This window comes from Enterococcus sp. DIV0421 (assembly GCF_051713745.1).
Taxonomy (GTDB): Bacteria; Bacillota; Bacilli; order Lactobacillales; family Enterococcaceae; genus Enterococcus_D; species Enterococcus_D casseliflavus.
Genome location: NZ_JBIOQM010000001.1, coordinates 1413015 through 1470685 on the forward strand (window position 1 = coordinate 1413015; position 57671 = coordinate 1470685).

Annotated in this window: 53 protein-coding genes and 1 other annotated feature (1 of these 54 only partly in view); of the genes, 15 read left to right on the forward strand and 38 right to left on the reverse strand. The window is 44.6% G+C overall.

All coding sequences use genetic code 11. From position 1 onward, the window contains the following. Positions 1–18: 18 nt before the first annotated feature. Positions 19–504 carry a hypothetical protein gene (locus IGI96_RS06945; RefSeq protein WP_005226468.1) on the reverse strand — a complete coding sequence of 162 codons (486 nt, stop codon included), beginning with the start codon at positions 502–504 and terminating at the stop codon, positions 19–21. Between the two features lie 258 nt (positions 505–762). Between IGI96_RS06945 and IGI96_RS06950 the strand changes: the two genes are divergently transcribed. Further along, on the forward strand, positions 763–2136 hold the full coding sequence (locus IGI96_RS06950) for an MFS transporter (RefSeq protein ID WP_010748497.1): 1374 nt from the start codon (positions 763–765) through the stop codon (positions 2134–2136). Between the two features lie 120 nt (positions 2137–2256). Here the strand turns inward: IGI96_RS06950 and treP are convergent, their stop codons facing one another. Then, entirely contained in the window at positions 2257–4236 is a 1980-nt protein-coding gene (gene treP, locus IGI96_RS06955; protein WP_016608959.1) for a PTS system trehalose-specific EIIBC component, read from the reverse strand. Positions 4237–4572: 336 nt separating this feature from the next. Between treP and IGI96_RS06960 the strand changes: the two genes are divergently transcribed. The 3 genes from IGI96_RS06960 to treR are packed head-to-tail and all read left to right on the forward strand — an operon-like array spanning position 4573 to position 8636. Continuing rightward, positions 4573–7200 (forward strand): glycoside hydrolase family 65 protein, encoded by a 2628-nt coding sequence (locus IGI96_RS06960; RefSeq protein ID WP_086338860.1) that lies wholly within the window; start codon positions 4573–4575, stop codon positions 7198–7200. 14 nt (positions 7201–7214) lie between these two features. After that, entirely contained in the window at positions 7215–7865 is a 651-nt protein-coding gene (gene pgmB / locus IGI96_RS06965; RefSeq protein WP_005232889.1) for a beta-phosphoglucomutase, read from the forward strand. Between the two features lie 54 nt (positions 7866–7919). Further along, complete coding sequence (treR, locus tag IGI96_RS06970) at positions 7920–8636, forward strand: trehalose operon repressor (RefSeq protein WP_005226457.1); 717 nt, start codon at positions 7920–7922, stop codon at positions 8634–8636. A 298-nt stretch (positions 8637–8934) separates the two neighbouring features. On the opposite strand, the gene rny is transcribed toward treR, so the two are convergent. The 7 genes from rny to yfmF all read right to left on the reverse strand — a co-directional run bounded on the left by rny (position 8935) and on the right by yfmF (position 17904). Next, positions 8935–10509, reverse strand: a complete 1575-nt coding sequence (rny, locus tag IGI96_RS06975; protein ID WP_438784970.1) for a ribonuclease Y — start codon at positions 10507–10509, stop codon at positions 8935–8937. Between the two features lie 242 nt (positions 10510–10751). Beyond that, positions 10752–11795: a recombinase RecA gene (gene recA, locus IGI96_RS06980; RefSeq protein WP_005226448.1), complete on the reverse strand. Its 1044-nt coding sequence runs from the start codon at positions 11793–11795 to the stop codon at positions 10752–10754. Between the two features lie 102 nt (positions 11796–11897). Beyond that, a complete protein-coding gene (locus IGI96_RS06985; protein WP_086338859.1) occupies positions 11898–13136 on the reverse strand; it encodes a competence/damage-inducible protein A in 1239 nt (412 codons plus the stop codon). 127 nt (positions 13137–13263) lie between these two features. Beyond that, positions 13264–13845 carry a CDP-diacylglycerol--glycerol-3-phosphate 3-phosphatidyltransferase gene (gene pgsA / locus IGI96_RS06990; protein ID WP_034859101.1) on the reverse strand — a complete coding sequence of 194 codons (582 nt, stop codon included), beginning with the start codon at positions 13843–13845 and terminating at the stop codon, positions 13264–13266. A 132-nt stretch (positions 13846–13977) separates the two neighbouring features. Next, entirely contained in the window at positions 13978–14880 is a 903-nt protein-coding gene (locus tag IGI96_RS06995; RefSeq protein ID WP_016608952.1) for a helix-turn-helix domain-containing protein, read from the reverse strand. Positions 14881–15344: 464 nt separating this feature from the next. Beyond that, positions 15345–16643, reverse strand: coding sequence for an EF-P 5-aminopentanol modification-associated protein YfmH (gene yfmH / locus IGI96_RS07000; protein ID WP_074934338.1), 1299 nt, complete (start codon positions 16641–16643; stop codon positions 15345–15347). Continuing rightward, positions 16636–17904 (reverse strand): EF-P 5-aminopentanol modification-associated protein YfmF, encoded by a 1269-nt coding sequence (gene yfmF / locus IGI96_RS07005; RefSeq protein ID WP_060791695.1) that lies wholly within the window; start codon positions 17902–17904, stop codon positions 16636–16638. The genes yfmH and yfmF overlap by 8 nt, the downstream gene beginning before the upstream one ends. A gap of 161 nt (positions 17905–18065) precedes the next feature. Between yfmF and mscL the strand changes: the two genes are divergently transcribed. Beyond that, positions 18066–18512, forward strand: coding sequence for a large conductance mechanosensitive channel protein MscL (mscL, locus tag IGI96_RS07010; RefSeq protein ID WP_005226421.1), 447 nt, complete (start codon positions 18066–18068; stop codon positions 18510–18512). 95 nt (positions 18513–18607) lie between these two features. On the opposite strand, the gene IGI96_RS07015 is transcribed toward mscL, so the two are convergent. The 12 genes from IGI96_RS07015 to IGI96_RS07070 all read right to left on the reverse strand — a co-directional run bounded on the left by IGI96_RS07015 (position 18608) and on the right by IGI96_RS07070 (position 28914). Further along, the gene (locus IGI96_RS07015; RefSeq protein WP_010748489.1) at positions 18608–19060 is read right to left on the reverse strand and encodes a GNAT family N-acetyltransferase; all 453 of its coding nucleotides are present in this window, start codon (positions 19058–19060) and stop codon (positions 18608–18610) included. 61 nt (positions 19061–19121) lie between these two features. Further along, positions 19122–19367: a Veg family protein gene (locus tag IGI96_RS07020; protein WP_005226417.1), complete on the reverse strand. Its 246-nt coding sequence runs from the start codon at positions 19365–19367 to the stop codon at positions 19122–19124. 87 nt (positions 19368–19454) lie between these two features. Beyond that, positions 19455–20018, reverse strand: coding sequence for a sigma-70 family RNA polymerase sigma factor (locus tag IGI96_RS07025; protein WP_015508689.1), 564 nt, complete (start codon positions 20016–20018; stop codon positions 19455–19457). Positions 20019–20113: 95 nt separating this feature from the next. Next, positions 20114–20632: an NYN domain-containing protein gene (locus tag IGI96_RS07030; protein ID WP_010748486.1), complete on the reverse strand. Its 519-nt coding sequence runs from the start codon at positions 20630–20632 to the stop codon at positions 20114–20116. Beyond that, positions 20629–21468 (reverse strand): 23S rRNA (guanosine(2251)-2'-O)-methyltransferase RlmB, encoded by an 840-nt coding sequence (rlmB, locus tag IGI96_RS07035; protein ID WP_005226411.1) that lies wholly within the window; start codon positions 21466–21468, stop codon positions 20629–20631. The genes IGI96_RS07030 and rlmB overlap by 4 nt, the downstream gene beginning before the upstream one ends. Continuing rightward, positions 21434–21856, reverse strand: coding sequence for a Mini-ribonuclease 3 (locus IGI96_RS07040; protein ID WP_005226405.1), 423 nt, complete (start codon positions 21854–21856; stop codon positions 21434–21436). Before IGI96_RS07040 ends, rlmB begins: the two co-directional genes overlap by 35 nt. Continuing rightward, a complete protein-coding gene (gene cysS, locus IGI96_RS07045) occupies positions 21853–23265 on the reverse strand; it encodes a cysteine--tRNA ligase (RefSeq protein WP_015508686.1) in 1413 nt (470 codons plus the stop codon). The genes IGI96_RS07040 and cysS overlap by 4 nt, the downstream gene beginning before the upstream one ends. Continuing rightward, positions 23258–23794: a serine O-acetyltransferase EpsC gene (epsC, locus tag IGI96_RS07050; protein WP_026008130.1), complete on the reverse strand. Its 537-nt coding sequence runs from the start codon at positions 23792–23794 to the stop codon at positions 23258–23260. The genes cysS and epsC overlap by 8 nt, the downstream gene beginning before the upstream one ends. Before the next feature lie 65 nt (positions 23795–23859). Continuing rightward, positions 23860–24058: a binding site (T-box leader), on the reverse strand. Beyond that, a complete protein-coding gene (gltX, locus tag IGI96_RS07055) occupies positions 24055–25512 on the reverse strand; it encodes a glutamate--tRNA ligase (protein WP_016608945.1) in 1458 nt (485 codons plus the stop codon). It overlaps the preceding feature by 4 nt. A 169-nt stretch (positions 25513–25681) precedes the next feature. Continuing rightward, entirely contained in the window at positions 25682–26821 is a 1140-nt protein-coding gene (locus IGI96_RS07060; protein ID WP_005226396.1) for a PIN/TRAM domain-containing protein, read from the reverse strand. A 168-nt stretch (positions 26822–26989) separates the two neighbouring features. Beyond that, entirely contained in the window at positions 26990–28360 is a 1371-nt protein-coding gene (gene radA, locus IGI96_RS07065) for a DNA repair protein RadA (protein ID WP_005226394.1), read from the reverse strand. A 44-nt stretch (positions 28361–28404) separates the two neighbouring features. Next, entirely contained in the window at positions 28405–28914 is a 510-nt protein-coding gene (locus IGI96_RS07070; RefSeq protein ID WP_010748479.1) for a hypothetical protein, read from the reverse strand. Between the two features lie 189 nt (positions 28915–29103). Here IGI96_RS07070 and proB point away from each other — a divergent pair, with 189 nt between their 5' ends. Beyond that, positions 29104–29919, forward strand: coding sequence for a glutamate 5-kinase (gene proB / locus IGI96_RS07075; RefSeq protein ID WP_005226390.1), 816 nt, complete (start codon positions 29104–29106; stop codon positions 29917–29919). After that, positions 29916–31160 carry a glutamate-5-semialdehyde dehydrogenase gene (locus IGI96_RS07080; protein ID WP_086338858.1) on the forward strand — a complete coding sequence of 415 codons (1245 nt, stop codon included), beginning with the start codon at positions 29916–29918 and terminating at the stop codon, positions 31158–31160. The genes proB and IGI96_RS07080 overlap by 4 nt, the downstream gene beginning before the upstream one ends. Positions 31161–31262: 102 nt before the next feature. Here IGI96_RS07080 and IGI96_RS07085 read toward each other — a convergent pair whose 3' ends face one another. After that, positions 31263–31664 carry a DUF4809 family protein gene (locus tag IGI96_RS07085; RefSeq protein WP_010748477.1) on the reverse strand — a complete coding sequence of 134 codons (402 nt, stop codon included), beginning with the start codon at positions 31662–31664 and terminating at the stop codon, positions 31263–31265. A gap of 150 nt (positions 31665–31814) precedes the next feature. Between IGI96_RS07085 and IGI96_RS07090 the strand changes: the two genes are divergently transcribed. Next, complete coding sequence (locus IGI96_RS07090; RefSeq protein WP_010748476.1) at positions 31815–32018, forward strand: hypothetical protein; 204 nt, start codon at positions 31815–31817, stop codon at positions 32016–32018. A gap of 55 nt (positions 32019–32073) precedes the next feature. Here IGI96_RS07090 and IGI96_RS07095 read toward each other — a convergent pair whose 3' ends face one another. After that, the gene (locus tag IGI96_RS07095) at positions 32074–32892 is read right to left on the reverse strand and encodes a ZIP family metal transporter (RefSeq protein WP_438784971.1); all 819 of its coding nucleotides are present in this window, start codon (positions 32890–32892) and stop codon (positions 32074–32076) included. Between the two features lie 208 nt (positions 32893–33100). Here IGI96_RS07095 and IGI96_RS07100 point away from each other — a divergent pair, with 208 nt between their 5' ends. After that, positions 33101–34723 (forward strand): ABC-F family ATP-binding cassette domain-containing protein, encoded by a 1623-nt coding sequence (locus IGI96_RS07100; protein ID WP_005226380.1) that lies wholly within the window; start codon positions 33101–33103, stop codon positions 34721–34723. A 100-nt stretch (positions 34724–34823) separates the two neighbouring features. On the opposite strand, the gene IGI96_RS07105 is transcribed toward IGI96_RS07100, so the two are convergent. The 14 genes from IGI96_RS07105 to dnaA form a co-directional block, all read right to left on the reverse strand. Then, complete coding sequence (locus IGI96_RS07105; protein WP_016608936.1) at positions 34824–35699, reverse strand: DegV family protein; 876 nt, start codon at positions 35697–35699, stop codon at positions 34824–34826. 140 nt (positions 35700–35839) lie between these two features. Further along, positions 35840–37132, reverse strand: a complete 1293-nt coding sequence (locus IGI96_RS07110; RefSeq protein WP_005232916.1) for an adenylosuccinate synthase — start codon at positions 37130–37132, stop codon at positions 35840–35842. Between the two features lie 247 nt (positions 37133–37379). Further along, entirely contained in the window at positions 37380–38750 is a 1371-nt protein-coding gene (gene dnaB / locus IGI96_RS07115; protein WP_005226374.1) for a replicative DNA helicase, read from the reverse strand. Between the two features lie 108 nt (positions 38751–38858). Then, a complete protein-coding gene (gene rplI / locus IGI96_RS07120; RefSeq protein WP_005226371.1) occupies positions 38859–39311 on the reverse strand; it encodes a 50S ribosomal protein L9 in 453 nt (150 codons plus the stop codon). Positions 39312–39326: 15 nt separating this feature from the next. Beyond that, positions 39327–40775, reverse strand: a complete 1449-nt coding sequence (locus tag IGI96_RS07125) for a DHH family phosphoesterase (RefSeq protein WP_015508681.1) — start codon at positions 40773–40775, stop codon at positions 39327–39329. 240 nt (positions 40776–41015) lie between these two features. Next, complete coding sequence (rpsR, locus tag IGI96_RS07130; protein WP_005226367.1) at positions 41016–41252, reverse strand: 30S ribosomal protein S18; 237 nt, start codon at positions 41250–41252, stop codon at positions 41016–41018. 23 nt (positions 41253–41275) lie between these two features. Further along, positions 41276–41800: a single-stranded DNA-binding protein gene (gene ssb, locus IGI96_RS07135; protein ID WP_005226365.1), complete on the reverse strand. Its 525-nt coding sequence runs from the start codon at positions 41798–41800 to the stop codon at positions 41276–41278. Positions 41801–41843: 43 nt separating this feature from the next. Further along, complete coding sequence (gene rpsF, locus IGI96_RS07140) at positions 41844–42143, reverse strand: 30S ribosomal protein S6 (RefSeq protein WP_005226363.1); 300 nt, start codon at positions 42141–42143, stop codon at positions 41844–41846. Between the two features lie 264 nt (positions 42144–42407). After that, positions 42408–44933, reverse strand: a complete 2526-nt coding sequence (gene gyrA / locus IGI96_RS07145) for a DNA gyrase subunit A (RefSeq protein WP_016608933.1) — start codon at positions 44931–44933, stop codon at positions 42408–42410. A gap of 23 nt (positions 44934–44956) precedes the next feature. After that, positions 44957–46906, reverse strand: coding sequence for a DNA topoisomerase (ATP-hydrolyzing) subunit B (gyrB, locus tag IGI96_RS07150; RefSeq protein WP_005226359.1), 1950 nt, complete (start codon positions 46904–46906; stop codon positions 44957–44959). 5 nt (positions 46907–46911) lie between these two features. After that, positions 46912–48024: a DNA replication/repair protein RecF gene (recF, locus tag IGI96_RS07155; protein WP_086338857.1), complete on the reverse strand. Its 1113-nt coding sequence runs from the start codon at positions 48022–48024 to the stop codon at positions 46912–46914. Further along, complete coding sequence (gene yaaA / locus IGI96_RS07160; protein ID WP_008376781.1) at positions 48011–48250, reverse strand: S4 domain-containing protein YaaA; 240 nt, start codon at positions 48248–48250, stop codon at positions 48011–48013. The genes recF and yaaA overlap by 14 nt, the downstream gene beginning before the upstream one ends. 222 nt (positions 48251–48472) lie before the next feature. Next, positions 48473–49603 (reverse strand): DNA polymerase III subunit beta, encoded by a 1131-nt coding sequence (gene dnaN, locus IGI96_RS07165; protein ID WP_005226354.1) that lies wholly within the window; start codon positions 49601–49603, stop codon positions 48473–48475. 159 nt (positions 49604–49762) lie between these two features. Next, the gene (gene dnaA / locus IGI96_RS07170) at positions 49763–51100 is read right to left on the reverse strand and encodes a chromosomal replication initiator protein DnaA (protein WP_015508676.1); all 1338 of its coding nucleotides are present in this window, start codon (positions 51098–51100) and stop codon (positions 49763–49765) included. A 511-nt stretch (positions 51101–51611) separates the two neighbouring features. Between dnaA and rpmH the strand changes: the two genes are divergently transcribed. From rpmH to jag, 4 genes are all read left to right on the forward strand, one after another. Next, positions 51612–51746 carry a 50S ribosomal protein L34 gene (gene rpmH, locus IGI96_RS07175; RefSeq protein WP_002356012.1) on the forward strand — a complete coding sequence of 45 codons (135 nt, stop codon included), beginning with the start codon at positions 51612–51614 and terminating at the stop codon, positions 51744–51746. A gap of 146 nt (positions 51747–51892) precedes the next feature. Further along, positions 51893–52228 carry a ribonuclease P protein component gene (gene rnpA / locus IGI96_RS07180; protein ID WP_086338855.1) on the forward strand — a complete coding sequence of 112 codons (336 nt, stop codon included), beginning with the start codon at positions 51893–51895 and terminating at the stop codon, positions 52226–52228. 18 nt (positions 52229–52246) lie between these two features. Further along, positions 52247–53071 carry a YidC/Oxa1 family membrane protein insertase gene (locus tag IGI96_RS07185; protein WP_010748469.1) on the forward strand — a complete coding sequence of 275 codons (825 nt, stop codon included), beginning with the start codon at positions 52247–52249 and terminating at the stop codon, positions 53069–53071. Between the two features lie 17 nt (positions 53072–53088). Next, the gene (gene jag, locus IGI96_RS07190) at positions 53089–53847 is read left to right on the forward strand and encodes an RNA-binding cell elongation regulator Jag/EloR (RefSeq protein WP_086338854.1); all 759 of its coding nucleotides are present in this window, start codon (positions 53089–53091) and stop codon (positions 53845–53847) included. A gap of 204 nt (positions 53848–54051) precedes the next feature. Here jag and IGI96_RS07195 read toward each other — a convergent pair whose 3' ends face one another. Continuing rightward, entirely contained in the window at positions 54052–54381 is a 330-nt protein-coding gene (locus tag IGI96_RS07195; RefSeq protein ID WP_005226284.1) for a heavy metal-binding domain-containing protein, read from the reverse strand. A gap of 238 nt (positions 54382–54619) precedes the next feature. Here IGI96_RS07195 and mnmE point away from each other — a divergent pair, with 238 nt between their 5' ends. Further along, on the forward strand, positions 54620–56017 hold the full coding sequence (gene mnmE, locus IGI96_RS07200) for a tRNA uridine-5-carboxymethylaminomethyl(34) synthesis GTPase MnmE (RefSeq protein WP_086338853.1): 1398 nt from the start codon (positions 54620–54622) through the stop codon (positions 56015–56017). A gap of 33 nt (positions 56018–56050) precedes the next feature. Beyond that, positions 56051–57671, forward strand: partial view of a tRNA uridine-5-carboxymethylaminomethyl(34) synthesis enzyme MnmG gene (gene mnmG, locus IGI96_RS07205; protein WP_438784973.1) — the 5' portion only. It continues 272 nt past the right edge of the window; the window shows 1621 of its 1893 coding nt (coding positions 1–1621); its start codon is at positions 56051–56053; its stop codon lies off the right edge, out of view.

Sequence of the window (57671 nt, forward strand, 5' to 3'; positions counted from 1 at the left end):
GTTTTTTCTAATGATCGATTATTCCCCTAGTACTGGCTGTTCTTGCACAGTGCCAATAGGAAACAAGGCGCGAAACACTCGGCGAACGATTGGACCTGCAATGAACAATTGCAACGGCAATGCGACGATCACATTTTTCCCAATGTTGCTTAGCCAATTGACGAACACCGAGTGATCAGGGTTTGGGTGCATCAACGCACCAAAGAGTGACATACAGATCACCATGCCGGCGATCATCAATGAAGAAATCAACCCGATTTTTTTCCAAGTAGCTGATTGATGGTCCAAAAATCGAAACGCCAAACCTTTTGCCGGACCAGAAACAATGAACCAATCCAAAATAAAGGCGACACAAAGGGCTAATGGCAATTCATTCCACGCCAATTGGAATGCCAATGCCGAAACACCGACTTGAAACATGAGGTTATAAACACTCATAAAATACACCATGAAAATACACATAAGTGTCGTATAGATCAAACTTTCTTTTTTATTGATGGGCATGTAACAACTTCCTTTCTCTTTTTCGTACTCGACTATTCTAGCAGAAGAAAATTTTTCGTGTAAGTAAAAGTTTGAAAACTTTCAAAAAAGTTTTTTGCTATTTTTTTATCCACTTCTCTTGACACTTTCTTATGAAGTCAGTAGAATAGCGATAGAATAAATCGTACAGATAACAAGCGGGTTCGCTTGTCGAGAGAGAGGCGGTTTCTATGAGAATAGAAACGGTCTCTTTTTTTGCGAATTTTTAGAGGTGAGAATATGGAAAACAACAAAAAACTCGTGGGGGCGATCCTCGCAACCGGATTGATGTCATTTGCAGGTGTGCTGATTGAAACAGCCATGAATGTAACGTTTCCGACATTGATCGATCAATTTACGCTTTCAACATCCGATGTTCAATGGGTGACGACCATCTACTTACTGGTCATCTCCATCATTGTCCCAATATCGACCTACCTTTTGAAACGCTTCTCATTGAGAACCTTGTTTCTAGCTGCCAACGCCTTTTTCCTTGTTGGCTTGGTGATCGACTTTTTATCGCCGACGTTTGCCATTTTGCTGATTGGCCGCTTTTTCCAAGGTGCCAGCACAGGGATCGCACTGCCTTTGATGTTCCACATCATTTTGACTTACTCCCCCTTTGAAAAACGGGGAGCGGCAATCGGCTTAGGGAATTTGACCACTTCCATCGCTCCAGCGATCGGACCGACATATGGGGGCTTATTGACCGCCCATTGGTCTTGGAATGCGATCTTTCTTTTCTTGATCCCAGTCTTGCTGATCTCCCTAGTACTCGGCCTTTACTCGATCCCTAAAACGGCTGGGGCAAAAGACACTTCCCTGGATTTACTGAGTGTATTAGGAATCGTCTTGATGTTCAGCGGCTTCTTATTGTTCTTGAATCAAGTAGGCACCTTAGCGAGTCTACTGCCGCTGCTTTTCGGTTTCATTGGTGCTGGCTTGTTTTATCAACGCTCAAAAGGCCCGAACCCTTTGATTCGTTTGGCTGTTTTGAAAAACCGTAGCTTCAGTTTGTTTCTGTTTGGCTTTCTTGTTTGTCAGTTCCTTTTACTGGGCATTTCCTTTGTCTTGCCGAACTTTGTCCAACTCGTCTTGGGAAAAGATGCCTTTACTGCAGGATTAGTTATGCTTCCTGGGGCGGCGATCGGGGCGATCCTTGCGCCAATCTCTGGTCGGTTGCTGGATAAAGTTGGACCGAAAAAACCGATCCTGTCTGGTTTGACGTTGATTGCCATCGGTTGGCTTGCCTTAGCCCTCGTTTTGCGTTCGCCTTTCATTTGGAGCCTAGTTGCTGGACATGTCTTTTACATGATCGGGATCGGCTTAGCCTACAGCAATATGATGACCACCGGCTTAAACAAGCTGACTCCTGCGTTGTACGCGGACGGTAATGCGATCTTTAATACGCTGCAGCAATTTTCTGGTGCAGTGGCGACGGCTGTGGTGGCGACCATTATAAATTTGGCACAAAATGCGGCGACCGATTACACCCAAGGGACGGTCATCGGCTCTCAAATCGCCTTATTCTTTTTGTGGGCCTTAGTCTTACTGACTTTCCTATTAACGATCAACTACTTCCGCAAAAGCACCGACAAAAAAGCCGTCAGCTAACTGCGGCTTTACCCATTGAAAACCAAGAAAAAGCCGCTCTCCCTTGAGGGCGGCCATAAAAAAATCCGCTTCCGATCCCCCTTCTTAGTCAAAGGGTGCTCTCGGAAACGGATTATTTTTTTAGTTTAATTCAGCGGAACCAACCGCTGTTTTGGCTGTCACTGTGCCTGTGGTCGTCAATGAAAGCTGACGCACTTTTTCGGCATTCGTGATGACTGTTAAAACATCTGTCTGTTTGCCAGCTGCGGTCACTGCATCTAGATCCATCACTGCAATCTTCGTTTCTGGTGTGACCGTGTCACCTTCAGAAACAAGGACCTCAAATGGCGCACCTTTTAATTCCACAGTATCTAAGCCCATATGAACAAGAACTTCCGCGCCACCAGGCGTTAAAATCCCAATTGCATGCTTTGTTTCAAAAATGCTAGAGATCGTACCTGCAACAGGAGCATAAATCGTTCCATTCGTTGGCTGAACAGCAAAGCCGTCACCCATCATTTTTTGAGAAAAGACAGGATCAGAAACTTCAGTGATGGCAACTACTTTCCCATCAGCTGGAGCATAAAGGGTTTCCTCTGAAACTTGTGCCGCTTCTGGGGCTGCAGTTGTCGGTGCAGCCGTCGTTGGTGCAACAGCCGCTGCTGCAGCTGTATCAGCAGCCAATTGCGGTTCTAATTTATTTAAGAAGGTAACTTTTCTAAAGATGATGGTGCAAACAAACGTGATCGCAATCGTCACCGCCATTGAGATGAAGACCATTGGATAGTTTTCAATTTTAAATGATAAGAAGCCAGGTAGTCCCCCTACACCAATACCTAATGCACGGGTATTCGTTGCAGTGATCAGCATACCACCAAAGGCAGAACCTACCATTGCTGCGACAAATGGGTAAACATATTTCAAATTGATCCCGAACATCGCTGGTTCAGTAACCCCCATGTAAGCAGAAATCGTTGCTGGAACAGAGACTTGTTCTTCTTTTTTATTGCCACGGTGAAGGAACCAAATCGCCAATACTGCCGTACCTTGCGCAATATTTGACAGCATGATCATTGGCCAAAGGTTGGTTGTCCCAAAATCCGCTACTAATTGAGAGTCGATCGCTAGCGTTGTATGATGCAATCCGGTAATAACCAAAGGCGCATACAAGCCACCGAAAATGAAACCAAATAACCAGTTTAATGGTGAGGTCAAGCCAGCATTTACGACCCAAGAAATGCCTGATCCGATTTGCCAACCGATTGGACCTAACACCATGTGGGCTGCTAAAATAGTTGGCAGCAATGAGAACAATGGAACGAAGATCATTGAAACCGCTTCTGGAATCCATTTCCGGAAGAATCTTTCAAGATAAACCAATAAGAAACCTGCCAGCATTGCTGGGATCACTTGTGCTTGATACCCAATTTTATCAATAGTGAAGAACCCGAAGTCCCACGTATAATTTTGAGCAATTTCTGCAGCAGAAGTTGAACTTACTGAATAAGCATTTAATAATTGCGGTGAAACCAATGTAATCCCTAAAACAATCCCTAATATTTGCGTGGTTCCCATCTTACGTGTAATACTCCAAGTAATCCCTACTGGTAGAAAGTGAAAGATGGCTTCACAGGGCAGCCATAAAAAGCCGTTGACACCGTTCCAAAAAGTAGAAGCTTGTGTAATGGTTTGTCCACCTAGAGCTTCTAGCGGTACACCTTCTAAGAAATTTCTCAGCCCTAGCATCAAACCACCGACAATAATCGCTGGTAATAACGGGGTAAAGATCTCAGCTAACGTAGCGATCGCTCGTTGCACGATATTTTGATTGTTTTTTGCAATCGCTTTACTTTGTTCTTTAGAAACACCTTCTATTCCTGATACATCGGTAAAATCATTGTAAAACGTTGAGACATCATTGCCGATAATGACTTGGAATTGTCCCGCATTGGTAAACATTCCTTTGACACTTGGAATTTCTTCAATTGCCTTTTCGTTTGCTTTTGACTGATCGTTCAAAACAAAACGCATCCGTGTCGCGCAATGTGTTACTGCGGCGATATTTTCTTTGCCGCCAACATATTCCAGCAGCTTCTCAGCATCATCACGATACTTTCCCATAATTAATAAACCCCTTTCATCTCCACTTGTATATATATGTTTTGATTACGCACTAATCATAACTTGATAATTTTGATATTGCAAGCGTTTCAAACCAACTTTTTTCACTTTTTCTATAAACAATACAAGCAAATAGCAAAGGTACCATATAAAAACCTTGATAAATAAACGTTTTTTAAAATGTTTCATTAATATAAAATAATATTGCCAACAACTTTATTTACTGTTTATTTGACAAAAAAGAATAAAAAAACAGGCTAGATAAATTGAAATAGCTTACAATTTACGTTATAATCATTTTGCATGTATAGACAAGTTTAAAGGAGGACAACTACTGTGAATACGATTATATTGTCTAAGGAACAATGGCTGTTAACGGATCAAACGGGTACGACCTATCCGTTTTCTGGGACTGACAGTGAGCGCGTTGCCGCACTGACCGCGCAGCTGCAGCAAATGGAAGGTGGCGGGGTCGTCTCTGAATCGCTGGTGTTTACAAATGAAGAAGGGACTTTTTCACTAGACCAATGGTTGACAGAAAAATTGAATCGTCCCTTTGTTTGCACTACGAAAGAACAGTATGAAGAAAAAACTGCTGAAATTCCTTGGCGCCTCGAATACTATGGCTACACCCCTGGTAAAGATGAATACTCGGTGGAGTCACTTTTAACCGTCGGTAACGGCTATTTAGGGCTGCGAGGCACAACGCCTGAGATGACCATTTGTGAAGCGAACTATCCAGGACTGTATTTAGCAAGTCTTTACAATACGGTGGAATCGGATGTTTCTGGTCATACCATCAGCAATGAAGACTTCGTCAATGCACCGAATCTGCAAAAAATGTACGTAAAGATCGATGATGAAGTGATCGATATCGCCAACAATCAGCTCCTTTCCTTTAAACGGACATTGGATTTGAAGACCGGCTTGTTCCAATCAGTGGCAGAAATTGAAACCAAAAAACAAAAGCGTCTGCGAATCGAAACGAAGAAGATCGCCAATATGCAAGATGTTCACCAATACAGTTTGGTCTATCAGTTTACCCCGCTGAACTTTTCTGGCGCCCTTACCTTCGTCAGTGAAGCCGACGGATCGGTCTATAACTATAACGTCGCTCGTTACCGTAGTTTAACTAACCAGCATTTGACCGTGAAAGAGGCAGCAGCTGAACAAAACAAAGCGCATTTAGTGGTCACCACTAACCAATCACAGATTACCGTTGTCCAATCCTCTGAACTGTTTTCACAGGACCTACCATTGGCTGAGCTGCAAGCTGAAACAAATGACCAGCTCATCCGTCAGCAAGTAACCCTTGAGGTGACGGAAGGACAAACTTATCGGGTCGAAAAATCAGTCACTGTTGCCGCTTATCGCCAAGAAGAGCCGCAACCGGCATTTACGTTTTCTTCCTTAGCATTACCTGATTTTGCGACGATGTATACCGCCTCAAAACAAGCCTGGGCTGAATTATGGGCGAAAGCGGCCATCGAAGTCACTGGTGACTTGATGTCGCAAAAAATGCTGAATCTGCATACGTATCATCTGCTGGTCTCCGCAGCACCGAATGCTTATCAGGAGTCCTTAGATGCCAGTATCACTGCCCGTGGCCTACATGGTGAAGCCTATCGCGGTCATATTTTCTGGGATGAACTGTTTATCTTACCGTTTTACATTCTACATTTTCCTGACACCGCCAAAGAAATTCTGCTGTATCGCTACCGCCGCTTAGCTGCTGCCAAAAAAGATGCCCAAAAAGCTGGCTACCAAGGCGCCATGTTCCCATGGCAATCAGGATTGGATGGCAGTGAGCAATCCCAAGAACTGCATTTGAACCCTATCAGCGGCGAATGGAAAGAAGATCACAGTCGCTTGCAACGCCATGTCTCCTTAGCGATCGCTTATAACATTTGGCAATACTGGCACAACACGCAAGATCGAGTCTTCATGGAACAATATGGGTTAGAATTGATGTTAGAAGTCGCTCATTTCTGGCAAAGTGCTGCCACCTGGGATGATGCTGCTCAACGTTACTTTATCGATAAAGTCATGGGACCAGATGAATTTCATGAAAGCTACCCAAATAGTGAACAAGGCGGCTTGAAAAACAACGCCTATACCAATATGATGGTAGTATGGTTGTTTGAAGAGATCGAGAACCTTCAACAACAACTTTCAGCAGAGAGCTTCCAAGCGGTATTAGAGAAAACGGCTTTAACCCCTGCAGATATTGCTGCTATGGCAGATATTCGTACCAAGCTGGGCTTAGAGATTGATCCAGAAGGCATCATTGCACAATTTGAAGGGTACTTCCAGCTGGAAGATCTGGATTGGGCTCACTACAAAGAGAAATATGGCAACATCTATCGGATGGACCGCATCTTAAACGCTGAAGGCAAGAGTGCTGACAGCTACAAAGTCGCGAAACAAGCGGATAGTTTGATGATTTTCTACAATTTCTCAAAAGAGCAAGTCAATCAGATTTTGGCAGATCTTTCTTACCAGCTGCCAACAGACTATATTGAAAAAAATCTCCATTATTACTTGGCTCGTACCTCCCACGGCTCGACGTTGTCACGCATCGTTCATGCCCAGTTGGCGGCAATGGTAGATGATCAGGAGTTGGCTTGGTCATTATACCAAGAAGCCCTCTCTTCTGATTACCGTGATATCCAAGGCGGGACTACAGCAGAAGGCATTCACGCCGGTGTCATGGCTGCTACGTTGTTTATTCCATTAACCACTTTTGCTGGGATCGATATTCGAGAAGAGCAGCTGCAGATCACGCCAAACTTGCCGAAAGCTTGGGACAGCTTAGCCTTTCAGCTAGAAGTTCGCGGCACCCGCTTTGCGATGAATGTTACACATGAAACATTGACGATTACCGCTGATCAGCCAGTCATGATCTTAGTGAATGGGCAACAAGTTTCTCTAGAAGCAAAGAAAGAAGCAACGATTACTTACTAAAAGGAGTGTTACACATGAAAAAAGGATTTGTTTTTGATTTAGACGGCGTTATCACGGATACGGCCAAATACCACTACATTGCATGGAAAGAATTAGCTGCGGAGATCGGGATCGAGATCGATTTGAAGTTCAACGAGCAGTTAAAAGGCATCAGCCGCATGGACTCTTTAGAGCGAATCTTAACCCTAGGCAACAAAAATGATGCCTACACAGAAGTCGAAAAAGAAGCGTTAGCGACGAAGAAAAATACCCACTATGTACAATTATTACAAAGCTTGACTCCTGATGATCTATTGCCAGGGGTAAAGACATTCCTTGATGAAGCCAAAGCAAAAAACATTCCTTGTGCGATCGCTTCGGCATCCAAAAATGCACCGTTTATTTTGGACAAACTTGGGGTCATGCAAGACTTTGATACGATCGTTGACCCAGCAACCTTGAAAAAAGGCAAACCAGATCCAGAAATCTTTATCCAAGCAGCGCTGGCACTAGGCATTGAACCGGCAGAAGCAGTTGGCTTTGAAGATGCTCAAGCAGGGATCGACGGTATCAAAGCTGCTGGTATGTATGCGGTAGGCGTTTATTCAGGAGAAGAATTACACGGTGCAGATGTGATCGTTGAAAAATTAACGGACCTAAACATTGACGAACTTTTGGCGAAATAGTCGATTGCATTTCCAAATTGGCCTCGCTATAATAGCCAAAGAGGGGGCAATCCGATGAACAAGTTCAAAGAAATATTTTTAGATTTAGAACAAAAAATTCTAGCAAACGAATACCCTCCGCATTCTTTGCTGCCTAGCGAAAACCAATTGATCAAAACTTATGGTGTCTCCCGCGAGACTGTCCGTAAGGCATTGAATTTATTGCGGGATGCTGGTTATATCCAAAAGAAACAAGGGAAAGGTTCAATCGTTTTAGACTTGAATCGCTTTGATTTCCCGATTTCTGGCTTGACGAGTTTTCGAGAGCTGCAAGATACCCAACGCATTCCTAGTGAAACTAAGGTTGTCGAGATCCGTAAGATCGCCGTTTCGCCAAAGCTGCACGAGACTACTGGTTGGCCTGTCGCCTCTGAGGCATGGAAACTGATCCGTCAGCGGAGAATCGATGGAGAAGTGGTGATTTTGGATAAAGATTACCTTGATGCTTCTATCATCGAAGAGTTGCCAGAAAACCGAGCGAAAGTATCGATTTTTGATTACTTTGAAAATGACCTTGGCCTTGAGATCGCTTATGCACAAAAAGAAATCACTGTTGACCCCGTCAACAAAGAATTGCGGGATCTAATGGATCTGCGTCCTGAAGATCAGCATGTCGTTACGGTTCGCAGCCTCGTGTATCTAGAAGACACGCGCTGTTTTGAATACACCGAATCGATCCACCGACTGGATAAATTCCGCTTTGTGGACTTTGCCCGCCGACGCAAGATTTGATGGACGTATAGACGTGAAACACATGAATCAGACCTGGACTTCCCCGAGAAGTCTGGGTCTGTTTTGTTTTTCAATAGCCCCCCAATCGATAATACTGGATCGATCCTCCCATTTTTCGCCTCTGTCGCTATCGAGCCATCCTTTTGCTTGTTCGTTGTTCTGTTGCCGACGAATAAAAAAGGCACGATCATTTATGGGGCTGATGAAATAGAGTCGATTTTGCACAACTCAGCCGTCCTTATTGACAATCAGCTACACAAAAAAGCAGTACCCTCTGAGAGGATACTGCTTTTGCTTGCTATTTGGCGTAATCCGTTGCGCGGGTCTCGCGAATAACGGTTACTTTGATATGACCTGGGTAATCCAAATCGTCTTCGATCTTCTTGCGGATGTCGCGAACCAATCGTACAGCATCCAAATCAGAAATCTCTTCTGGTTTGACCATTACACGGACTTCACGTCCGGCTTGGACTGCAAAACTGGAATCGACCCCTTTGAAGCCGTTGGCGATATTTTCTAGGTTTTGCAAGCGGCGAATATAATTTTCCAATGATTCGCTGCGGGCACCTGGACGGGCTGCTGACAAGGCATCTGCGGCTGCAACTAAAACAGAGATAACCGATGTTGCTTCAACATCTCCATGGTGAGAAGCAATCGCATTGATCACCACACCATTTTCTTTGTATTTGGCAGCTAACTCAGCCCCGATCTCAACGTGAGAGCCTTCAATTTCATGGTCAAGGGCTTTCCCGATATCATGCAAGAGTCCGGCACGTTTGGCTAACTGGATATCTTCGCCTAATTCTGCGGCAAGAACACCGGTTAGTTTTGCGACTTCGATCGAGTGGTTCAAGACGTTTTGTCCGTAGCTGGTACGGAAACGCAAACGACCTAAAATCTTGATCAAGTCTGGATGAAGGGTGTGGGCGCCGACTTCAAAGGCTGCTTGTTCCCCATATTCACGAATATGCTCATCCATTTCTTTCCGAGATTTTTCGACCATTTCTTCAATTCGAGCTGGATGGATCCGGCCGTCTTGAATCAGTTTTTCAAGGGTCACACGAGCAATTTCACGGCGAATCGGATCAAATCCTGATAAGACGACTGCTTCTGGCGTGTCATCAATGATCAAATCGATCCCTGTCAATGTTTCAAGGGTGCGAATGTTCCGACCTTCTCTTCCGATGATTCGACCTTTCATCTCATCGTTTGGTAATGATACGACCGATACCGTGGTTTCAGACACTTGGTCTGCGGCACAACGTTGGATTGCTAAGGACAAGAGATTTTTTGCTTTTCGATCTGCTTCTTCCTTCGCACGCTGTTCAGATTCTTTGACCATGATCGTTAATTCATGGTTCAATTCCTCTTCCGTTGATTTCATGATCAACTCTTTTGCTTCATCTCTAGACAGCGCAGCGATGCGCTCTAATTCTTTCTGTTGTCCATCGATTAAGTTTTCTACTTCTTTTTCTCGCTCGTCAATTAATTGTTGTTTCTCACTAAGTCTGCCTTCTTTATCTTCAAGTGAGCGTTCTCGTTTTTCCAAAGAATCGTCCTTACGATCAAGAACTTGTTCTCTTTGGAGTAAACGATTTTCTTGTGATTTTAAATCAAGTTTGCTTTCTTTCAACTCACTTTCAATCTCTGACCGATACTTCTGATTTTCTTCCTTAGCTTCTAACAATGCTTCTTTTTTAAGAGTTTCTGCTTCTTTCTTAGCGCTTTCGATAATTCCAGCTGCAGAATTTTGGGCGCCGTTGATTTCTTTCTCATGACGAGATTTCGTCACATAAACTCCTAATCCAAGACCGACAATTAAACCGATGATAGCGAGGAGAATGTAAAGTAGTTCCAATGAATCCACCTCCATACTATCTTTTTAAATATTTTGTAATTTTGATTAACAAAGGATAACAAAATTATCAATTCGCTACTTCTTATGTGGAAATCCACATACGTTTATTCTAATGTTTGAACCCAAGAGTGTCAACTTTAAATAATAAAGTAAACTTTCGCAACCCTTCCTTTTTACGGATGTTTTTTCAACAATGGACGAATCTGGCAAAAACCACAAAAAAGCCAAACAACGAGGTTGTTTGGCTTTTTCAAGACTTAGTCGTCTAATGGTAATTCTTCTTGCGCTTCCTCAAGGGTTACGGTCTCTCCTGTTCCAATCCCGTAAGCATCGCGGACGCGAGCAGAAACTTCTAGCATCATTTCTTGGTGTTCACGCATGTAGTTTTTGGCGTTTTCACGACCTTGACCGATACGATCCCCTTTATAGGCATACCACGCACCGCTTTTATCGACGATGTCTTGTTCCACGGCCATATCCAGCAATTCACCTTCTTGGGAAATCCCTTGACCATACATCATGTCGACTTCTGCTACTTTAAATGGTGGCGCTACTTTGTTTTTGACTACTTTGATCTTCGTGCGGTTCCCGATGATATCTGTACCGGATTTCAATTGCTCAGCACGACGTACTTCCAAACGGATGGTTGAATAGAATTTCAACGCACGGCCACCAGGCGTCGTTTCTGGATTCCCGAACATGATCCCAACTTTTTCCCGAATTTGGTTGATAAAGATCGCGATCGTTTTCGTTTTGTTGATGGAACCAGAAAGTTTCCGTAATGCTTGTGACATCAAACGTGCTTGCAAACCAACGTGGGTATCACCCATTTCACCGTCGATCTCCGCCCGTGGGACTAAAGCTGCTACCGAGTCAATGACCACGATATCAACCGCACCACTTGAAACTAAGGCGTCAGCGATCTCTAATCCTTGTTCTCCTGTATCTGGTTGTGATAACAAAAGATCATCGATATTTACACCTAATTTTTGCGCATATTGAGGATCTAACGCATGTTCGGCATCGATAAATGCTGCTGTTCCGCCATTTTTTTGGACTTCCGCAATGGCATGTAAAGCAACTGTCGTTTTACCAGAACTTTCTGGGCCGTAAACTTCTACGATCCGTCCTCGTGGGTAACCACCTACACCTAATGCAACATCCAAGGCCAATGAACCACTTGGGATCGTTGAAATTTGTTGATCAACTTTTTCGCCAAGCTTCATGATGGCACCTTTACCATAGTTCTTTTCAATCTTCTTTAGTGCAGCATCTAAGGCTGCTTTACGATCATCTGCCAAACGGATAATCCTCCTTATATTCATCACTTTCGTGTGTCGTTCATAAGATAATAATAGTCCTTCTGACGGGAAATTGCAAGAAAAAACGAACAAACATTCGCATTAATTTAATAATTCCTTACGTATTTGATTTAAGCCCGCCATGACGGCACTATGCCGAATATAGGCGCGGTCGCGGTTGAAGTGATACAGCTGGCTCGAGACGCCTTTGTCAGAAGCTAAGGCGATCCAAACGGTGCCTTTAGGCTGACCTTCTAACTCGTCTGGACCAGCAACACCCGTAAACGCCACCGCATAATCAGTCTCGGCTTGTTTGCGGGCATAGACGGCCATTGCTTCTGCACATTCCTGACTAACAGTCCCATAGCTTTCCAAAAGCTCTGGATCGATGCCTAAGAGCTTGCTTTTTGTTGCAGCAGAATATGTCACGAACCCACCGGGAAACACCTCAGAGACGCCAGGAATCCCTCCTAGTGTCGCTTGGAACAAACCAGCGGTCAAACTTTCCGCTGCGGTGACGGTTTTCTTTTTCTCGATCAGTCGCTCGACGACTGTTTCTGCCAGCGAATTTTGTTCCCCATACCCATAGAAATACGCACCGACCCGTGCTTGGACGGTTTCTTCTAACGCATCCAATTGTTTGATCCCTTGCGCCTCGTCTGCGGTTTTGACCGTCAGACGCAGCGTGACCTCATTGGGTTTGGCATAAGGAGCGATGGTGGGATTGACTTGATTCTCGATCAAATCGGCCAATTCTGTGACCAATGCCGATTCCCCAATCCCGTAATAGCGCAGAACGCGAGACAGCAAGACTTCTTCTTGGGGAAACTGCTCTAATAGAAGTGGTTTTGCGTGGGTAAGAAACATCGCCTGTAGTTCACTTGGTGGTCCTGGCAGCAGCAAATAACTGGTAGTGGCTGTCTGATAAAAGATCCCGATCGCTAGTCCATTGGGATTTGGCAAAGACACACCGTCCTTAAAAACGAGGGTCTGCCGCAAATTGTTTTCCGTCATCCTCCGTTGACTGTTTTCAAAGAAGGCTTTCAATTGGTGATAACCTGGTTCATCTCTGACTAACTCTTGTCCCACATGACGGGCAGTGACTTGTTTCGTCAAGTCATCGTCGGTGGGCCCTAAGCCGCCGCACAATACGATCAAGTCGCTGCGTTTGTCGGCGATCGTCAGCAATTCTTCTAAGCGATTGGGGTTGTCCCCGACAACACTATGATAAAAAACATCGATCCCAAGACTTGCCAGTTCTTCTGACAAGAAGGTCGCGTTCGTATTCACCACCTGTCCTAAAAGTAATTCGGTCCCGACTGCAATAATTTCTGCTTTCATTCGTTTACTCCTTCATTTATCAGATACGTAAAAGTCTTTCATATTGACAAAAAAAGTCCAGAAAACTTCTGAACTTTCGTGACTTGTATCCTTGTTTTTATCGCTTCTTTATCTAGATCTAGAAATTTTACATAGAATTTTTAAAAACATTCGTATTTTTTATGAAATAATCGACCCCGGAATAGATCGTGAAGATCAAACATAGATACAACATGATTTGATCGATAGGTAAACCGATCATTGAAAAGGGAATGTTGTTCAAGAACAAGAAAATGATCGCAACCATTTGTGTCGCGGTTTTGATTTTCCCTGGCCACGCAGCAGCCATGACTTCCCCGCTTTGTTCCACTAACAACAAGCGTAAACCTGTCACTGCCAACTCGCGGCAAACGATGATCGAAACTACCCAGCCTGGGGCTTTGTCTAATTCAACCAGCATGATAAAGGCCGTCATGACGAGCATTTTATCTGCTAACGGGTCAGCAAACTTCCCGAAGTTGGTAACAAGGCCTCTGGAACGAGCGATCTTGCCATCTAGCCAGTCTGTAATGCTGGCTGCCGCAAAAAGGATCGCTGCAATAAGGTGCGTGTTTTCTAATTGTGTCGTACCAACGGTCAGCGTGCCAAGATCGATTGGCAAAACCAAGACCAAAATAAAGATGGGGATCATAATGATCCGTAATACAGTTAATTGATTGGGTAAATTCACGAAATAGACTCCTCTCTGCCGACTATTGTACGAAATAACGGCAAATCATGCCACTACTTCTGCTTTTCAATGGTCGGATGCAACAGATAACTTTTTAGCTAATGATACCTCAATAAGGCGCATTTGTCAGATTTATGCCGCATCGTCTTGGTATTCAATCACGAGGCGGACTGTCTTTTGTAACAATTCAAATTGCGGATCAGAAAAGTCCACTTCCTGACCATTGGCAGTGATGGAGATATTTTGGCTTGCGCCCAGGGTCAAAGTCGCATTCGTGGCGCCTTCTGGCAGCGTCATCGATTGCGTTTCTCCCGCTTGAACAGTGTATTGGTACACATAAGCGTTGTCGACTTGTACACCGACCCAACAAGAAGCATCTAGCCCAGTAAATGCTAATTCAATAGGATTTTCCGCATCTTTCATCGTGATCGTGATCGACGATTGCGTCGAATCACTGGCAGTCATCGTCATTTTCGCTTCGCTGGATTCCGTCGTACTTGAGGACTCAGTCGCTTCACTCGAAGTACTGGTTTCTTCCGTACTTGACGTGGTGGAAGCGGTAGACGCTGAATTTTCTACCACAAGAGAAGAGCTTCCTTGGATCATCGGCGTTGTATTCCGGTCCTGCCAAGCCATGTAGCCCACGATACTCACGATCGTAATGGCCACCAGGCCTAATAGAATCATCGGCAAATAGCGGACGACAAATGAGCCGCTTTTTTCTTCTACGTGCTGTGCTTTTCGTGAGCCGCTGACGGTTTCAGGCTGCGGTCTTTTTGGTAAGGGGGCGTCTAACGTATCTTTGCCATCAAAAACGGCTACCAATTTGTCGCCGTCTTCTCCAACCGCTGCTGCATATTGGCGAATAAACGCACGGACATAAAAAGTGCCTGGCAATTGATCAAAACGCTCTGCTTCAATTGCTTCTAAATAGCGTTTTTGGATCTTTGTCATTTGTTGTAATTCAATCAATGAAATGTTTTTATCTAAACGGGCTTGCCGTAATTTTGCTCCAATCGTTGTTTCGTTGGCCACTCGATCATCTACTCCAGTCTTTTATTCATCTTTAAAAAAAGCCCTAAAATCGCTTCGCTGCTTGTCGTAAGGTCAGCAAAGCTGCTCTATCATTTTAAAACAGGGGTTCCCTGTATACGTCAATAAAAAAAACTCCGTCACGCCGATTGCCATCTGAGCGCGCCGTCTACTAAATATAACATTTTTTCCGTGTTTTTTTGTAAAAAAACAAAAAAAGATTTTGCTTCAATAATTAAAGAATACCATAAAAGAAAAAGTCTGAGGATAGCCTAACCACAACTCGCAAACAAATTTTAATACTTTTCGCCAAATTGGCATCAAATTGCAAGAAAAAACCACCCTTTGACGCAAAAAGAAAACACTGAATGACTCAGGAGTTGGCCAGCCCTTGTTCTGTTGGGCGTTCCTCCTTGAATCAGTCAGTGTCGCTTAGATGACAGCTGTTTGACAAAACCAGCCTTCGCTTAGGCTTTTTCCGTTGGATACATGTAAAAACGACTAAACGCTTTGGGATCGATAAAGGAACGAGCCGCTTGCTGGACATCTTCCAAAGTGATCGATTGGATCACCTCTGGCAGATCAAAGAGCGTCGTTTCACCGAATAAACTTTGGGTAAACTGGTTTGCGATAAACTCCAGTGAGTTCAGTGATTGGAAATATTTTCCTAGCATTTTCTTCTTCAATAACGTCAAGTTTTCTTCATTGATCTCTGGATCTTGCTGGAAATTCATTACGATCGCTTCAATTTCTGCCAACATTTTTTCTGGCTCTTCAGAATCCCCCGAGAAGTCGGCAAAGTAAAAGCCGCGATCCAAGTTCACTTCAAACCCAAATGTGTCGTCGATGATGCCTTGATCATACAAACGCAAATAATTGGCGGAAGTATTGCCCAACACCAATTGGCAGAAAAGATTCAACGCATTTTTGAAGCGCAAGAGCTCTCTTCCTGATTTCGGCAGTTTGTTCAAGTCCCCTTTGATCCCTAATACGCCTTTGGCACGTGTTACTGGCATGGTAAGACTTGATTCTGCTTGAATATCGGCAAAGGTTTCTTCAGGAAACTGGCGAATGATCGCCTGCGTTTCTGGAAAGGTCTTGGCCGCTTGATTGGTCCGAATCCACGCCATCGTTTCTTCAGGATCGATATTGCCTACCACAAAAAGCGTCATGTTGCTTGGGTGATAGAAGGTATTGTAGCAAAGATACAAGTCTTCAGCGGTGATCTGCGCAATGCTTTCCACCGTACCAGCGATATCGATATGCAAGGGGTGCTTCGGATACAGATTTTTGATGATACCGAAAAACTGCTGCCAGTTTGGATCGTCATCATACATTTGGATTTCTTGACCAATGATCCCTTTTTCTTTTTCGACGGTTTCTTCTGTGAAATACGGGGCTTGAACGAAATCGATCAACGTTTCAAGGTTCAACTTGATTTGATCGGTTGCCGAAAAAAGGTAGCTGGTTTTCGTGAAACTGGTAAAGGCATTGGCAGAAGCCCCCTGCTGACCAAAGGTTTGAAAGACATCGCCGTCTTCTTTTTCAAACAGTTTGTGCTCTAGAAAATGGGCAATGCCATCAGGGACTTGATGCAATGCTTCGGGTGAAAACCCGAAATGATTGTCGACAGAGCCATAGTTCGTACTGAAAAGTCCGTAAGTTTTATGGAAATCGGCTTTTGGCAGCAAATAAACTTTCAAGCCGTTTGGCAATACTTCTTCATAAAGGGTCTCATTGATTTGCTGATAGACTTTTTTATTCATGGGTCGTCTCCTTATCCAGGAAGAATACAGCTTGCAAGGACACGTTTTGAGCCAATGCTTGGACATCAGCCACGGTCACTTGTGCCAATTTCTGCATAAATTCATCTTCCGTCATTTTCGTATTCGGTACCCACTGATTCAGATAGGCTGTTTCGATCAGTGCTTGTGGGTTATCCAATGAAAGCAAGTACTGGTTTTTCAACATCGCTTTTGTTTGTGCCAGTTCTTCCGCGGTGACTTCGCCACGCTGCAAGCTTTGCAGCTGCTGTTCGATCAATTTGAAGACCTTATCGCGGTTTTTGCCATCGATCCCCGTTTGGACCGACAAATACCCACGAAACGTATCGATACTGCTAGAAGCATAATACGCCAAACTTTCTTTCTCTCGGACATTCATAAACAGTTTTGAATGAGGGAATCCGCCAAACAACCCGTTGAAGACCATAAAGGCGATCCGCTCGGCTTGGTCATAATACACGCCAGTATGATAGCCTAAGTTCAATTTGGCTTGGATGATTGGTTCCCGCAAGATTTTCTCGCGAATGATATTTTCCGCCGCTTGCTGATAAAAGACCGGCATTGCTTGGTCTGGCCGATCGGTAAAGGCCATGTTTTGGAAGAGCGCCGCAACTTCTGCTTCAACCACATCGCCGATCACGAAAAGATCGATTTGATCATTGTCCATCATTGAGCGATAGGTTTGGTAAAGCTCTTTTGCGGTCACAGCTTCTAAGTCTTGGGGACGGCCAAAGCTCGGATACTTCTGATTCTGATCGTTTTCGAAATACAACTCTTGCAGCCCTAAAGAAGCCAATGCTTGCTTATCTTCTGCCACGCTGTTCATATAGGCGATCAAGTTGTGCTTTTCGATGGTGAAGTTCTTTTCTTCAAACTGTTCCTCGTGGGCATTCGGATGGAACAAAACTTCTGCTAAAAAAGCGGCTGCTTGCGGCAATACTGCTTCATCTGACACGTACTTCCCGTTGACAAAGGACATCGCTGCATTGATTTGATGCAGATTGCCCCGTTTGTTAACATTCATACCAAAGCTGGCACCGTAAAGCTCTGCCAGCTGACTGCTAAATGCGGTCTGTGTCGGATAAGCCAAACTAGTCGTTTCTAATAAACTGGTCAATAAGGTCCGTTTGGCGGTCATTTCAGCCTGCAATGGTGCAGTAAACCGAACGAAAAAACGGATCGTTTTATACTTTTTGGTCGGTAGCACCGTTAACCGAACACCTTTTTTTAATTCAATAGACATGTGACACCCCTTCTAGAAGCAAAATTATCTCTTCAATTATAGCATAGCTGACAAACTTTCTCCTCGGCTCACTGATCAAACCTGTTGCAGCGAGCGTTTTTTTTTATAAATCCCGCGTTTTTCGCTATACTGTCAGTAAGATTTAGAAGGGAGGATACAGGATGATTAAAGAATTTAAAGAATTTATTTTACGAGGAAACGTCATTGACTTGGCGATCGGGGTCGTGATCGGGAGTGCCTTCACCGCAATCGTCACTAGTTTAGTTGAAGGATTGCTGACACCATTGGTTTCATGGATCTTATCACTCTTTGGTAACGCAGATGCCTTTTCTGGCTTGGTCTTTGAACCAGCCAAAAATGTGGTCTTTGATTTCGGCCGCGTAATTACTGCCATTATTACGTTCTTGATTACCGCATTTGTCTTGTTCTTGATTGTCAAAGCAGTCAACAAACTACGCAATCTGAAACAACAACCTGAGGAAGAAGAAGTACCAGAAGTCACTGCAGAGGATTATTTAGAAGAGATTCGTGACCTTCTAAAAGCGCAAACGCCTCCTGCCAACACTGTTGATCCACGTCCAACATCATTGGATGATACGATCCGATAAAAAAACGGCTCTTAGTCAATAAGGTCGAAAGAAGCGATTCGGATTCATCCGATCCATCAATCATAGCGCTAAAAGAAGCAAGCACGCGAACCTCTTTAGAGAGTCGCTGTGCTTGCTTCTTTTTTCATCCCGACATGCAGGATCCCGTCTTCATAAAAAGGCGGTGTAATGGTTTTAAAGCCATACTGGCCGTAGAATTTTTCTAAGTGGGCTTGTGCTTCGATCTCAATAGGCAAAGCTGGATAACACTGCTCAATGCGATGCAAAACTTCTTTGATCAGACGATGGCCTTCTTTTTGCCCCCGGTATGCTGGTGCCACAATGACCCGACCAAAATGCACCGTTTGTTCCTGCTGGAAAATACGGGCGTACGAAACGATCTGCCCTTCCTCATCAAGGGCCCATAAATGTTTGGCTTGTGCATCGATCGCATCGATCTCTTGATACGCACACGCTTGTTCCACCACAAAAACCGCTGTACGCAAACGGGCAAGCTGATAAAACTCCACCCCAGTCATTTCCCCTAACTCTTTTAGAAAAAACGCCATCCCATCACTCCTTATCTTATTGAACCAAAAAAGAGTCAACAAAGTGTCAACTCTTCTTGTTTCAAACAGCTTCTGATAAAAATTCAATCTCAACAGTTCTAGTTAAAATATCTGAATAACTATAAGAAACCCGCTCGAATGAATTCTCATTTGGATCCAAATCTACAACAAAAACTGAAGGATAAGTTTCTGTCAAAACGCCGCGACGTTCAGTTTGACGCTTACGTCCAGTCTGAGCAACTAGCATAATCTCACTACCGATACGGCCTTCTAAATCTTTCTTGATCGTAGCTAAAGTTGTTGGCATCGCATTCACCTCGAGCATCATCATACCACGAAAAGCAGAAAATTTCAAGTTTACCATAAAATAATTCTACTTTCAATAAGATTTTTGTTAAACACCCTTGATAAGCGCTATCAACTTTGTCCGACCGCGACTGAAAGCGCTTTTTATTTTTTCATAAGGCAGCTTTTCTTGAGCGGCAATCTGATCAAGTTCTAATCCTTTTAAATAATTCATTATAACCATTCGTTCTAAAGACGATAAACTTTTCGGATACTCTGCCAACGATTCATTAACGAACAAGTAGGTCTCTGCAGTTTCCGCACAGCGATTATGATCGGTCAAAAACCGATTGCCTTCTTGTAAAAGCTTTTCTTCCAGCGAGCAGGCATCGACTTGGGCTTTGCGTTTTTGGGCATGCTGCGCCCGCAACAGGCTGCAGATACGGTTCTCAAAGGAACGCTTAAACAAGATACCGATGGTCGTTCCTTTGTCCTTATCGTAAGTCTTAAGACACTTATTAAAAACGATCCTGCCTTCTTGCAGCCAATCGTCTAAGTCATAATCCCGCAGATAATATTTTTTATGCAAAATCTCAACGATCGGTCGATATTTTCTGAACAACTCTTCAAATCTATCTGAACGGTGCGATACTTGTCTTTCCTTTGTGCGCATCGAGATCACTCCTTTTGTTTTTGCTTCATTTGCTACAAAAGGAGCGTATCATAAATGGCTGGGACATCTTCTAATTTACCAGACCAACTTTGTCCCTAACTAAGGTCTTGCAATTTCTTTTCAAGTTCAGCTAATTGTTCAGGTGACCAAGGGGAATTGCGTCGGAAATTTTCAAACCGCAAGTCGGTTTGATGCTCGTGGATGTCTTTTTCCGTTTTTTCCACGCTTTTGTACAATTCCCGTGCCGAAGTCCGCAAAGCACCTTGAGAGAAGATCACCCACTGTTCGGCTAAATCGCTGGTAGCGACGGTGACTTGCGTCAATCGATTGTTTAATTCACCAGCGATTCGTTCGATGTAGCTGTCGGCGGTCTCTCCTTCTTCGGTAAAAATAACTTCCAGCTGATATTTGGTGTAACTTTGGGTCACACCAGGCACCAGTTGAGCATCAAAAACAACGATGATTTTCAACCCTTCATATTTTGCATAATTCGACAGCCGATTCAGTAAGGCTTCTCGGGCATCTTCTAAACGGTCCTGATTTTTCAAAAGAACCAGCTCCGGCCAAGCGCCAATCATATTGTAGCCATCCACGATCAGCAAAGGGGTTTTCATTGGGACGCCCCATTTCGGCTAGTAAAGGCCTGATACATCAACAAACCTGCCGCCACACTGGCATTTAAGCTCTGCACGTGCCCGGTCATTGGGATCGTCAGCATTTGATCCACTTCTTTTTTCAAACCTTCCCCCATTCCGCGACCTTCGTTGCCGATGATCAAACCGACCGCCCCTTGGGCATTCCATGTGCGGTAATCACTGCCACTCATATCCGTACCGAAGATCCAAAAACCAGCTTTTTTCAGTTGCTGGACTGCTTGGGTCAAGTTGGTCACGCGGGCCACAGGGATATGTTCCACTGCGCCGGTCGACGTTTTCACCACAATTGGCGTGATCCCCACCGCACGGTGTTTTGGAATGATGATCCCGTCTACGCCGCTGGCATCAGCGGTTCGCATGATGGAGCCGAAATTATGGGGATCTTCTAGATTATCTAAAATCAGATACAGCGGCTGTTCTTTCGTTTGGGCCAACAATTCATCCAAGGTCAAATACTGATAAGGGGTGATCGCCAAGATCATGCCTTGATGGACCCCTTGGTCACTCATCGTATCCAGCTTTTGTTTTGGCACCCATTTGACTGGAACTGCTTGTTCCCGCGCCATTTCTTTTAAACGATCGATTTTTTCTCCCCGTGCTTCTTCGGAAAGAAACAGCTTGTTGCCTCGCCCTTCTTTCAAGGCTTCAGCAACCGCATGATAGCCGAAGACAAAATTATCTTCGATGGCTTCTCCAGCGGCTTCTTTGCGGCGATCCGGTTTATTTTCTTGTCTGGCTTCTGATCGGCCAGCTGTTTTTTTATTTGGACGCTTTCTTTGCGGTTTTTCTCGCATCTTCTTCTCCTACTTTCTTTATACACCAGTCTATTAGCTCGTCTAAGCGTTCTTGTTGCTGCGTGAGGTGCAAATACCCGATCAGCGATTCAAAGCCAGTAGCGATACGATACGTCGTGACATCGGCATTTTTGGCGCCCGTATGGCTTTTACTATTGCGGCCGCGGCGGTAAAAATCATGTTCTTCTTCGGTCAGGATCTCTTCATCCAACATCTTTTGGATCAATGCCGCTTGGGCTTTGGCCGACACATAGTGGGTCGCCATATGGTGCAGTTGGTTCGGGCGGGTTTGGCCTTGGGCGACTAAATAATCGCGAATATAGACTTCATAGACCGCATCCCCCACATAGGCCAATGCCAAACCATTCAATTGTTTATAATCTCTCATGCTTCTCGTCTCCATCGGGTTCCTTGCGGGGTATCTTCTAAGATGATCCCTTGTTCTTTCAACTCATCACGGATTTGGTCGCTGCGGGCAAAATCTTTGGCTTTGCGGGCGGCGATCCGTTCATTGATCAGCTGTTCGATTTCTTCATCCAGCAATTCTTCGGATACAAAATAAATCCCGAAAATCGTCAGCCATTCGCTGAATTTGGCTAATCCAGCCGCTAATAAAGCCAAATCTGTTTCTGGGTCTTCGCTAGCTAAGTTCAGCCACTTCGCCAATTCATAGACCACAGTGATCCCGTTAGCCGCATTGAAATCGTCGTCCATTTCTTTGACGAAACGTTCTTCAAATTCTTCCAGAACCGCTGCATTGACTTCCTCATCGCTGGCTTGATAATGACTGCTATTCAAGCGGAATTTGGCATTTTCATAGGTCGTCCGCAATTTTTGCAGGTTGGTTTGTGCTTCATGCAAGGTAGTCTCACTGTATTTGATTGGTCGGCGATATTGGGTCGTTGCCAAAAAGAAACGCAGCACCTGCGGATCAACTTTTTTGACCATCTCATGCACCGTGACGAAGTTGCCCAGTGACTTACTCATTTTTTCTTCGTCTTCACCGATCGTCACATAGCCGTTATGCATCCAATAGTTGGCAAAGGTCTTGCCAGTTTTCGCCTCGCTTTGGGCGATCTCATTTTCATGATGCGGGAAGGTCAAGTCTTGTCCGCCTCCATGAATATCGATGGTCTCGCCTAGGTGTTTGGTCGCCATCACCGAGCATTCGATATGCCAGCCAGGACGACCGGCTCCCCAAGGAGATTCCCAAGCGATCTCATCGCCTTTTGCCGCTTTCCACAAAGCAAAATCCAACGGATCTTCCTTGATTTTTTGTTCTTCACCGGTCCGCTGGCTTGCGCCGACTTCCAGCTCATCGATGGATTGGTCGCTTAATTGCCCATAGTGAGCAAATTTACGGGTACGGTAATAAACATCGCCATTGACTGGATAGGCATAGCCTTTTTCTACAAGAGCAGCAATAAAGGCAATGATGTCTTCGATATGATCCATCACACGAGGGTTCATCGTAGCAGGTTTGACGTTCAGCGCTGCGGTATCTTCATTGAAGGCGTTGATAAAACGCTCTGCCACTTCTGGGGCCGTCGTGCCTAATTCTTTTGCCGCACGAATGATTTTATCATCGACATCGGTAAAATTCATCAAATAGTCCACTGTATAGCCGCGGTATTCAAAATAACGGCGCACGGTATCAAACGACACAGTACTGCGGCCATTCCCGATATGGATGTAGTTATAGACGGTGGGTCCGCAAACATACATTTTTACTTTCTTTTCTTCTAATGGCTGAAACACTTCTTTTTCCCGTGTCAGCGTATTATAGATTTTAATCATCGTGGGTAACCTTCTTTCCTTTGATTCGAACGATCTTTGCTGGGATTCCGACAGCAGTTGCTTCTGCGGGGATATCCTTCAAAACCACTGCATTGGCGCCGATCTTTGCACGCTCACCGATCGTGACAGGGCCTAAGATCTGCGCATGGGCTGAGAGAAACGCACCGGTTTTGACCGTGGGATGACGCTTGCCCCGCTCTTTACCGGTTCCCCCTAAGGTGACCCCGTGAAACAAGACGACATCATCTTCAATGATCGCCGTTTCCCCGATCACGACGCCCATCCCATGATCGATAAAGACCCCTTGGCCGATCTGCGCACCAGGATGAATCTCGATCCCAGTCAAGAAACGCCAAAACTGGGCCGTCAGTTTTGCCAAAAAATACCAGCGATGCTGAAACAAAAAATGCGACCAACGATGCCAAAACAAGGCATGAAATCCTGGGTATGTGATGATGATCTCCAACGTTGATCGTACCGATGGATCATGTTTTTTTGTTGCCGCAATTGCTTTTTTGAACCAAGTCATCTTCTCACCTACTTTATCCAAACTTCTTGATACGAAAAAAGCGTCTTTCAAATAAGTTTCCTTATTCAAAAGACGCTTTTTTGCGTGGTCCCACTTTTGTTCGCAGTTCGGCACTGCCTTCAAGCGGGTAACGTCCGCTGCTTCGTCTTTGACTTGCGCCAAAGCCACTCCTAGGTGCATTTCCTAGCCTTTTTTGACCACTCTCACCTTCCGTGGTCTCTCTGAAAAAAATCGGCTAGTACTTCGTCTATTCGCTGTGTTTATAACACGTTATTCAAATGATCAAGGGCTTTTTCTTTCCCTAATAATTCAACGGTATCTGGTAGTTCTGGTCCGTGGGTTTGGCCTGAGACCGCCACGCGGATCGGCATGAATAAATTCTTGCCTTTGATGCCTGTTTCTTTTTGGATCTCTTTGATGGCTGCTTTGACTGCCGCAGCCTCAACGACTGGCATCGCCTGTAATTTTTCTTTAAAGGCTGTCAAAACCGTCGGTACAGTTTCTCCTGCTAAGACTTCTTTGGCTGCATCATCTAATTCAGGGTGTTCTTCGAAGAACAATTCCGAAAGGTCGACGATTTGTGCCGCAAAACTCATTTGCGGTTGATACAGGGAAACGATTTTTTTCAACCAGGCAGCTTTTTCTTCGGTCAAAGTTTCTTCGATGCGACCGGCTTTTACCAAGTAAGGGACGCACATTGCCGTCAATTCATCCAGATCCATTTGTTTCATGTATTGGTTATTGACCCATTCCAACTTCTTGGCATCGAAGGCAGCTGGTGATTTGCTCAACCGTTCAGGATCAAAGATTTTGATCAATTCTTCTTGAGAGAAGATTTCTTCTTCCCCTACTGGTGACCAGCCTAAAAGTGCAATGAAGTTGAACATAGCGTCTGGTAGATAACCCAACTCACGGTATTGCTCGATGAATTGGAGAATCGATTCGTCCCGTTTGCTTAATTTTTTCCCGGTTTCGCTATTGATGATCAACGTCATATGCCCGAATTCTGGTGCTTGCCAGCCAAATGCTTCATAGATCATCAACTGTTTTGGTGTGTTGGCGATGTGGTCATCTCCACGCAGCACATGGGTGATTTTCATATGATGGTCATCGACTGCTACTGCAAAGTTGTAAGTCGGCATACCGTCACGTTTTTGGATGACAAAATCGCCACCGACATTATCTGATTCAAAAACGATCTCGCCTTTGACCATGTCGTGGAATTTGTATTCAGTATTGCGAGAGACACGGAAACGAATCACTGGTTTCAAGCCTTGTGCTTCTTTTTCGGCTTGCTCTTCTGGTGTTAAGTTGGCACATTTCCCTGCATAATGGGGCATTTCGCCACGAGCTCTTTGGCCTTCACGTTCGGCTTCCAATTCTTCTTCCGTACAATAACACTTATACGCACGATTGCTTGCAAGCAATTGATCGATCAGTGGTTGGTAGATATCGCCGCGTTCTGATTGACGATACGGACCGTATTCTCCTGGATTTTCAGGTGATTCGTCCCAATCCATTCCTAACCATTGCAAGTTTTCAAGCTGGCTTTTTTCACCATCTTCAATGTTTCTTTTTTGATCGGTGTCTTCGATTCGGATAATAAATTCACCGTCATTATGACGAGCAAACAAATAATTGAATAAAGCCGTCCGAGCATTCCCGATGTGTAAATGTCCTGTTGGACTTGGCGCGTAACGTACACGTACTTTTGTCATTGTTTTCCTCTTCCTTCATCTGATTTCCAAGCCAGCCAAGCTGCTTGGGGCTTATTGTTCAGTTTAGTGGGAAAGACCCGCGTAAAAAACAGAACCCTCAAGTTGAATTGTACAATCAATAACCCAATTAGTAAAGGCAGCTGGCATATTTTACGCCAGCTGCCTAGGATTATTTCTCTGATTTCGATCCTTCTTTGTTGTCGATGCCGCGACCAGAATGGGCTGGTTTGGCAAAAATCATCCGCCCAGCTGCCGTTTGCAAGGCGCTGGTGACGATCACTTCGATGTGTTCATTCATGTAATGCTGGCCATCTTCCACCACGACCATCGTCCCGTCATCTAGATAAGCGACCCCTTGCTGGCGCTCCGTGCCAGCTTTCACCACTAAGACGTGCATGCTTTCTCCTGGAATCACCACTGGTTTGACCGCATTGGCTAACGCATTGATATTCAAGACAGGCACATTTTGAAATTCAGAAACTTTGTTTAAATTGTAATCATTGGTCACGACGACACCATCCAGCATCTTCGCTAACTTGATCAGCTTGCTATCGACTTCGGAGATGTCTTCAAAATCGCCTTCATACATCTCAACTGCGATGCCTTCTTCTTTTTGCAAAGCATTCAAAATATCCAAGCCGCGGCGGCCCCGAACCCGTTTCAAACTATCGCCAGAATCTGCGATGTATTGCAATTCATACAAGACAAAATTCGGGATCAGCAAGACGCCTTCTAAAAAGCCCGTTTTAGCAATGTCATAGATCCGACCATCAATGATCACGCTGGTATCCAAAATTTTGTATTTGTGGAAATGGTCCGCGATTTTTCTTTCCAGCATCTGCTGTTCATCTTGCTCTTGGGGCTCTGCCTTTTTGTTTTTCGGGGCAAAGACTTTTTTCCATTCATCGATCCGTGTCGTCCCGATCTGAAAACCGAGATACCCTAACAGGACCATTACTAAGATTGGGGCGATCCCGTTGATAAAAGGAATATCCCAATTGTAAAAAGGAATCGACACGATCACACCGATCATCAGACCGATGATCGAACCAATTGCGCCAAACAAGAGATAGGTTAAGCTCAATTCACTTAGTTTTTCTTCAATTTTGCGAATACCGGCTGCAATATATTTCGCTAATAGTAAAGATAATAAAAAGAAAATAAGGGCTCCAAGCAAACTATTAGTGATGTTATTATTCAGCCATTCATTTTGGGTTTGCCCAATGGCTTGCCATGCGATAGGCATCAGTGAGATCCCCAGACTTGCTCCGGCAAGTACCATTAGTGCGGTAATGACTCGTTTCTGCATACATGTTCCTCCATACTCCAGTAGGTTTCTTTTGTTCAAAAATCCGTGCTGCCAGACAGGCTCCTTCCGCCAGTCAGCGGCTGTCGGTCGGTTGGTTCAAACGAATGAATCAGCAGCGTCAGGGCAAGAGGAGAGGCGATTGCCCCTTGCTCTTGCATTGACTCCACTTTAACGGAAGACTTTCCGCAAGGTTTCGGCTAAGGTAGACACGCCTTCGACTTCGATGCCTTTGGGCGGCTGCCAGCCAGTCAGATTATTTTTCGGCAAATAAACTTTCGTAAAACCTAGTTTTTGCACCTCTTTGACCCGTTGCTCGATCGCGTTGACTCGGCGAATCTCACCCGTCAAGCCAATTTCACCGATAAAACACTCCGTCGGGCTGGTGCCTTTTTCTTTGTAGCTAGACGCGATACTAACAGCGATCGCTAAATCGATCGCAGGTTCATTTAATTTGACCCCGCCGGCTGCTTTTAAGTAGGCATCTTGATTTTGCAGCAGCAAGCCTGCCCGTTTTTCTAAAACCGCCATGATCAGCGAGACGCGGTTGAAGTCTAGCCCCGTCGTCGTGCGTTTGGCATTGCCGAACATCGTTGGCGTGACCAGTGCTTGGATCTCCACCAAGATTGGCCGACTGCCTTCCATTGCTACTACGATCGCCGATCCAGTTGCGCCTTCTAAGCGTTCTTCCAAAAAGACTTGTGACGGATTGGCGACTTCTTTCAACCCGCCTTCTTCCATTTCAAAAATCCCGATCTCATTGGTGGACCCAAAGCGGTTTTTGACGGCCCGCAAAATTCGAAAACTATGGTGCTTTTCGCCTTCGAAATACAAGACGGTATCCACCATATGCTCCAGCATCCGCGGTCCTGCGATCGAGCCTTCCTTCGTCACGTGGCCAACGATAAAGATGGCGATGCCATTGGTTTTGGCGATTTTCAGCAATTCTGCGGTCGTTTCTCGCACTTGGCTGACACTGCCTGCCACGCTGGTGATATCCGGTTGGGTCATGGTTTGGATCGAATCGATGATCACATAATCTGGGCGGATGTTTTCGATCGCTTTACTGATCTCTGACATGTCCGTTTCCCCATAGAGATAAAATTCTGTGTCGATGGCGCCTAAGCGCTGCGCCCGCATTTTGATCTGCTCGGCACTTTCTTCTCCTGACACATACAAGACCGTCCCGCCGATCGCTGCTAATTGCTGGGAAACTTGCAAGAGCAGCGTCGATTTTCCGATCCCTGGATCCCCACCGATCAAAATCAAGGAGCCTGGGACCACGCCGCCACCTAAGACGCGATTCAACTCAGCGAGTTTCGTTTGGACTCGCGGTTCTTTTTTCGGTACGACATCGGCGATTTTCGTCGGCTGCATCTTTTGCCCCGTCAATGTCGTACGCACTCGACGATCGGCGGTTTCTTGGATCACTTCTTCCACCATTGAATTCCAGCTGCCGCAATTGGGGCATTTCCCTAAATATTTAGGGGAACTATACCCACAATTTTGACAGACAAATTGACTTTTTGCTTTTTTTGCCATTGATCTCCTCCACTACTTCTATCAAACAGACCCCCAGGCAGGATTTACTGATTCGAGGAGCCAAAGCCGCCGGTTCGGCTGGCAGTGGTTGTATCTTGATCAGCTTTTAAGAACGGCAAGAAAATTCCTTGGCCGATCCGTTCGCCTTTTTTAATGACGACATCTGTGGGGCCGAAATTGGTAAACTGAAACATGATATGCCCTTCATTATCTGGATTGTCATAGTAATCGCTGTCGATGACGCCGACACCATTCGTCAAGACTAAGAAACGTTTCAAAGGATTGCTGGAACGATTTGTCAGCTGCAAATACTCGTCTTCCCCCATATAGGCTTTGATCCCCGTGGGAATCAAGGTTGGCTTCAACTGTTTTGCGGTCTCTTTCGCAAAAAGCGCTTTGACCCCGTCGATCACGCCCGCTTTCCAAATGCTTGGCACCACGATTTCTTCCGCTGCTTCAAAGTCGTAACCAGCCGCATGATGGGTGGCACGTTGAGGCAAGGTGATGCTTTTTTCTTTATATGCTGTAATAATTTCAAATCCTCGTAATTTCATGGGTTCCTCCAATAATAAAACATATAGCTATTTTAGCATAGGAAGAACTATTTTCTTCATGGAAAACACAATTATCGAAAAGTCTTTACAATTTCTTCGTTTAAAAATAGACCAAAAAGAAAAAAGGACATGACGAAACGCCCGTTTGCGAGTACAATAGAAAAAATATCAAAAAATAGGCGGTGGCATATGCGCGCAGATCTTTCAAACAAAAACCGAATCGTTGTAAAAATCGGCACCAGCTCGTTGATTTATCCCAATGGTGCCATCAATCTAGCTGGCATCGATGAATTAGCCTTTGTCTTAGCAGCTTTGCAAAACCAAGGCAAAGAAATCATCTTAGTTTCTTCTGGTGCGATCGGTGTTGGCATGAACAAGTTGAATTTGAAAGAACGACCCGTGGAGATCCCGCAGCAGCAAGCCGTGGCCGCCGTTGGCCAATCGGAACTGATGACGATCTACAACCAGCGTTTTCAAAGCTATAGCCAGCAGACTGCACAGATCCTGCTGACCAGAGACATCATCGAATTTCCCCAAAGCCGTCAAAACGTTAGCAACACCTTAGAGCAATTACTTACGATGGGGATCATCCCGATCATTAATGAAAACGACACGGTAGCAGTGGATGAATTGGATCATCTCACCAAATTCGGCGACAATGACCAGCTGTCAGCGATCGTCGCTCAGTTGACGAAAGCCGAGCTTTTGATCATGCTTTCTGATATCGACGGCTTTTATTCCGCCAATCCGCTGAATGATCCTGAGGCCGTTTTGTATTCCGAGATCAATGAAATCACCCCAGAACTTTTAGAACAAGCTACGGGAAAAGGCAGTCCTTATGGAACCGGCGGTATGACCAGTAAACTAAAAGCCGCCCAACGTATCTTAGACTTGAACAGTCACATGCTGCTGGCTAACGGCAAGCAGCCGAAAATTATTTTTGACTTGCTCGCAGGGGAACCTGTCGGCACCCACTTTTATCAACGAACGGAGGATGAGCAATGAGCAACTTGCAAACGATCGGTCAACAAGCTCAAGCAAGCGCCCAGACATTAAGCTTACTGAGTGCCAGTGAAAAAAACCACCTACTGGCAGCGATGGCCGATGCTTTAGAAAAAGCTGCCGAGACGATTTTAGCTGCTAATCAACAAGATCTAGCCGCCGCAAAAGCCAAAGGAACCAGCCAGACGATGCTGGATCGACTGTTGCTGACAGAACAACGGATCATCGAGATGGCTAACGGCATCCGAGAAGTCGCCCAATTGCCCGACCCAATCGGTGCCGTGGATAAAATGTGGCGCAATGCTGACGATCTTTTGATTGGTCAACAACGAGTGCCTTTAGGGGTCATCGGCATCATCTACGAAGCCCGCCCTAATGTCACCACTGACGCAGCTAGTCTGTGTTTCAAATCAGGAAATGCCGTGATTTTGCGTGGTGGAAAGGAAGCCTTCCACTCCAATCAAGTCCTCGTGACTATTTTACAAGAGGCTTTAGCTGCCAATGGACACTCCCGCCATGCGATCCAGTTTATCGAAGACACGAGCCACGAAACAGCGGCTGAGCTGATGCGGCTGACAGATTACTTGGATGTTTTGATCCCTCGGGGAGGCGCCGGCTTGATTCGTCGTGTCAAAGAGACCGCCACGGTGCCAGTGATCGAAACCGGCACCGGCAACAATCATATCTACATCGACCAAGCAGCCCAGCTGCCGATGGCACTGGCGATCGTCACGAATGCAAAGACTCAACGCCCTTCTGTCTGCAATGCCATCGAAACGATCCTCGTCCATGAAGCAGTGGCAGCGGAGTTTTTGCCTATGGTAGAAAAGCAGTTTGCCGATCAAGTCGAATTGCGAGGGGATCAAAAAGCATTGGCGTTTTTGAACAATGCACAGCTTGCCACTGAAGAGGACTGGGCAACCGAGTTTTTAGACTATATCTTAGCGATCAAAGTGGTGGCTTCGCTAGAAGAAGCCATTGCTCACATCAATCGCTACAATACGAAGCACTCCGAAGCGATCATCACCGATGATTATTTCGCTTCCCAACGCTTCTTGAAAGAAGTTGATGCGGCGGCGGTTTACGTCAATGCCTCGACCCGTTTCACGGATGGCTTTATGTTTGGCTTTGGTGCCGAGATCGGCATCTCGACGCAAAAACTCCATGCCCGTGGGCCAATGGGGTTAGAAGCACTGACTTCTACCAAATACATTATTTATGGCGAAGGCCAGATCCGTAAGTAACGATACGAAAAAACAGCCACTTGCTGTCATGACTTCCAATAGTTAGACTAAAAAGCTAACTTTAAAAGGTCGGTACATGCGCAAGCGGCTTTTTTCGTCCTCTTATGCTTGTGCAGCCCGCAGAACGAAGGAAATCGGTTCGATGCCAAACAATTCTGTCAGCACTCGATTGGTTGTGGCAAAGACGTCAGCTTCGCAACTCTTTTTCGGACAAGAAATCGTCTGTCCTTTGCTGGAAAACGTATCCTGACGGCTGCCCTCTACGAAAATTACTTCTTGCGTTCCTTTTTGATAGATCAATCCTTCGTCTTCTTCTAATAATAAGCGCGTCTGCCACTGATTGATCTGGGCAATTGGCATCACTAATGCAGCAGCATCCAAGTTTTCTAACGAAAAACTACGACCATCCGGCAGCTGCAGCGTGAAGGTATTGAGTTCATAAGGCAAACAGGCATTGCACCCTCCTTCTGTGATGACTTGGCTCGTGAGAATTTCTGCATTCATTCTTTTTGACTCCTTTCATGATTCATTCATGTTTAGTTTATCACAAACCTATGGCGCACGGCGGAGCAATTATTCCGTCTTAAGTTGGATGTGTTTCTTTTTCTTTCTTGCTATGCTAGGGATAAGAAAAAAAGTCTAGGAGGAGTCACAATGAATACAGAAAGTTTATTAGGAAGAATCGTTACTGTCGTGGCAGTTTTAATCGCAGCATCCCTTGTTTTATCCGTTGTATTAGGCATTATTGGTGGGCTGATCGGATTGGTCTTCCGTTTCGGGATTCCTTTGCTGCTAGCCGTTTTGATCGTTCGCTGGTTAACATCGATTCGCCAAAAGCCAAGAAAATATTATCGTTAATTACAAGTAAATCAAAAACACCTGACGTTTGGAAAGTCAGGTGTTTTTTTATCGATCAGCCTAATGCTACATCTAAAACCATCATTAAGATAAAGCCTAGCATGACGCCAAAGACCGCAAAATGGCGGCGACTCGTCAAGGTTTGCTGCGCTTCTGGAATCAATTCTTCCACCACTACATAGATCATAGCACCCGCTGCAAAAGCCAACGCATACGGCAAGACAGCGGACATACTCGTTACTAGCAAAGCTCCGATCACACCGGCGATCGGTTCTACGATCCCTGACGCTTGCCCGTACATAAAGGCTTTGGTTCGGCTTAACCCTTCTTGGCGCAAGGGGATCGAAACGGCTGCGCCTTCTGGAAAATTTTGGATCCCGATCCCGATCGCTACCGAAAGCGCCGCTAAGATCGCTGCTCGCAGATCATCGGCACTAGCCGCCGCCCCAAACGCTACCCCTACCGCCAAGCCTTCTGGGATATTATGCAGCGTGATGGAAAAGACCAGCAAGATCGTTCGCTTCAAATGACTGGGCAAACCTTCTGTTTCATGATTCGGACCAAAATGCATATGCGGGAGCGTCTTATCTGCTGCATATAGAAACAAACCACCCAAACCAAACCCGATGCTGACCACAAGCCACGGAATGTCGCCATTTTCTTCGGCTCGTGCGATCGCAGGATCTAATAACGACCAGAAACTAGCAGCGATCATCACGCCAGAGGCAAACCCCAGCATCGTATTCAGGACATTTTTATTGATTTCTTTGAAGAAAAAGACTAGCGCTGCCCCAAGCGCCGTCATACCATACGTAAAGATTGTCCCCGCCAACGCTTGCTGCCATGGCGACAATCCAACCAACCAATCCACCATTCGTCTGCTCCTTTGTCTAACTATTCTACCAATACTCTAGCATAGGAAGCCGTCAGGTTCTACTAGGAAGGCAGCAGCAGCCAAAATTTTTCTTTCACCAGCCCTAAGCCTTTCCTGATGAAATCCTCGGCTTTACTTGAAAGTTTCAACATTCATCGCTATAATGCTAGGAGACTCCATGTCAATTTATATAAAGTGAGGAAAAGAATTGATTACAGTAAGTGATGTAAGTTTGCATTTTTCAGACCGCAAACTGTTTGATGATGTTAATATTAAGTTTACGCCTGGTAATTGTTATGGTTTGATTGGTGCAAATGGTGCTGGTAAATCAACTTTTTTAAAAATTTTATCTGGTGAGATCCAACCTTCAACCGGGAATGTGTCTTTAGGTCCTGATGAACGGATGGCTGTCTTGAAGCAGAACCACTATGATTACGAAGAGTTCCCAGTGATCGAAACGGTCATCATGGGCCATAAACGTCTCTACGAAGTGATGAAAGAAAAAGACGCGATTTACATGAAGGAAGACTTTTCTGATGAAGATGGGATTCGTGCCGCCGAACTAGAAGGCGAATTTGCGGAACTTGATGGCTGGGAAGCAGAGCCCGAAGCCGCTGTTCTTTTGCAAGGCTTGAACATTCCCGATGAATTGCATCATGTCTTGATGAAAGATCTAACTGCTGGTCAACGGGTGAAAGTCTTACTGGCACAAGCCCTTTTCGGTAAGCCAGACGTCTTGCTCCTAGATGAGCCTACCAACGGATTGGATATCCAATCTATCAACTGGTTAGAAGAGTTTCTGATCAACTTTGACAACACCGTCATCGTTGTTTCCCATGACCGCCACTTCTTAAATAAAGTTTGTACCCATATGGCCGATCTAGACTTCGGCAAAATCAAATTGTTTGTCGGCAACTATGATTTCTGGTTGGAATCAAGCCAATTAGCTGCGAAATTACAATCCCAATCAAATGCCAAAAAAGAAGAGCAGATCAAAGAACTGCAAGACTTTATCGCACGCTTTAGTGCCAATGCATCAAAATCCAAACAAGCAACATCTCGGAAAAAAATGTTGGATAAAATCACTCTTGATGATATTCAACCATCGTCTCGCCGTTACCCATTTGTCGGTTTTAAACCAGAACGTGAAATCGGGAATGACTTGCTGCAAGTCGACAATGTCAGTGTGACGATCGACGGCAAAAAGATTTTAGACAATATCTCTTTCACCTTGAACAAAGACGACAAAGTCGCTTTTGTTGCCAATAGCGATATCACCACCACAACGCTATTCAAAGTCATCATGGGGGAAATCACTCCTGATACAGGTAGTGTTCGTTGGGGCGTGACCACGCAGCATGCCTACTTGCCAAAAGATACGACCAGCGAATTTGATACGGATACCCCGATCGTTGATTGGTTGCGTCAATACGCAAGCAAAGAAGAAGACGACAATACCTTCTTGCGCAGCTTCCTAGGTCGCATGTTGTTCTCTGGTGACGAAGTATTAAAACCCGTCAATGTTCTTTCCGGGGGCGAAAAAGTTCGCTGCATGTTGTCGAAAATGATGCTTTCAAAAGCCAACGTATTGGTATTGGATGATCCAACCAATCACTTGGACTTAGAATCGATCACCGCATTAAACGATGGCTTGATGGCCTTCACCGGCTCATTGTTGTTTGCTTCTCATGACCACCAATTTATTCAAACCCTTGCGAACCGTATCATTGCGGTCTCTAGCAAAGGCGTGGTGGATCGTGCCGAAACGACCTACGATGAATTCTTAGAAAACAAAGATGTCCAAAAACGCGTAGCAGAAATGAATCAATAAGCTGCTTTTGAAAAAAAGAACGCTCCAGTTGCCCGCCACCAAGGCTGCAACTGGAGCGTTTCTTTTATTTTTCCTAGGTGCTTCGGGTATTTTTGGCAGGTTACGCTTGTTCTAAACGGGCTTTGCCGAATGAAAACAGCGCCAAGCAGCCGTAGCCGGTATGACTGGAGATCGTTGGACCTAATGGATAATGATGAATAATAATGTCAGGAATTTTTTCGGTCAAACGTTTGATGACTTTCTCCGCCGCTTCGGCATCGCCAGCATTGGCAAAATAAACCGTATTGGTTTTTGATTCGTGAAGATTGGCGATGGTTTGATCTACGATTTTTTGGATCGCTTTGTTGCGTCCCCGCACTCGATCAACGCTGCGTAATTTTCCCGCAGTATCGACGGTAATAATTGGTTTCACGTTCAGCAATCCGCCGATCGCTGCCGCTGTTTTAGAGATTCTGCCGCCGCGTTCCAATTGTTTTAAATCGTCGACGGTGACCCATGAATCTAAACGCAGTTTGTTTTCTTCTACCCATTGGCTGACTTCCAGCAACGAACGTCCTTGGGCTTTTTGTTGGGCTGCTTCAGCCACTAAGAAGCCTTCGCCTAAACTCGCAGAGCGCGTATCGATCAAGGTGATCGCAACTTCTTTGTATTCTTCTTTTAGTAAGGCTACGGCTTGGACGGCACTTTGGAATGAGCCGCTCATTCCTGAAGAAAAACCTAAATAAAGGATCGGTGTGCCCGCTTCGACATACGGCCGAAAATACTCCATATAACGTCCGACATTGATTTGAGAAGTTGTCGGCTGCGCATGTTCTTTTAGTTTTCCTAAAAACCATTCCGTATCAAATTCTTTGCCCATATCATCGATATATTCTTTGCCGTCTAATTCGATCAGCATCGGAATATACGCAACATTTAGCTCCGCTAATCTTGCTGCTGGTAAATCACAGCAGGAATCTGTCATGATTTGAAACATGGTTTCACCCCTCTCGTTACCCCCTATTATAGCAAAAAAAGAACAAGACAGAAGAAATTCTCATCAAAAGCAGCCAAACTTATCGTTGACTGCTTTTGACACAGGAGTTCTTCGTCTTGTTCTGAAGCTTTTGCGTCAGATTAGATTTGCGCCCAAACACTTTCTAAGATGTTGGTTTGGCTGCGGTCTGGTCCTACCGAGAAGGTCGAAATGCGGACACCGACTAATTCAGAGATGCGGTGAACGTAATTGCGTGCATTTTCTGGCAAATCTGCTAATGTTTTGCAGCCAGTAATGTCTTCAGACCAGCCAGGAAGTTCTTCGTAGACTGGTTTGCAGCGGTTCAACTCTTTCAAGCTTGCTGGGTAATGATAGATCAATTCGCCGTCTAGTTCATAAGCCGTACAGATCTTCACGGTTTCTAAGCCGCTCAAGACATCGATCGAGTTAAGGGATAGGTTCGTGATCCCTGAAACACGTTTTGAATGGCGCATCACGACGGTATCAAACCAGCCCACACGGCGAGGACGTCCTGTCGTTGTTCCGTATTCACGACCGATCTTACGAATTTGTTCACCTGTTTCATCAAACAGTTCCGTTGGGAAAGGACCATCTCCTACCCGAGAGGTGTAAGCTTTGCAGACACCAACGACTTTGTTGATTTTTGAAGGACCCACACCACTACCAATAGTGACTCCCCCAGCAACGGGGTTGGATGATGTCACGAAAGGATAGGTTCCTTGGTCGATATCCAGCATCACGCCTTGTGCCCCTTCAAATAAAACCCGTTTGCCTTCATCTAAGGCATCGTTAAGGATCACCGAAGTATCCGTCACATATTTTTTGATTTGTTGGCCATATTCGTAATACTCTTCAAAAATGTCTTCAAAAGCGATTGGCTCTGCGTCAAACATTTTCACGAATTGACGATTTTTTTCTTCTAAGTTGATACGCAGACGTTCTTCAAAAATTTCTTTGTCTAAAAGATCAGCGATCCGAATGCCGACTCTGGCAGCTTTATCCATATAGGCTGGTCCGATCCCTTTGATCGTGGTACCGATCTTGTTGTCACCTTTGGCATCTTCTTGCAGCTGATCCAAATGGATATGGTAAGGTAAAATAACATGTGCACGATCAGAAATCTTTAAGTTTTCTGTTATTATATTGTTTTCTTTCAAGTATGCTAATTCTTTAACTAATGATTTCGGGTTCACAACGACCCCGTTTCCAATGACACTGATTTTATCTGCATAAAAGATCCCAGAAGGAATCAAATGCAGTTTATAGGTCACACCGTCAAATTTAATCGTATGGCCGGCATTGTCTCCACCTTGATAACGTGCAATGACTTCCGCGTTTTCACTCAAAAAGTCCGTAATCTTTCCTTTACCTTCATCGCCCCATTGTGTACCTACTACTACTACAGATGACATATAATGACCTCTTTCTTTAATTAGTGCATTCCTTAAGTATTGTAACAAGATTCGCAAGCTCTTTCAATCTAAAATCGAATAATCGTTTTAAATTCTCATTTTTCAGGGGTAAAAAACGAACTATTTTCTTTGGAATAATTATTTATACACGTAAAAACGAATAAAGTCGGCACATAAAAAAAGCCCTACTGCCATCAGCGCAATGCAGACGGCAGCAGGAGCCTTGGTTTCTCACATCGTTGGTGTCTTACCCGAACTCTTCTCGTGGCGAGACCGAGGAGAATTTATTGTATTCTTTGATGAATAGAAGTTCGACGGTCCCTCGGGCACCACTCCGGTTTTTCTCAATAATGACTTCGATCACATTGTTGTTTTGTTGTTCTTCTGGTTCATCGTCATCGTCGCCTTCACTGCGGTAGTAGTCATCCCGATACAAGAAAGCAACGATATCGGCATCCTGCTCGATCGATCCTGATTCCCGGATATCACTTAAAACAGGACGTTTGTCTTGTCGCTGTTCCACACCCCGAGAAAGCTGAGACAATGCGATCACCGGCACTTTCAATTCCTTCGCCAGTTTCTTTAATTGGCGAGAGATCTCAGAGACTTCTTGTTGGCGGTTTTCGCGACCCGTTCCTTCAATCAGCTGCAAGTAGTCGATCAAAATCAAGCCGAGATTGCCTTTTTCTTGCGCCAGTTTCCGACAACGTGCCCGAATCTCAGAGATCTTGATCCCAGGGGTATCATCGATATAGATATTGGCGTTAGAAAGACTGCCCATGGCAACGATCAAATTGCGCCACTCTTCTTCTGAGAGCTGCCCCGTCCGCAAGTGACTGGCCTCAATCGAGCCTTCCGCACACAGCATCCGATTGACCAATGATTCAGCCCCCATTTCCAGACTAAAGATCGCTACGGAACGATCGGTTTTCGTTCCGACATTTTGCGCGATATTCAAGGCAAACGCGGTTTTCCCTACCGCGGGGCGGGCAGCGAGAATAATCAGCTCTTCTTTTTGCAGCCCCGCCGTCATTTTGTCTAAAGCCGCATAACCCGTAGGTAATCCGGTGATTTCTTCATTGTTTTGCGCCAACTGATCGATCGTTTCGATCGTCCGATTCAAGACTTCCGCTATCGATTGGAAGCCATTGCTATTGCGCTTTTCGGATACTTCTAAAATACTTTTTTCTGCTTGATCAATGATCGACTGCACATCTTCATCTTGTTCAAAGCCTTTGGTTACGATGCGGCTCGCTGTTTGGATCAGATTGCGTAACGTGGCTTTGTCGTCAACGATCTTCGCATAATAAGCAATACTTGCTGCTGATGGTGAAGCTTGACTCAATTCAGTCAGATACGTCAGGCCGCCAACATCTTCAAGACTGTTGCTTTTTTCAATTTCTGCTTTCAACGTAATCAAGTCGATCGATTCACTACGGTCGTTCAACTGGATCATTGCTTGAAAAATTATTTGATGGCTGCGGCGATAAAAATCTTCTGGGGCGATTACTTCCATTGCATCGATGATCGCATCGGCATCTAAAAAGACTGCCCCTAGGACCGCTTGTTCCGCTTCAATATCTTGTGGGGGAACTTGATTTTGCCAAACTTCATTCATGCCATTCGCTCCTTCGTCCATTCATTCTACAAGATTCCCATCCAAAGTACAAGATTGCTTGGACGTTTGCCGAAAAAAACCCCAACATGTGACTGTTGGGAGTAATGCTTATTCTTGGATGGTATGAACATTGATCGTTGCCGTTACTTGTGGGTGCAATTTTACAGGTACTTGCGTAAAGCCTAATGCACGGATCGGCTGATCCAATTCGATTTTGCGTTTGTCGATCTTTATTTTGTATTGCTTGTTCAAGGCATCTGCGATTTGTTTTGATGGGATCGAACCGAACAAACGGCCATCTTCCCCTGCTTTGGCATTGATTTTCACAACGGTTTCTTCCTTTTCAAGAAGTGCTTTTAACTCTTTCGCTTCTGCTAAGACTTCTGCGTCTTGTTTTTCTTTGGCTTTTTGTTTGCCTTTTAATTCTGCCATGCTTTCATTGTTGGCAGGTTTGGCTAAGTTGTTTTTGATCAGAAAGTTTTGTGCGTAGCCATTAGGGACTTCCTTGATATCGCCTTTTTTGCCTTTGCCTTTGACATCTTGTAAGAAAATAACTTTCATCTTGGTCACTCCTTGTTATTGTTCATTTTTCGTTAATTCCGCTCGCAGCTGGTTTTCTACATCACCAATGCTGCTGTTCTTTATTTGCGTGGCTGCGTTGGTAAAATGTCCGCCGCCGCCTAATGCCTCCATCAAGGTTTGTACATTGACTTTACCAGTGCTTCTAGCACTGATACCGATCAAATCTCCTGGTTGTTTCGTAATGACAAATGCGGCATGGATCCCATTGATCGATAGCAGAGTATCGGCCGCTTTCGCAACGGTGACACTATCGTACACCCGATCTTCATCCGCTGCAGCAATCACGATATCTTCTCGGAAATGCTGGCTGCGAGAAACCAGTTCACTGATCATCAAATAGGAATCGAGATCCGTACTCAACATGTATTGAACCAATGACGTATCTGCGCCTTGGTTTTTCAAATAACCAGCAATATCAAAGGTCCGACCAGTGGTTCGCACCGTGAAGTTCTTCGTATCCACGTAGATGCCCGCTAATAAAGAAGTCGTAATAAATTTCGGGACTTGCGATCTGCGAGAAGCACGATACTGGATTAATTCTGCTACCAGTTCCGATGCCGAAGACGCGGAAGATTCAATATACGTCAATAGTGGCTTATCGGGAAACTCATCCCCGCGACGATGGTGATCGATCACTGCGATTTTGTCAAATTCATCATAGACCGCTTGCGAGATCGACATCGACGGCTTATGGTAATCTACCATCACTAGCACACTTTCTTCATTTGATAAATTAACTGCTTCTTCCCCAGTGATCACAAATCGTTCCAGCTCGGGGTATTTTTTCAATTCTTCCAATGCCCGTTGAATGTCTGCGGTGATCTCTTTTGGATTTAAAATGATGTAGCATTCTTTGTCGCTCATCATCGCCATGTAAGCCACCCCAAAAGCCGAACCTAAGGCATCCATGTCTGGGTAACGATGACCCATGATAAAGATCCGCTGGTTTTCAGCAAAAATCTTTCTCAACGCCGTACTCATGGCACGAGAACGAACACGCGTTCTCTTGGGTGTGCCGTCTGTATTGCCACCAAAGAATTGCGGTTTTGCTTCTTCTTTGGCTTCTTTTAAAACGACTTGATCACCGCCGCGAACTAACGCAATGTCGAGATTGTTTTGTGCCACTTCCCCGATCTCTTCAAAAGACTCTTCCCCATAGGAGATCCCCATACTGATCGTTAATGGCAGATCATTTTTTTCCGCAACTTGCCGTACTCTAGTCAAAAATTGGAATTTTTCTTCCTTCATCCGCTCAATATCTGAATACTTCGCGACGAAAAGAAACCGCTCGGAATTGATTCGTTTGTAAAAAACATGATTCTCACTTGCCCAATCAGAAATCAATGTCGTGATCAGCGAGTTCAAATAAGAAACTTGTTTGTCGTCTTTTTTCTCAATCAAATCATCGTAATTATCAATTGAAATCAACCCAATTGCTGCCATCTTTTTTACCCCTCAATGTATCATTCCATTTTTTTGAAGCTTTGTTCCTTATTTTACCACAAAACAATCAAATAGGCGATTGATGCAAAAAAGTTCCACGTGAAACTTTTTTGGTGAACCAACTAGGAAAAAATTTCTATCATTCGTTATTCTATCTATATATAAAATAACAAGTTACTCTTCGATGGATAAAAAAATTGACAAGCTTCAAAAGAAACTTGTCAATAAAAATCATTCGATTTATTCTTCGCCTACGAATGGAAGTAATCCCATGATACGCGCACGTTTGATTGCAATGGTAAGTTTGCGTTGGTTTTTCGCACCAGTACCAGTTACACGACGTGGTAAGATTTTACCGCGTTCTGAAATGAAACGTTTTAGTAATTCAATATCTTTATAATCGATATGTTCAATATGGTTTGCAGCAATGTAGTCTACTTTACGACGTTTGCGTCCGCCTCTTCTTTGTTGTGCCATCCTATTTCCCTCCTATCAATTTCTTAGAATGGTAAATCATCGTCTGAAATGTCGATTGATGAGTTTCCGAATGGATCGGAGTTGTCTCGATCAAAATTAGGCATTCCTGATGGTTGAGAGGATTGAGTTTGATTTGAGTTATTGTTACCAAATCCAGAAGAACTGTTTGAGTTATACGTATTGTTACTGCCAGATCCGCTATCAGTTGTGCGTCTTTGCTCGGAAGCATTCCGCGACTCTAATAATTGGAAGTTGTCAGCAACGACTTCTGTTACATAAACACGTTGGCCTTGTTGGTTGTCGTATGAACGGGTTTGAATACGTCCAGTAACCCCTAATAAAGTTCCTTTGCGTGCATAGTTTGCTAATGTTTCCGCTGGTTTTCTCCAAATAACACAGTTGATGAAATCAGCTTCGCGCTCTCCACTTTGGTTGGTAAAATTGCGGTTTACCGCCAAGGTAAAGGTTGCGACACCAGTGCCATTAGAAGTGTAACGTAAATCAGGATCTTTGGTTAGTCTTCCTACTAGTACAACATTATTAATCAAAGTTCATCATCTCCTCATCGCTTTTGTTTCATGTGAAACAATATTATGCTTCTTCTTTGACAATCATGTGACGGATAATGTCATCATTGATTTTCGCAAGACGGTCAAACTCGTTGATTGCACTTGCAGTTGTTGAAGAAGAAACTTTAACGATGTGATAGATACCCTCACGGAATCCATCCATTTCATACGCTAGACGGCGTTTTTGCCAATCTTTTGATTCGATAACTTCAGCGCCGTTATCAGTTAAGATTGAGTCAAAACGAGCGATCAATGCGGCTTTTGCTTCTTCATCAATGTTTGGACGAATGATATATAGAATCTCATATTTCGTGTTTTCCATTGATTTTTCACCTCCCTGTGGACTTTGGCCCCTAGTTTTCTAGGAGCAGAGAGAGTGGTCTAATTAGACTACTCACAAATAATTATTATACACTTTTTTCGTCCTTACTGCAAGCTGTTTTTTTGCGTCCCTGCATCTACCCATCACCGCAAACAATCGCTTACACTGATAAATACGTCAGCTGCTGCCGATTTTTTGAAAAAGAATAGGAAGACAGCAAGCTGCAGGTTCGCAGGTTGCTGTCTTCCTAGAAAAACGTATTGCTTATTCTTGTGTATCCGTGGTGTCTTCCGTTGTTTCTTCCACATCTGGTACGTCTTGTACCGCTGTTTCTTCAGCAGTCGCTAGTTCTTCTTCGACTTCTGGTTCAACCGTTGCCATCGTCACTACTTTGGCATTGTTTTCCATCTTCATCAAACGAACCCCTAAGGTTGCCCGACCAGTTTGGGAAACAGTCGCTACATTGAAACGAATCAAGACGCCTTTATCGGTGATCACCATGATGTCTTCCTCACCGCTGACCGTCGTCAAGCCGGCTAATGGACCGTTTTTCGCCGTAATGTTGGCTGTTTTGATCCCTTTTCCGCCACGACCTTTGATTGGGTATTCAGAGCCTTTGGTACGCTTGCCATAGCCGTTCTCAGTGATGACCAAGACTTCACTGTCTTCTGTGATCACTGCAGCGCCTACCACGTAGTCTCCGTCTCTTAGACGAATGCCTCGCACACCAGCAGCTGTTCGGCCCATATCCCGCACAAGGGCTTCTTTGAAGGTCACAGAGTAGCCATCGTGGGTTCCGATGATCACGACATCTTCGCCGTGGGTTTCAATTACATTGACCAACTCATCATTTTCCCGAAGACCGATCGCAATCAGACCATTGGCACGGATATTTGAAAAGGCCGTCACTGAGGTCCGTTTGACCACACCTAGACGCGTCGTGAAGAACAAGTAGCGTCCTTCTTGAGGCCCACCAGAAGCCGAAATGATCGCTTCGATCCGTTCGCTAGAATCGATCCCTAGGAGATTGATCACAGGGATCCCTTTGGCTGCCCGACCATACTCAGGAATTTCATAGCCTTTGGCTTTGTAAACTTTCCCTTTATTGGTGAAGAACAGTAATGTGTCATGAGTCGAACAAGAAACCAACGTCTTCACGAAGTCTTCATCGTGGATCCCCATTCCTTGAACGCCACGTCCGCCGCGGCGTTGTGCACGGAATTCAGACTTAGCTACTCGTTTGATGTACCCATTGTTCGTCAAGGTAATGACGATTTCTTCTTCTTCGATCAAATCTTCATCTTCAAGACTTAAGACTTCCCCAACCAATAATTCAGTCCGGCGATCATCACCAAAGCGTTGGCCTAATTCTTGCAACTCCGTTTGAATGATCTCTAGGACTCGTTGTGGATTTGCTAAAATGTCTGTCAAATCAGCGATAAATTCTAACAAACCTTGGTACTCGTTTTCGATCTTGTCGCGTTCCAAACCAGTCAAGCGACGCAAACGCATATCTAAAATCGCTTGCGCTTGGCGATCGGACAATTTGAAGCGCTCCATCATGCTATTTTTTGCTTCATCATCAGAATTTGATGCTCGGATCAAAGCAATGATCTCATCGATATGATCCAATGCGATCCGTAATCCTTCCAAGATGTGGGCACGAGCTTCTGCTTTGTTTTTATCAAACTGTGTCCGACGAGTCACCACTTCTTGTTGGTGCTCGATGTAGTTTTCTAAAATTCGTTTCAAGCTCAAAATCTTCGGCACGCCTTTTTCAATGGCTAACATATTAAAGCCAAAAGAAGATTGCAGTGCAGTCATTTTGTAGAGATTATTTAAGATCACCGACGCACTGACGTCGCGACGAACGTCGATCACGATCCGCATGCCTTCACGAGACGATTCATCCCGCAGATCGGTGATTCCTTCGATCCGTTTGTCACGGTGCAGCTCAGAGATCCGTTCGATCAACTTCGCTTTATTGACCATATATGGCAATTCAGTCACTAAGATCCGTTCTTTGCCGTTGGGCATTTCAGTCACTTCGACTTTTCCGCGAACAGTGATCGAACCTTTCCCTGTTTCATAGGCACGGCGAATACCGGATTTTCCCATCACGATCCCGCCAGTTGGGAAGTCTGGTCCTGGTAGGACTTCCATCAATTCACTCGTTGTGACTTCTGGATTTTCCATCAATAGATCGATGGCTGCAATGACTTCATTCAAGTTATGAGGCGGGATATTGGTCGCCATCCCAACAGCGATCCCAGTCGTCCCGTTGACCAAAAGGTTCGGGAAGCGGGCAGGTAATACCGCTGGTTCTCGTTCTGTATCATCATAGTTGCTTTGGAAATCAACGGTATCTTTGTTGATGTCCCGCAGCATCTCCATCGCCAGTTTACTCATGCGGGCTTCGGTATACCGCATCGCAGCGGCACCGTCACCATCGACTGAACCAAAGTTTCCGTGGCCATCGACTAGCATGTAGCGATAGCTAAAGGGCTGTGCCATCCGCACCATTGATTCATAGATCGCACTGTCACCATGGGGATGGTATTTCCCCATGACATCGCCGACGATCCGGGCTGATTTTTTATGGGGCTTGTCTGGTGTGACCCCTAATTCATTCATTCCATATAAAATTCGGCGGTGAACCGGCTTTAAGCCATCCCGCACATCTGGTAAAGCCCTAGCAACAATTACACTCATTGCATAATCGATAAAGGACTCGCGCATTTCACTGGTCAGATTGACGTCATGAATATTTTGTTTTGCTTCTTCACTCAAGCTGTTTCCTCCTCTACGATTGGCTAGATGTCAAGATTTTTCACGTAGTGCGCGTTTTCTTCGATAAAGGCCCGTCTTGGTTCGACGCGATCCCCCATCAGCATTTCAAAAATTTGATCGGCTTCTATGGCATCATCTACGCTGACCCGCAGCATCATCCGATTTTCAGGGTCCATCGTGGTTTCCCATAACTGGTGGTCATCCATTTCCCCTAGACCTTTGTAGCGTTGAACCGTTGGTTTTGGTGTCGCAGGCAGTGATTCAATCGTATTTTTCAAATCTTGTTCGGCATTCTTGCCGGGTTGGATATAGTGGATATTTTTCCCTTGTTTGACACCGTACAATGGCGGTTGTGCGATATAGACATAACCAGCTTCAACGATTGGACGCATATAACGATAGAACAGCGTCAAAAGCAGGGTCCGGATATGGGCACCATCGACATCGGCATCGGTCATGATAACTAGCTTGTGGTAACGGGCTTTTGCTACATCAAAATCAGCACCAAACCCAGTTCCCATTGCTGTAAACAATGAACGGATCTCTTCATTTGCTAAGATTTTGTCCATGCTGGCTTTTTCGACATTTAAAATTTTTCCACGGATCGGTAAGATCGCTTGGAATTCGCGACTGCGGCCTTGTTTTGCTGAACCGCCGGCAGAATCTCCTTCGACGATAAACAGTTCGCATTTTTCTGGATCATTACTGGAACAGTCGGCTAATTTCCCAGGTAAGTTACTGATTTCTAACGCACCTTTTCGGCGAGTCATTTCTCGGGCACGTTTGGCTGCTTGACGGGCTTTTGATGCCAAAAGTCCTTTTTCCACGACTTGACGACCCACATTCGGGTTTTCCATCAAGAATTTCGTGAAATGTTCCGAAAAGAGACGATCGGTGACTGTCCGCACTTCGGAATTTCCTAATTTGGTTTTCGTTTGTCCCTCAAACTGAGGATCTGGATGCTTGATAGAGATAACTGCCGTCAATCCTTCCCGAACATCTTCTCCGGTCAGGTTTTCGTCGTTTTCTTTCATCAATTTTGACTTGCGGGCGTAATCATTGATCACCCGTGTCAAGGCAGTCTTAAACCCGAATTCATGGGTTCCGCCTTCATAGGTATGGATGTTGTTGGCAAAACTCAACAGGTTGCTGTGGTAGCTATCGGTATATTGCATGGAAACTTCAACCGTGATTCCTTGTTGTTCTCCTTCTAAGTAGATCGGATCTGGGAAAATCACTGTCTTACTTGCATTCAAATGCTCCACATAGCTCTTGATCCCGCCATCGTAATGATATTCTTTCAAGACGGGTTTTTCTTCCCGTTTGTCTTCGATCGAGATTTTTAAGCCACGGTTCAAGAAGGCTAATTCCCGAACCCGTGTCGCTAATTTATCAAAATTGAATACGGTTGTTTCCGTAAAGATCTCTGGATCCGGAACAAAGTGGACGGTCGTTCCGTGGCGGTCGGTTTCATCGATCACTTTCAAGTCATCAACGACTGCCCCACGATGGTATTCTTGATAATACACTTTGCCTTCTTTATAGACTTTTACGTCTAAAGTCGTGGATAACGCATTAACGACGGAGGAACCTACCCCGTGCAGTCCACCAGATACTTTGTAGCCGCCACCGCCGAATTTCCCGCCGGCATGCAGGATCGTAAAGACGGTTTCTACCGCTGGACGGCCTGTTTTGGCTTGGATATCAACGGGGATCCCCCGACCGTCATCGACGACCGTAATACTATTATCTGGTTCAATGATCACTTGAATACTTGAGGCAAAGCCTGCTAGTGCTTCATCGATCGAGTTATCGACGATTTCCCATACTAAGTGGTGCAAACCTTCTGAACTGGTAGAACCAATATACATCCCAGGTCGTTTGCGGACGGCTTCTAGTCCTTCCAGCACTTGGATCTGACTGGCATCATAGGCTTTTGCACGTTCAACTAAGCTTTTTTCTTCTTCTGTCATTCAGTCTATTCTCCTTTAATATGTCCTTGCTCTACATAAAAAATCTCTGCTTCCACAGACATTTTGTCTTTCACATGTTCTAATGTCGTCGTTGTCAGAAAGGTCTGAACTTTTCCTTCAATGGTCTCCAATAAATGCAGTTGTCGGGAATCATCCAGCTCACTCATAACGTCATCTAATAAAAGGACGGGATATTCCCCCGTTTCTTCTTTCATCAAATCGATTTCTGCCAATTTAACACTTAAGGCGGTCGTTCGCTGCTGTCCTTGCGAACCAAAGGTCTGAACATTTTTCTCATTGATCAAAAAATCCAGATCGTCTCGATGGGGACCTGCCAACGTGACTTGCCGAAATCGTTCACGGTCTTTGACTTGTGCCAAGGCTTTGACAAATTGCTGTTGGATCTCCTCCAGCGCACTCGCCTCACCGGGCACATTCGATAAGTAGTCGATCTGCAAGGTTTCTTTTCCTTGGCTGATCTTTTGGTGCAGTTGATTTGCCCAATACGCCAAGCGCTGAACAAATCGTTGTCTGGCTAAAATGATTTTACTGCCGAAAGCCACCAGCTGTTCCGTTAAAACATCTAAATAGATCTCATCGGTCTGTTTTTTTTCGTTCAGCTGTTTTAAGTATTGATTGCGCTGTTTCAAAACGGATTGGTATTGAACGAGATCATAAAGATAGATTGGATCGATCTGCCCTATTTCCATATCGAGAAATTTGCGGCGGACTTGGGGACTTCCTTTTACAAGGGAGAGGTCTTCTGGAGCAAATAAAATGACATTCAACTGCCCTATGTAACTACTGAGCTTTTTTTGCTCAATGTGGTTTACTTTCGTTTTTCGTCCTTTTTTTGACAAAAACAGTTCTAACGGGATCGTTGAGCGTCCCCGACTGACACTGCCAGAGATCCGCGCCCCTTCTGTGTCCCAGCGGATAAGCTCTTGCTCGCTGGAGGTGCGGTGGCTTTTGGTCATCGCCAATACATAGATGCTTTCTAAAATATTGGTTTTTCCTTGCGCGTTTTCGCCTAAAAAAATGACCAGACCTTTCTCAAAAGTCAGTGTCAGCGAATCATAGTTCCGATAATTGCTTAAATGCAACTCATTCAGCCGCATCGGCGTCTTCCTTCTTCACCATAAAAAAAGTACCTTCATCAGGTAGCTCAACACGCATTCCCGCATACAATTTGCGCCCTCGTCGATTTTCTGGCTCGCCGTCGACAAAAACGGTGTGCTCTGCAAGGTACCATTTCGCTTGGCCGCCGCTGCTGATCACACTGACTTCTTTGAGCATTTGTCCAAGTGTCATGTATTCCGTTTCTAACGGTATTTGCATTTTCATAATTCCCCTCAATTCTATCAAAGAGCGTTTAGCTCTATTATACTCTTTTTTTGCCAAGAAAACAAATTCATCGGCATATTTTTCATTCTCAGAAGACTTACTGCTTTTAGACAAAAAAGAAGCCTAAATAGAAAAAAGGGCTTAAAAACGATTTTAAGCCCTTTTAACTCATTTATTCATTTTCAGATGATTGTTTCAACTTTTTTCAAAAGACATGAAAAACTAGTTGGTTCGCACCGGTGTGATCAGCTGGATAAAGCTGCCTTTGCTCTCTGTTGGCTCCAATGTAAAGGGACGGATCGCTGAGATAAAGCGGATCACGATGCTCGTGTCACCAAATGCTCGGAGGGCTGCTTTCATATAGTCAGGATTGAAAGAGATCTCTAATGGGTCGCCGGTCACTTTTTCAAAAGAAAGATCTTCTTCGACTTTCCCGATTTCTGGTGAGTTTCCATATAAGACAACGGCTTCTTCGGAGATCGCCAAACGTACGATGTTGTTACGGCCTTCATGAGAAAGCAATGACGCCCGTTCGATGGCTTGTAACAATTCTGGGACAGAAAATTCAATCTCAGTATTGAAGCTTGAAGGAATCAGACGGTTGGTATCTGGGTAAGTTCCTTCCAATAAACGAGAATAGAATTTCATGGTTTTCGTTTGGAACAACACTTGGTTATCCATAATGCTGATTTGGATCGCTTCTTCTTCATCTGTTAAGGAACGAGAAAGTTCCGTTAAGCTTTTGCCAGGAATCACGATGTTGAAGGCTGTTTCTCCGCTTTCCAATGGAATCACCCGTTGGCTCAAACGGTGTGAGTCCGTCGCAACAGCTAATAATTTTTGATTTTCTAAGACAAAGTGGACCCCAGTCAAGATCGGACGGCTTTCGTGTTGCGAAACCGCAAAGACTGTTTCACTAACGACCTTATTCAATACGTGCGCTGGAATCTCGATCGAATCTTGACTTTCGACAACTGGTAAATGTGGATAACTATCGGCATCCAAGCCGTTGACGGTAAAGTTGGCTTTTCCAGAAGTGATCGCTACTTGATTATTGTCTAAAACTTCTAACGTTAAGGTACTTTCAGGTAAACGACGAACAATTTCGCTGAAGAAACGTGCTTGTAAAACGATCGCTCCTGTTTTTTCGATTTGCATTTGCGCTTTTTCGTTTTCCACACTTAAAAAAGTTTCAATGGAAATATCGGCGTTGCTCCCAGTCATGGTCAATCCTTTTTCGGAAAGGGATAATTTTACTCCAGTTAAGATCGGGATGGTGGTTTTGGTTGAAATCGCCCGTTGGACAGTTTGTAATTCTTGCATGAACTCTGTTCGGTTTAAAGTTAGCTTCATAGCGATACTCCTTTAATTTATAGTTATTAAATAAAAGTAATAGTAGTAATAGGCTTGTTAGTAATGTGGATAACTCGAGAAAAGAGTGATTAGACTAACGAAAATGCCTGTGAATAACTTGTGGACAACTTTTTTGGTTCTTCTTTTCTTATCCACAGATCAGCTGAAGAGGATTTGTTTGATTTCAGCGATCTCATTTTTGATCGTGGGATCTGTTTCGACTAAATGCTGAATTTTTTCATGGGCATGAATGACCGTTGTATGGTCTTTGCCGCCAAATTCGCCGCCGATTTTTGGTAAAGAACTATCGGTCAATTCTCGAGAGAGATACATCGCGATCTGGCGTGGGACAACGATGCCTTTGACCCGTTTTTTCCCTTTTAGATCATTGACATGAATGTGATAGTATTTTGCGACTTCTTCTTGGATCTGCAAAATCGAAACTTGGGTCGAGCCATGGCTTGATTTCAAGGCTTTGATGGCTTCAGCTGCCAAGCTCGTTGTAATGTCTGAGTTTTGCATCGTAGCAAAAGCTTGCACCCGCACGAGTGCTCCTTCAAGTTCTCGGATATTCGAATCGATCTGCCCAGCGATATAACTTAAGGTATCGTCGGGGATCTCCAAGCGTTCGGCTTCGGCTTTTTTCCGCAAAATCGCAGTCCGCGTCTCTAGATCCGGCGGGGTGATATCAACGGATAAGCCCCAAGCAAAACGGGAAACCAAACGTTCCGGCAAAGTCGGGATCTCATTTGGCAAACGATCACTTGTCAGGACGATCTGTTTATTATTGCGATACAGTTCTTCGAAGGTATTAAAGAATTCTTCTTGGGTTCCTTCTTTATTGACTAAGAATTGAATATCATCCACCAGCAAAAGATCAACATTGCGGTATTCGTTTCGAAAATCTTCCATTTTGTTCTTTTGAATAGAAGTAATGAAATCATTGGTGAAATTTTCACTACTAACGTACTTGATTTTAGCATTGGGACGTTTCAGCAACATTTGATGACCGATCGCGTGCATCAAGTGGGTTTTCCCTAAACCAACGCCACCATAGAAGAACAGCGGATTATAAATAGACCCAGGATCTTCTGCAACAACTAAAGCAGCAGCGTGGGCCATCTGATTGCCTTTCCCGATGACAAAGGTATCAAATGTGTATTTTTCATTTAAGATCGATTTCGGCGGCCGCTCGTTTTCTTCTGCAGCTGTTTGAATAGTAGAAGGGGCTGTTTTTAAAGCTTCTGCTTCTTCGACAGTCACAAAACTAGGAATCAATTCTTCACCAGTTTTCATAAATCCCATTTCAACAATTTTGGCAGCTAGATTTTTTTCCCAATAAGATTTATGAAGATCGCTGGGTACTTCGATCAGCAGCTGATTTTTTTCAAACGACAAGACATTGGCAGTCTCGATCCAAGCACTATAACTGGCCGGATTCAGCTCTTCTTTAAAGGAACGTTGAAGATCTTGCCAAATAGAATCAGCAGATGGCATAAATTGTCCTCCTATAACTAAGAATAGATATAACTAAAATAGCACGGATTGAAAAAGTTTTCCACAGATTACGATAAAAAAGGTTAGAAAAAAATACTTTTCCACAAAACGGGATAAAAGAAAAATGGAAATGCACATGTTCGAAATTCGACTATCCACAGGTAGAAAAAGAATGTGCATAACTATAAAAAAATCTCCTTTATCCACAGATCGATGTGAAGATCACGCCTTGATAACACTAGGTTTTAGGGAAGTTATCAACAGTTAAAAAAGTGATTGTGGAAAACTTTTCTACAGGCTGTTTGTTTGTGGAAAAAGCCAAAATAACTCTGGGGAAAAAGTTATCCACAAAAATTGACTATAAACAGCAAACCCACACAAATCAAAGGGATTGTGGATAAAGAATGCCTGATTTTGAGCAAACTTCTTATTGACAAACTAGTACTTGACTCGTTATACTATCAAAGTATGTCTGTGCGCATAAGCATTATCCTGATGGAGGTGGAAATAAATGAAAAGAACGTATCAACCAAATAAACGTAAACGTCAAAAAGTTCACGGATTCCGTAAACGTATGAGTACAAAAAATGGACGTCGTGTTTTAGCTAGCCGTCGTCGTAAAGGCAGAAAGGTTATTTCTGCGTAAGCCACTGAATGCCAGTGGTTTTTTTTATGCCGTTTTTGCGGAATATAGTGTCTGACTTTTGGCAAATATGGTATTATTGACAGGTGAGTGGTTACGGATTCAATCCGTTTCGCGAAGCTTAATTGAAAGAAGTGAAGGAACCGAAGATGAGAAAATCCTATCGAGTAAAAACAGAGCAAGATTTTCAAAAAGTTTTTCAGGCAGGAAATTCTTTTGCAAATCGGAAGTTCGTGGTGTATGTCTTACCTAAAGAGCAATCACATTTTCGAGTTGGTTTATCTGTAGGGAAAAAAGTCGGTAATGCAGTGAAGCGAAATGAGATCAAGCGCAAGATCCGTGCATGTTTAACGGAAATGAAGCCGCGAATCGAACCAGCGGTCGATTTCATCGTGATCGCCCGTCCAAGTATCGCCACTTGTTCCTCAAAGGAAATCTACTCGAATTTAGAGCATGTCTTAAAACTTGCCAAAATTATTCATTAATGGAAAGGAATTAGTTACGTGAAAAAAGGGAAACGCGTCTTACTATTTTTGGGAGTTCTCTCATTAGTAGTTGTCTTATCTGCCTGCGGTGCAACAGGTGAAGTAAATGCACAAAGTACTGGTCTATGGGACCGTTACATCGTTTATTATTTTGCAGAGGCGATCAAAGCCCTCTCCTTCGGCAATGCCGGGATCGGGATTATCCTCTTTACATTGATCATTCGGGTCATTTTGATGCCGTTGATGCACTTCCAAACCAAAAGCATGCGCAAAACGCAAGAATTACAACCGAAGTTAAAAGCGCTGCAGCAGCAATATGCGTCAAAAGATACAGAAACACAAAGCAAGTTAAAAGAAGAAACACAACGTTTGTATGCGGAAAACAATGTCAATCCTTATGCCGGCTGTCTACCATTATTGGTACAAATGCCGATTTTGATGGCCTTGTGGCAATCGATCTCACGGGTTCCTGCTCTGCAAGAAGGAAAATTCTTATGGCTGCAGCTGGGTGATCGTGACCCATACTTCATCTTGCCGATTTTAGCGGCGCTCTTTACTTTTGCAAGTACCTACTTATCAAGTATGAGCCAAGTGGAATCAAATGCGAGTCTGAAAATCATGAATTTCGCTATGCCGATGATGATCTTACTGATGGGGATCAACATTGCCAGTGGTCTTTCCTTGTACTGGGTCGTTTCCAATGCATTCCAAGTTGTGCAAACAATGATCTTAAATAACCCATTCAAGATTCGCCAAGAAAGAGAAGAAGCTGCCCGCAAAGAACGCGAGCGTGAACGTGCGCTGAAAAAAGCAATGAGTCCTAAAAAGAAACGGAAAAAATAAGAGGAGGTTGCACTGCAATGCCGATTTATGAAAATCTGACAGTAGATGAAGCAATTCAAGAGGGATTGCAAGTCCTTGGTATCACCAAAGATCAAGCAATAATCGAAGTCCTGGATGAAGGAAAAAAAGGCTTCTTGGGTCTAGGAAAAAAACAAGCACGGGTCTCCATTGAAAAACGAATCGTTGAAGAACCGGCACCCGTTGAAGAAGTACCAGCAAAACCGCTGGTAGAACCAGATCCTGTGACGACAGAGGATGCAAGCAGTGTGATAGAAGCAGCAGCGAGCGAACCTGTTTTGCTGACGGATCTTTCAGATGAGGAAGCGCTGGCTCAGCTGGGACTCTATCTGACAAATATTTCAAAAGCATTGAATGCACCCGCCTTAGTAAAAACCGCTCGTCAAGACGGCGTGGTCGTCTTTCATTTAGAAACGCAAAAACAAGGCATTTTGATTGGGAAGCACGGCAAAACCTTGAATGCACTGCAATATTTGGCGCAAGTGTATATTCACCGCATCGCGAAAAACAAATTGTCGATTGTAGTGAATGTCGGAGATTACCGTGAAAAACGTCAAGCGATCTTAGAACGTTTGGCTAGCCGTACTGCTGAAAAAGTCAAACGAACAGGCCGCCCAGTCTTTTTAGAACCGATGCCGGCGTTTGAAAGAAAGCAGATCCATTCAGTTTTGAGTAAAGATGCGTATGTTCAAACTCATTCTGAAGGGGATGAACCGTATCGCTACTTAGTAGTGGAACCTGCGGACAAACGAATTTAATGAAAAAAGGGAAAGGCGGTCTGACAAGCCTTTCCCTTTTTTGATGGGAAAAAGCGATTGACAACAAATTTAAAACCAAGTATCCTTGACTAGAAATCATTCTTATCAAAGTCAACATACGTTACGTAGGTCAGCCTTTGGTATCAAAAAAGAGTCCGTATGCCGCGGACTCTTTTTTGTATTTTTCTTTGATGATAGAGGCAATTAGCCGCCGATGGTTGATTGAGTAAATTGAACCACTGTACCATAGGCAAAGATCTCAAGGTAGGTTTTGTCGCCTTCGACGATGCGGTCATGTTCGAAATGACAGTTGATCACTGCATTCGCTCCGTAGCTGTGGGCGGTTTCTTTTAAGCGATAGGTCACATCTGCCAACAGATCGTTCAAATTCACAGATGTATCAAATAGATCTACTTCGATTTTGTCTGCCGCAAAGACGATATCCCGCACGACGTAAGGCCGATTCACGTTTCCTGTCGATAAAATGATTTCTTTAATGCGAGCAGCGCTGTTTGATGATTTGATGGTTTCCATAATAGATCCCTCTTTTCTTATTCTTTGCTTTTATTTTAAAGGTTTTTGCGGACAGATGCAAAATTTAAAAGTTTTTGAAGGAAGCTTGCGACTCACGCAAAAATGTGCTAATCTATTTCCAGAATTTAATTGACAAGCAGTCAAAGTGCTAAGTCTACTCGTTTTTATTGATTTTCAATCAATTTGACGGGTGGAGTGGGCACTTTTTTTATGTGAAAAAATAGGAGGAGCAAGCAACATGGTGAATATAACGCAAGAATTTGATACGATTGCCGCGATTTCCACCCCGCCAGGCGAAGGGGCCATCAGTATTGTGCGATTAAGCGGGGAAGAAGCGATCGCAATTGCGGATCGGATTTTTCAAGCAGGCACTAAAACCCTCGCCCAAGTCCCTAGTCATACGATCCATTATGGTCATATCGTGGACCCAGAAGAAAACCGTTTGATGGATGAAGTGATGCTATCAGTGATGAAAAAGCCGCGGACCTTTACCCGAGAAGATGTCGTCGAGATCAACTGCCACGGCGGGATCGTTGTCGTCAATCAACTCTTGCAGCTGGTTTTACGACAAGGCGCACGGTTGGCTGAGCCGGGAGAATTCACCAAGCGGGCCTTTTTAAACGGACGGGTTGACCTTTCTCAAGCCGAGGCGGTGATGGACTTGATTCGTGCCAAGACCGATAAGGCGATGAATCTCGCTGTCAATCAGCTGGATGGCAATCTTTCCCACTTGATTCGGACTTTACGCCAAGAGATTTTAGAGACGCTGGCACAAGTTGAAGTGAATATCGATTACCCTGAATACGATGATGTGGAAGAATTGACGACCCGCTTATTGTTAGAAAAAGCCACGATGGTCAAAGGGCAGATCCAAGCCTTATTAGCGACTGCCCAACAAGGAAAAATTTTGCGAGAAGGTTTGAGTACTGCGATCATCGGTCGGCCGAATGTCGGTAAATCCAGCTTATTGAACCATTTATTAAGGGAAGAAAAAGCCATCGTGACAGACATTGCTGGTACGACTCGAGATGTCATTGAAGAGTATGTCAATGTTCGCGGGGTACCGTTGAAACTGATCGATACGGCTGGTATCCGCGAAACAGAAGATGTCGTTGAGAAAATCGGGGTCGAACGCAGCCGCAAAGCATTGGCAGAAGCGGAGTTGATTTTGCTGGTTCTCAACCAAAGCGAAGGATTGACCCAGGAAGACAAACAATTGCTGGAGCTGACTGCTGGCAGCCGTCGGATCATCTTATTGAATAAGACCGACCTTGAGCCAAAATTAGCACCCGCTGAGCTAGCACAGTACGCAGCAGATGAACCGATTTTTTCTGTCTCTGTGTTGACGAGTGAAGGCTTGGACCAACTGGAACAAGCTATTGCCGATCTATTCTTTGGGGGCAAAACCACCGATAAGGATGCTTCCTATCTTTCTAACACCCGCCACATTGCCTTATTAGAAAATGCCGTTCAGTCGTTGTCTGAGGTCATCCAAGGGATCGAAGCAGGAATGCCTGTCGACTTGGTTCAAATCGATATGACACGCTGCTGGGACTATCTAGGGGAAGTTGTCGGCGACAGTGTCCAAGATGAGTTGATCACCCAATTGTTCAGTCAGTTTTGTTTAGGAAAATAAAGAATGCGCCACTGGCGTAAAAAGGAGAACACCATGCAAGAATATCAAGCAGAAAGTTATGACGTGATCGTTGTTGGTGCCGGCCATGCCGGATCAGAAGCTGCCTTAGCAGCCAGCCGAATGGGAGCAAGAACCCTCTTGCTGACCATCAACTTAGACATGGTCGCATTCATGCCTTGTAATCCCTCCGTCGGCGGACCAGCAAAAGGCGTCGTGGTGCGCGAAATCGATGCTTTAGGCGGAGAAATGGGCAAAAATATCGACAAAACCTACATCCAAATGCGGATGCTCAATACAGGAAAAGGTCCCGCTGTGCGGGCCTTGCGGGCGCAAGCCGATAAACATGCCTATGCGGCTGAAATGAAACGAACGATCGAAAAAGAAGCCAATCTGACACTGCGCCAAGGAATCGTTGAAAAGCTGATCGTTGAAGAAGGCGAATGCCGTGGCGTCGTGACCTCTACAGGCGCTCGTTACCAAGCCCAAGCTGTAGTGATCACTGCGGGAACAGCGTTGCGAGGAGAGATCATCATTGGAGAGTTGAAGTATTCTTCTGGACCAAACAACTCCCAGCCATCGATTGGACTAGCCGATCATTTGAAAGAGCTTGGCCTAGAGATCGCTCGTTTTAAAACCGGTACACCACCGCGGGTAAAATCCAGCACCATCAACTATGAGGTAACGGAGATCCAGCCTGGCGATGAACAACCGAATCACTTTAGTTACAGCACACCCGATGAAGCCTACAATCAAAACCAAGAACCTTGCTGGTTGACCTATACGAACGAAGGGACGCACCAAATCATCAACCAGAATTTACACCGGGCGCCGATGTTTACAGGGATCGTCGAAGGAGTAGGTGCCCGTTATTGCCCATCTATCGAAGACAAAATCGTGCGTTTTGCAGACAAATCTCGTCACCAACTGTTCTTGGAACCAGAAGGGTTGAACACCGAAGAAGTGTATGTTCAAGGGCTTTCTACTTCTATGCCAGAAGATGCCCAAGTCCAAATGCTGCATTCCATCGCAGGTTTAGAAAAAGCGGAAATGATGCGGACGGGTTACGCCATTGAATATGATGTCGTGGTGCCTCATCAATTGCGTCCAACATTAGAAACCAAAGTCATCGAAAACCTCTTTACGGCAGGACAAACCAACGGAACCAGCGGCTATGAAGAAGCGGCCGGTCAAGGCTTGATCGCAGGCATCAATGCCGCTTTGAAAATTCAAGGCAAAGATCCCTTCATTATGAAACGCAGCGACGGTTATATCGGTGTGATGATCGATGATTTGGTGACCAAAGGAACCAATGAACCTTACCGCTTATTGACCTCTCGTGCCGAATACCGCTTATTGCTGCGTCATGATAATGCGGATCTGCGTTTGACCGAAGTGGGACATCAAATCGGGCTCGTCCCAGAAGCACAATACGAAGCGTATGTAGCGAAAAAAGAAGCTGTTGAAGCAGAAATTAAACGTTTATCTAAGATCCGCATCAAACCAACGCCAGAAGTACAAGCGTATTTGACTGCTAAAGGGACGGCTACCTTGAAAGATGGCGTTTTAGCAAATGAATTCTTGCGTCGGCCTGAAGTGACGTATGCCGAAATGCTACAATTTATCGAAGCCAATGAAGCATTGAAGCCAAAAGAGA

Bases quoted from the DNA above. Each gene is read 5' to 3' on its own strand.
- IGI96_RS07105 (WP_016608936.1), bottom strand. From the start codon at position 35,699: ATGTTTCAAATCATGACAGATTCCTGCTGTGATTTACCAGCAGCAAGA.
- IGI96_RS07030 (WP_010748486.1), bottom strand. From the start codon at position 20,632: ATGAAAACCCCTTTGCTGATCGTGGATGGCTACAATATGATTGGCGCT.
- IGI96_RS07080 (WP_086338858.1), top strand. From the start codon at position 29,916: ATGAGCAACTTGCAAACGATCGGTCAACAAGCTCAAGCAAGCGCCCAG.
- rny (WP_438784970.1), bottom strand. From the start codon at position 10,509: ATGGAGGTGGATTCATTGGAACTACTTTACATTCTCCTCGCTATCATC.
- yfmF (WP_060791695.1), bottom strand. From the start codon at position 17,904: ATGTCTATTGAATTAAAAAAAGGTGTTCGGTTAACGGTGCTACCGACC.
- cysS (WP_015508686.1), bottom strand. From the start codon at position 23,265: ATGATTAAAATCTATAATACGCTGACACGGGAAAAAGAAGTGTTTCAG.
- pgmB (WP_005232889.1), top strand. From the start codon at position 7,215: ATGAAAAAAGGATTTGTTTTTGATTTAGACGGCGTTATCACGGATACG.
- jag (WP_086338854.1), top strand. From the start codon at position 53,089: ATGCCGATTTATGAAAATCTGACAGTAGATGAAGCAATTCAAGAGGGA.
- IGI96_RS07060 (WP_005226396.1), bottom strand. From the start codon at position 26,821: ATGCAGAAACGAGTCATTACCGCACTAATGGTACTTGCCGGAGCAAGT.
- rplI (WP_005226371.1), bottom strand. From the start codon at position 39,311: ATGAAAGTTATTTTCTTACAAGATGTCAAAGGCAAAGGCAAAAAAGGC.
- treR (WP_005226457.1), top strand. From the start codon at position 7,920: ATGAACAAGTTCAAAGAAATATTTTTAGATTTAGAACAAAAAATTCTA.
- IGI96_RS06950 (WP_010748497.1), top strand. From the start codon at position 763: ATGGAAAACAACAAAAAACTCGTGGGGGCGATCCTCGCAACCGGATTG.
- IGI96_RS07095 (WP_438784971.1), bottom strand. From the start codon at position 32,892: ATGGTGGATTGGTTGGTTGGATTGTCGCCATGGCAGCAAGCGTTGGCG.
- IGI96_RS07090 (WP_010748476.1), top strand. From the start codon at position 31,815: ATGAATACAGAAAGTTTATTAGGAAGAATCGTTACTGTCGTGGCAGTT.
- radA (WP_005226394.1), bottom strand. From the start codon at position 28,360: ATGGCAAAAAAAGCAAAAAGTCAATTTGTCTGTCAAAATTGTGGGTAT.
- dnaA (WP_015508676.1), bottom strand. From the start codon at position 51,100: ATGCCATCTGCTGATTCTATTTGGCAAGATCTTCAACGTTCCTTTAAA.
- mnmE (WP_086338853.1), top strand. From the start codon at position 54,620: ATGGTGAATATAACGCAAGAATTTGATACGATTGCCGCGATTTCCACC.
- rlmB (WP_005226411.1), bottom strand. From the start codon at position 21,468: ATGCGAGAAAAACCGCAAAGAAAGCGTCCAAATAAAAAAACAGCTGGC.
- IGI96_RS07070 (WP_010748479.1), bottom strand. From the start codon at position 28,914: ATGAAATTACGAGGATTTGAAATTATTACAGCATATAAAGAAAAAAGC.
- IGI96_RS07025 (WP_015508689.1), bottom strand. From the start codon at position 20,018: ATGCGCACAAAGGAAAGACAAGTATCGCACCGTTCAGATAGATTTGAA.
- treP (WP_016608959.1), bottom strand. From the start codon at position 4,236: ATGGGAAAGTATCGTGATGATGCTGAGAAGCTGCTGGAATATGTTGGC.
- IGI96_RS07125 (WP_015508681.1), bottom strand. From the start codon at position 40,775: ATGGCAGCAATTGGGTTGATTTCAATTGATAATTACGATGATTTGATT.
- recF (WP_086338857.1), bottom strand. From the start codon at position 48,024: ATGCGGCTGAATGAGTTGCATTTAAGCAATTATCGGAACTATGATTCG.
- IGI96_RS07040 (WP_005226405.1), bottom strand. From the start codon at position 21,856: ATGAGAGATTATAAACAATTGAATGGTTTGGCATTGGCCTATGTGGGG.
- proB (WP_005226390.1), top strand. From the start codon at position 29,104: ATGCGCGCAGATCTTTCAAACAAAAACCGAATCGTTGTAAAAATCGGC.
- epsC (WP_026008130.1), bottom strand. From the start codon at position 23,794: ATGACTTGGTTCAAAAAAGCAATTGCGGCAACAAAAAAACATGATCCA.
- IGI96_RS07110 (WP_005232916.1), bottom strand. From the start codon at position 37,132: ATGTCATCTGTAGTAGTAGTAGGTACACAATGGGGCGATGAAGGTAAA.
- rpsF (WP_005226363.1), bottom strand. From the start codon at position 42,143: ATGGAAAACACGAAATATGAGATTCTATATATCATTCGTCCAAACATT.
- yfmH (WP_074934338.1), bottom strand. From the start codon at position 16,643: ATGAATAAAAAAGTCTATCAGCAAATCAATGAGACCCTTTATGAAGAA.
- yaaA (WP_008376781.1), bottom strand. From the start codon at position 48,250: ATGAAAATGCAAATACCGTTAGAAACGGAATACATGACACTTGGACAA.
- IGI96_RS07015 (WP_010748489.1), bottom strand. From the start codon at position 19,060: ATGGCGTTTTTTCTAAAAGAGTTAGGGGAAATGACTGGGGTGGAGTTT.
- rnpA (WP_086338855.1), top strand. From the start codon at position 51,893: ATGAGAAAATCCTATCGAGTAAAAACAGAGCAAGATTTTCAAAAAGTT.
- IGI96_RS06945 (WP_005226468.1), bottom strand. From the start codon at position 504: ATGCCCATCAATAAAAAAGAAAGTTTGATCTATACGACACTTATGTGT.
- IGI96_RS06985 (WP_086338859.1), bottom strand. From the start codon at position 13,136: ATGAAAGCAGAAATTATTGCAGTCGGGACCGAATTACTTTTAGGACAG.
- rpsR (WP_005226367.1), bottom strand. From the start codon at position 41,252: ATGGCACAACAAAGAAGAGGCGGACGCAAACGTCGTAAAGTAGACTAC.
- mscL (WP_005226421.1), top strand. From the start codon at position 18,066: ATGATTAAAGAATTTAAAGAATTTATTTTACGAGGAAACGTCATTGAC.
- gltX (WP_016608945.1), bottom strand. From the start codon at position 25,512: ATGACAAAAGTACGTGTACGTTACGCGCCAAGTCCAACAGGACATTTA.
- rpmH (WP_002356012.1), top strand. From the start codon at position 51,612: ATGAAAAGAACGTATCAACCAAATAAACGTAAACGTCAAAAAGTTCAC.
- IGI96_RS07195 (WP_005226284.1), bottom strand. From the start codon at position 54,381: ATGGAAACCATCAAATCATCAAACAGCGCTGCTCGCATTAAAGAAATC.
- IGI96_RS07020 (WP_005226417.1), bottom strand. From the start codon at position 19,367: ATGCCAACAACTTTAGCTACGATCAAGAAAGATTTAGAAGGCCGTATC.
- dnaB (WP_005226374.1), bottom strand. From the start codon at position 38,750: ATGAATGAAGTTTGGCAAAATCAAGTTCCCCCACAAGATATTGAAGCG.
- dnaN (WP_005226354.1), bottom strand. From the start codon at position 49,603: ATGAAGCTAACTTTAAACCGAACAGAGTTCATGCAAGAATTACAAACT.
- IGI96_RS07085 (WP_010748477.1), bottom strand. From the start codon at position 31,664: ATGAATGCAGAAATTCTCACGAGCCAAGTCATCACAGAAGGAGGGTGC.
- gyrB (WP_005226359.1), bottom strand. From the start codon at position 46,906: ATGACAGAAGAAGAAAAAAGCTTAGTTGAACGTGCAAAAGCCTATGAT.